Source organism: Acinetobacter endophylla, from assembly GCF_053543775.1.
The window spans coordinates 1-56,864 of the sequence record NZ_JBLVOM010000253.1 but is presented as its reverse complement, the minus strand read 5'-3'; the positions used below and the strand labels follow the sequence as shown (position 1 = coordinate 56,864).

Annotated in this window: 45 protein-coding genes, 1 tRNA gene and 6 pseudogenes; 32 read left to right on the top strand and 20 right to left on the bottom strand. The window is 41.7% G+C overall.

Going from position 1 to position 56,864, the window contains the following annotated elements; all coding sequences use genetic code 11:
- The 3 genes and pseudogenes from ACNPNW_RS13685 to ACNPNW_RS13675 form a co-directional block, all read left to right on the top strand.
- Window positions 1-561: pseudogene (locus ACNPNW_RS13685) on the top strand (IS3-like element ISAba19 family transposase); the annotation flags it as partial.
- A gap of 533 nt (window positions 562-1,094) precedes the next feature.
- Complete coding sequence (locus tag ACNPNW_RS13680) at window positions 1,095-2,363, top strand: hypothetical protein (protein ID WP_195725043.1); 1,269 nt, start codon at window positions 1,095-1,097, stop codon at window positions 2,361-2,363.
- A pseudogene (locus tag ACNPNW_RS13675) lies at window positions 2,342-2,812 on the top strand (integrase core domain-containing protein); the annotation flags it as partial. The gene ACNPNW_RS13680 and the pseudogene ACNPNW_RS13675, both read left to right, overlap by 22 nt.
- Window positions 2,813-3,450: 638 nt before the next feature.
- Here ACNPNW_RS13675 and ACNPNW_RS13670 read toward each other — a convergent pair.
- From ACNPNW_RS13670 to ACNPNW_RS13650, 5 genes and pseudogenes are all read right to left on the bottom strand, one after another.
- A complete protein-coding gene (locus tag ACNPNW_RS13670) occupies window positions 3,451-4,581 on the bottom strand; it encodes a DUF389 domain-containing protein (protein ID WP_195725041.1) in 1,131 nt (376 codons plus the stop codon).
- A gap of 33 nt (window positions 4,582-4,614) precedes the next feature.
- Window positions 4,615-6,197 (bottom strand): annotated as a pseudogene (locus tag ACNPNW_RS13665) (sensor domain-containing diguanylate cyclase).
- 267 nt (window positions 6,198-6,464) lie between these two features.
- Window positions 6,465-6,911, bottom strand: a pseudogene (locus ACNPNW_RS13660) (IS66 family transposase); the annotation flags it as partial.
- Between the two features lie 111 nt (window positions 6,912-7,022).
- Complete coding sequence (locus ACNPNW_RS13655) at window positions 7,023-7,754, bottom strand: Fic family protein (RefSeq protein ID WP_180096838.1); 732 nt, start codon at window positions 7,752-7,754, stop codon at window positions 7,023-7,025.
- 162 nt (window positions 7,755-7,916) lie between these two features.
- A pseudogene (locus tag ACNPNW_RS13650) lies at window positions 7,917-8,594 on the bottom strand (cupin domain-containing protein).
- Between the two features lie 199 nt (window positions 8,595-8,793).
- Between ACNPNW_RS13650 and ACNPNW_RS13645 the strand changes: the two are divergent.
- Window positions 8,794-9,786 (top strand): Fic family protein, encoded by a 993-nt coding sequence (locus ACNPNW_RS13645; RefSeq protein WP_195725040.1) that lies wholly within the window; start codon window positions 8,794-8,796, stop codon window positions 9,784-9,786.
- A 331-nt stretch (window positions 9,787-10,117) separates the two neighbouring features.
- On the opposite strand, the gene ACNPNW_RS13640 is transcribed toward ACNPNW_RS13645, so the two are convergent.
- The gene (locus ACNPNW_RS13640; protein WP_396469824.1) at window positions 10,118-11,056 is read right to left on the bottom strand and encodes a LysR family transcriptional regulator; all 939 of its coding nucleotides are present in this window, start codon (window positions 11,054-11,056) and stop codon (window positions 10,118-10,120) included.
- A gap of 118 nt (window positions 11,057-11,174) precedes the next feature.
- Here ACNPNW_RS13640 and ACNPNW_RS13635 point away from each other — a divergent pair, with 118 nt between their 5' ends.
- The 9 genes and pseudogenes from ACNPNW_RS13635 (at window position 11,175) to ACNPNW_RS13595 (ending at window position 19,249) form a co-directional block, all read left to right on the top strand.
- Window positions 11,175-11,453, top strand: coding sequence for a hypothetical protein (locus tag ACNPNW_RS13635; protein WP_420937706.1), 279 nt, complete (start codon window positions 11,175-11,177; stop codon window positions 11,451-11,453).
- Window positions 11,454-11,473: 20 nt separating this feature from the next.
- Window positions 11,474-12,502: an MFS transporter gene (locus ACNPNW_RS13630; RefSeq protein ID WP_420937707.1), complete on the top strand. Its 1,029-nt coding sequence runs from the start codon at window positions 11,474-11,476 to the stop codon at window positions 12,500-12,502.
- Window positions 12,503-12,533: 31 nt separating this feature from the next.
- Entirely contained in the window at window positions 12,534-14,057 is a 1,524-nt protein-coding gene (locus ACNPNW_RS13625) for a M81 family metallopeptidase (RefSeq protein ID WP_420937708.1), read from the top strand.
- A 329-nt stretch (window positions 14,058-14,386) separates the two neighbouring features.
- On the top strand, window positions 14,387-15,610 hold the full coding sequence (locus ACNPNW_RS13620) for an efflux RND transporter periplasmic adaptor subunit (RefSeq protein WP_420937709.1): 1,224 nt from the start codon (window positions 14,387-14,389) through the stop codon (window positions 15,608-15,610).
- Window positions 15,607-16,830: an ABC transporter permease gene (locus ACNPNW_RS13615; RefSeq protein ID WP_420937710.1), complete on the top strand. Its 1,224-nt coding sequence runs from the start codon at window positions 15,607-15,609 to the stop codon at window positions 16,828-16,830. The genes ACNPNW_RS13620 and ACNPNW_RS13615 overlap by 4 nt, the downstream gene beginning before the upstream one ends.
- Complete coding sequence (locus tag ACNPNW_RS13610; protein WP_420937711.1) at window positions 16,823-17,539, top strand: ABC transporter ATP-binding protein; 717 nt, start codon at window positions 16,823-16,825, stop codon at window positions 17,537-17,539. Before ACNPNW_RS13615 ends, ACNPNW_RS13610 begins: the two co-directional genes overlap by 8 nt.
- 21 nt (window positions 17,540-17,560) lie before the next feature.
- Window positions 17,561-17,923: a YidH family protein gene (locus ACNPNW_RS13605; RefSeq protein ID WP_253174452.1), complete on the top strand. Its 363-nt coding sequence runs from the start codon at window positions 17,561-17,563 to the stop codon at window positions 17,921-17,923.
- A 40-nt stretch (window positions 17,924-17,963) separates the two neighbouring features.
- Window positions 17,964-18,368, top strand: a pseudogene (locus ACNPNW_RS13600) (DUF6691 family protein); the annotation flags it as partial.
- Between the two features lie 5 nt (window positions 18,369-18,373).
- On the top strand, window positions 18,374-19,249 hold the full coding sequence (locus ACNPNW_RS13595) for an MBL fold metallo-hydrolase (protein ID WP_420937712.1): 876 nt from the start codon (window positions 18,374-18,376) through the stop codon (window positions 19,247-19,249).
- Window positions 19,250-19,474: 225 nt separating this feature from the next.
- On the opposite strand, the gene ACNPNW_RS13590 is transcribed toward ACNPNW_RS13595, so the two are convergent.
- Window positions 19,475-19,975 carry a Dps family protein gene (locus ACNPNW_RS13590; RefSeq protein ID WP_004646199.1) on the bottom strand — a complete coding sequence of 167 codons (501 nt, stop codon included), beginning with the start codon at window positions 19,973-19,975 and terminating at the stop codon, window positions 19,475-19,477.
- A gap of 759 nt (window positions 19,976-20,734) precedes the next feature.
- On the opposite strand from ACNPNW_RS13590, the gene katE reads away from it, so the two are divergent.
- From katE to ACNPNW_RS13555, 7 genes are all read left to right on the top strand, one after another.
- Window positions 20,735-22,858, top strand: coding sequence for a catalase HPII (gene katE / locus ACNPNW_RS13585; RefSeq protein ID WP_420937713.1), 2,124 nt, complete (start codon window positions 20,735-20,737; stop codon window positions 22,856-22,858).
- Window positions 22,859-22,930: 72 nt separating this feature from the next.
- Window positions 22,931-23,140 (top strand): hypothetical protein, encoded by a 210-nt coding sequence (locus tag ACNPNW_RS13580; protein WP_278357435.1) that lies wholly within the window; start codon window positions 22,931-22,933, stop codon window positions 23,138-23,140.
- Between the two features lie 63 nt (window positions 23,141-23,203).
- A complete protein-coding gene (locus ACNPNW_RS13575; protein ID WP_420937714.1) occupies window positions 23,204-24,187 on the top strand; it encodes an acyl-CoA dehydrogenase in 984 nt (327 codons plus the stop codon).
- Window positions 24,175-24,960 (top strand): PIG-L deacetylase family protein, encoded by a 786-nt coding sequence (locus tag ACNPNW_RS13570; protein WP_420937715.1) that lies wholly within the window; start codon window positions 24,175-24,177, stop codon window positions 24,958-24,960. The genes ACNPNW_RS13575 and ACNPNW_RS13570 overlap by 13 nt, the downstream gene beginning before the upstream one ends.
- Window positions 24,950-25,564 (top strand): class I SAM-dependent DNA methyltransferase, encoded by a 615-nt coding sequence (locus ACNPNW_RS13565; protein WP_253172494.1) that lies wholly within the window; start codon window positions 24,950-24,952, stop codon window positions 25,562-25,564. The genes ACNPNW_RS13570 and ACNPNW_RS13565 overlap by 11 nt, the downstream gene beginning before the upstream one ends.
- Window positions 25,561-26,274: a glycosyltransferase family 2 protein gene (locus ACNPNW_RS13560; protein ID WP_420937716.1), complete on the top strand. Its 714-nt coding sequence runs from the start codon at window positions 25,561-25,563 to the stop codon at window positions 26,272-26,274. The genes ACNPNW_RS13565 and ACNPNW_RS13560 overlap by 4 nt, the downstream gene beginning before the upstream one ends.
- Window positions 26,275-26,479: 205 nt before the next feature.
- Complete coding sequence (locus tag ACNPNW_RS13555; protein ID WP_004646206.1) at window positions 26,480-27,724, top strand: MFS transporter; 1,245 nt, start codon at window positions 26,480-26,482, stop codon at window positions 27,722-27,724.
- A gap of 27 nt (window positions 27,725-27,751) precedes the next feature.
- Here the strand turns inward: ACNPNW_RS13555 and ACNPNW_RS13550 are convergent, their stop codons facing one another.
- The 3 genes from ACNPNW_RS13550 to ACNPNW_RS13540 form a co-directional block, all read right to left on the bottom strand.
- Window positions 27,752-29,185, bottom strand: coding sequence for an alpha,alpha-trehalose-phosphate synthase (UDP-forming) (locus ACNPNW_RS13550; RefSeq protein WP_420937717.1), 1,434 nt, complete (start codon window positions 29,183-29,185; stop codon window positions 27,752-27,754).
- Entirely contained in the window at window positions 29,142-30,023 is an 882-nt protein-coding gene (otsB, locus tag ACNPNW_RS13545) for a trehalose-phosphatase (protein WP_420937718.1), read from the bottom strand. Before otsB ends, ACNPNW_RS13550 begins: the two co-directional genes overlap by 44 nt.
- Before the next feature lie 1,066 nt (window positions 30,024-31,089).
- Entirely contained in the window at window positions 31,090-31,284 is a 195-nt protein-coding gene (locus ACNPNW_RS13540; RefSeq protein ID WP_004730396.1) for a hypothetical protein, read from the bottom strand.
- 501 nt (window positions 31,285-31,785) lie between these two features.
- On the opposite strand from ACNPNW_RS13540, the gene sbmA reads away from it, so the two are divergent.
- From sbmA to ACNPNW_RS13525, 3 genes are all read left to right on the top strand, one after another.
- Window positions 31,786-32,979 (top strand): peptide antibiotic transporter SbmA, encoded by a 1,194-nt coding sequence (sbmA, locus tag ACNPNW_RS13535; RefSeq protein WP_420937722.1) that lies wholly within the window; start codon window positions 31,786-31,788, stop codon window positions 32,977-32,979.
- 618 nt (window positions 32,980-33,597) lie between these two features.
- On the top strand, window positions 33,598-34,647 hold the full coding sequence (locus ACNPNW_RS13530) for a hypothetical protein (RefSeq protein WP_420937719.1): 1,050 nt from the start codon (window positions 33,598-33,600) through the stop codon (window positions 34,645-34,647).
- 466 nt (window positions 34,648-35,113) lie between these two features.
- On the top strand, window positions 35,114-35,602 hold the full coding sequence (locus tag ACNPNW_RS13525) for a hypothetical protein (RefSeq protein ID WP_420937720.1): 489 nt from the start codon (window positions 35,114-35,116) through the stop codon (window positions 35,600-35,602).
- 257 nt (window positions 35,603-35,859) lie between these two features.
- Here ACNPNW_RS13525 and ACNPNW_RS13520 read toward each other — a convergent pair whose 3' ends face one another.
- The 4 genes from ACNPNW_RS13520 to gatC all read right to left on the bottom strand — a co-directional run bounded on the left by ACNPNW_RS13520 (window position 35,860) and on the right by gatC (window position 40,791).
- Window positions 35,860-37,401, bottom strand: a complete 1,542-nt coding sequence (locus tag ACNPNW_RS13520) for an FRG domain-containing protein (RefSeq protein WP_311203665.1) — start codon at window positions 37,399-37,401, stop codon at window positions 35,860-35,862.
- Between the two features lie 63 nt (window positions 37,402-37,464).
- Window positions 37,465-38,946: an Asp-tRNA(Asn)/Glu-tRNA(Gln) amidotransferase subunit GatB gene (gene gatB, locus ACNPNW_RS13515; protein WP_311203664.1), complete on the bottom strand. Its 1,482-nt coding sequence runs from the start codon at window positions 38,944-38,946 to the stop codon at window positions 37,465-37,467.
- On the bottom strand, window positions 38,946-40,424 hold the full coding sequence (gatA, locus tag ACNPNW_RS13510; protein ID WP_420938050.1) for an Asp-tRNA(Asn)/Glu-tRNA(Gln) amidotransferase subunit GatA: 1,479 nt from the start codon (window positions 40,422-40,424) through the stop codon (window positions 38,946-38,948). Before gatA ends, gatB begins: the two co-directional genes overlap by 1 nt.
- 52 nt (window positions 40,425-40,476) lie before the next feature.
- A complete protein-coding gene (gatC, locus tag ACNPNW_RS13505; RefSeq protein WP_005262428.1) occupies window positions 40,477-40,791 on the bottom strand; it encodes an Asp-tRNA(Asn)/Glu-tRNA(Gln) amidotransferase subunit GatC in 315 nt (104 codons plus the stop codon).
- A gap of 132 nt (window positions 40,792-40,923) precedes the next feature.
- Between gatC and ACNPNW_RS13500 the strand changes: the two genes are divergently transcribed.
- The 6 genes from ACNPNW_RS13500 to ACNPNW_RS13475 all read left to right on the top strand — a co-directional run bounded on the left by ACNPNW_RS13500 (window position 40,924) and on the right by ACNPNW_RS13475 (window position 45,675).
- The gene (locus ACNPNW_RS13500; RefSeq protein WP_004279360.1) at window positions 40,924-41,970 is read left to right on the top strand and encodes a rod shape-determining protein; all 1,047 of its coding nucleotides are present in this window, start codon (window positions 40,924-40,926) and stop codon (window positions 41,968-41,970) included.
- 16 nt (window positions 41,971-41,986) lie between these two features.
- Window positions 41,987-42,844, top strand: a complete 858-nt coding sequence (mreC, locus tag ACNPNW_RS13495; RefSeq protein WP_004279362.1) for a rod shape-determining protein MreC — start codon at window positions 41,987-41,989, stop codon at window positions 42,842-42,844.
- Complete coding sequence (mreD, locus tag ACNPNW_RS13490; protein WP_004279364.1) at window positions 42,831-43,322, top strand: rod shape-determining protein MreD; 492 nt, start codon at window positions 42,831-42,833, stop codon at window positions 43,320-43,322. The genes mreC and mreD overlap by 14 nt, the downstream gene beginning before the upstream one ends.
- Window positions 43,310-43,876: a Maf-like protein gene (locus ACNPNW_RS13485; protein ID WP_085064472.1), complete on the top strand. Its 567-nt coding sequence runs from the start codon at window positions 43,310-43,312 to the stop codon at window positions 43,874-43,876. Before mreD ends, ACNPNW_RS13485 begins: the two co-directional genes overlap by 13 nt.
- Before the next feature lie 38 nt (window positions 43,877-43,914).
- Window positions 43,915-45,369 (top strand): ribonuclease G, encoded by a 1,455-nt coding sequence (gene rng, locus ACNPNW_RS13480; protein WP_420938051.1) that lies wholly within the window; start codon window positions 43,915-43,917, stop codon window positions 45,367-45,369.
- 132 nt (window positions 45,370-45,501) lie between these two features.
- The gene (locus ACNPNW_RS13475) at window positions 45,502-45,675 is read left to right on the top strand and encodes a PA1571 family protein (protein ID WP_004646222.1); all 174 of its coding nucleotides are present in this window, start codon (window positions 45,502-45,504) and stop codon (window positions 45,673-45,675) included.
- A gap of 207 nt (window positions 45,676-45,882) precedes the next feature.
- On the opposite strand, the gene ACNPNW_RS13470 is transcribed toward ACNPNW_RS13475, so the two are convergent.
- Window positions 45,883-47,265, bottom strand: coding sequence for a WS/DGAT/MGAT family O-acyltransferase (locus tag ACNPNW_RS13470; protein WP_420938052.1), 1,383 nt, complete (start codon window positions 47,263-47,265; stop codon window positions 45,883-45,885).
- Between the two features lie 462 nt (window positions 47,266-47,727).
- Window positions 47,728-48,462 (bottom strand): phosphoadenylyl-sulfate reductase, encoded by a 735-nt coding sequence (locus ACNPNW_RS13465; RefSeq protein ID WP_420938053.1) that lies wholly within the window; start codon window positions 48,460-48,462, stop codon window positions 47,728-47,730.
- 204 nt (window positions 48,463-48,666) lie between these two features.
- Here ACNPNW_RS13465 and thrH point away from each other — a divergent pair, with 204 nt between their 5' ends.
- The gene (gene thrH / locus ACNPNW_RS13460; RefSeq protein WP_216936877.1) at window positions 48,667-49,284 is read left to right on the top strand and encodes a bifunctional phosphoserine phosphatase/homoserine phosphotransferase ThrH; all 618 of its coding nucleotides are present in this window, start codon (window positions 48,667-48,669) and stop codon (window positions 49,282-49,284) included.
- A gap of 60 nt (window positions 49,285-49,344) precedes the next feature.
- Here thrH and ACNPNW_RS13455 read toward each other — a convergent pair whose 3' ends face one another.
- The 4 genes from ACNPNW_RS13455 to ACNPNW_RS13440 all read right to left on the bottom strand — a co-directional run bounded on the left by ACNPNW_RS13455 (window position 49,345) and on the right by ACNPNW_RS13440 (window position 53,994).
- Entirely contained in the window at window positions 49,345-50,496 is a 1,152-nt protein-coding gene (locus ACNPNW_RS13455) for an OmpP1/FadL family transporter (RefSeq protein WP_213686981.1), read from the bottom strand.
- 312 nt (window positions 50,497-50,808) lie between these two features.
- The gene (locus ACNPNW_RS13450; protein ID WP_213686982.1) at window positions 50,809-52,137 is read right to left on the bottom strand and encodes an OmpP1/FadL family transporter; all 1,329 of its coding nucleotides are present in this window, start codon (window positions 52,135-52,137) and stop codon (window positions 50,809-50,811) included.
- A 340-nt stretch (window positions 52,138-52,477) separates the two neighbouring features.
- Window positions 52,478-52,550, bottom strand: a tRNA-Arg gene (locus ACNPNW_RS13445).
- Between the two features lie 88 nt (window positions 52,551-52,638).
- Window positions 52,639-53,994, bottom strand: a complete 1,356-nt coding sequence (locus ACNPNW_RS13440; protein WP_005247009.1) for an amino acid permease — start codon at window positions 53,992-53,994, stop codon at window positions 52,639-52,641.
- 332 nt (window positions 53,995-54,326) lie between these two features.
- On the opposite strand from ACNPNW_RS13440, the gene prpF reads away from it, so the two are divergent.
- Together prpF and ACNPNW_RS13430 are read left to right on the top strand one after the other, a co-directional pair.
- Window positions 54,327-55,517, top strand: coding sequence for a 2-methylaconitate cis-trans isomerase PrpF (gene prpF / locus ACNPNW_RS13435; RefSeq protein ID WP_396469845.1), 1,191 nt, complete (start codon window positions 54,327-54,329; stop codon window positions 55,515-55,517).
- A gap of 225 nt (window positions 55,518-55,742) precedes the next feature.
- Window positions 55,743-56,648: a polyprenyl synthetase family protein gene (locus ACNPNW_RS13430; RefSeq protein WP_247143972.1), complete on the top strand. Its 906-nt coding sequence runs from the start codon at window positions 55,743-55,745 to the stop codon at window positions 56,646-56,648.
- Window positions 56,649-56,864 lie beyond the last annotated feature (216 nt).

Here is a 56,864-nt window from a genome sequence, read left to right as displayed (position 1 = left end):
AAACGGGCAGATGATTTAGTGAAACGTAATTTTAATGCTGATCATCCAAACCAACTATGGGTGGGTGACTTTACGTATATTCAAACAAATTCAGGCTGGGTATATACCGCATTTGTTATTGACGTGTTCTCACGAGCAATTGTTGGATGGAAAGTATCTACACGGATGAATACAGATATGGTGCTCGATGCATTGGAGCAAGCATTGCACGATCGAGGTATGCCTAAGAATGTGATTCATCATTCAGATAGAGGTGTTCAATATCTTTCTATTCGCTATACCAATCGTTTAGAAGCAGCAAATTTACGAGCATCAGTCGGTACGACAGGTGATTCATACGATAATGCTTTGGCTGAAACGGTGAATGGCTTATACAAAACAGAAGTGATTGAATATCTAAAAGCAGATTGGCAAGGTTTAGCGGATGTACAACTTGCGACATTAAATTGGGTAGATTGGTTCAACAAAAAGCGTGTACACAGTGCACTGGGTTATGTATCGCCTTTTGAGTTTGAAGCAATGTACTATGATAAGATTAATCCGTTAGGTCAGGTGGCCTAACTTAAATAAAAAAGTCTCCGACAAACCCGGTACGGTTCACTGGTGTTTGGTTCAAAGTCATTGATGTCTATCCCTCTAAAATTATTAAAAATTATCGTGAATAAGTTATCATATTTTTTGTCCGAAAATGTCCCGAAGCCATCCAAAAAATATAGTTAGTATTAGGCTAAGGAAGTAGGAGGAAGTTGAATATTATTAGAAAAGATTATGTGGGTAATTGTTTGGTAAAAATATGAATGAGATTAGACGGTAAGATTCAGTTATATCGGGATTTTTAGTGAGGGTTCAATTGCCACCATCTCTGTAATAGGTATATATGTAAAATACCCTTAGCTGATAATAACAACAGTGAACGCTTTTATCAGTTAATGGCTCAGGTCATACCAGATTGGGAAAAATCAAGAAGCAATTGGATGGTAGGGCGAATCGGTTTTTTGGTATAAAAGTAGAGTTTTAAATATTTTTTATTTCCTTTAAGATCATTAAATTAAAAAATTCATTTTACTAAATGGTCTTTATAAATAGGTAGATTTGTGCAGAAAACTGAGGAGTCAATACTCCATAATTTAAAAATTAATGATTGGTTGGAAAGTCTTCAGAATTACTACCTTAGAACAGATGGGCCATATGGGACTACAAAACTGACTTCATTGGATGTCACTCCCGCTGGTCTTGCTGCGGCAGTTGGTGTTGAGAATTTTTCAGATGAGACAGTGCTTCAAGCCTTCATGTCATTATTTACCAGAAATTCTGTACAAATAGTATTGGGGCAAAAAAATCATGTATATAGTGGTCTTTATGCATATAACAATTTTCATTACCTTGTTCTTTCTTGTGTGGTTGCTGCTACTACGACCAACGCAGGTGATAGTAAACAATATAGGGAACGCTTAGGTACATTGCTAGATGATGGTAAAGGAGCAGAGCAAAAAGTCGATGGTGTAAATAACCTATGGAAAGCTTTAGCTATTTGGATTAATAAAAAAGATGATTTATATCGAGAAATAGTTCTTCCTGAACCAGGTAGCTGGACTTTAATTGGGTATGCAGCAAAATTAGCATATCCTTCTAGAAAGGATCGAGCTGATCTAAAAAAAATTCTCAAAGAATTACCCGATAAGGCATTGGATAATCAAAATATTTTATTGAATTATTTAAAGAGTTGGTCTTATTGTCTTCCTGAGCGCATGAGCGAAGACTTAGCTGATTTATTACGATGTTATCGTAATAATCAATCTTTAGAAACACATCATTTTTGGCACTTAATTGAAACTATTCTCGTTGAAATTTCTAGAGAATCACCTAGACACTTCACATTGTTGTGGTCTATTTCAGTGAGTTTTAGCGGGTGGGATGGTGATGAACTAGATGAAGTATTTATATCAAAAGGTAACAGACGATCAGATTTAGAAAACTCTTTTTGGCATGGGACTTTTAGCCAATTACTGAAAGAGTATGGAACACCTCCTCAAATTAAAAAGCTTTTAGATTCAGGCTGTCTTATTTTGTGTGAAAGTTATGGAGGTTTATGGACACAAGATGATAGAAGGCCTCAAAAAAATCAAAGCACTATTATTTTAAGTTCTTCTGAAAAAATCGTAAGAGAATTCAAAAAGCCATTAAAGCTAGGTCATAGATGGTATTGTTCAGAACGAATGTCATTTAATTCAGCATTACGTATTACTGCTGGAAAGGGTGTTTCTGAGTCGAATCATAAAAATACTGATTTAAGAATCGAAGGTGGTATTCCTATTGGGAGAGGGAAGTGGCTTTCTCGACCAGCGAACCGCCCATTGATCTAAAAAAACTACATGCAAAAATCGGTGAGCAGGCATTAGAAATTGATTTTTTAGAAGGTGTGTTGAAGAAACTGGGCCGCTTCAACCACAAAAGTTAATCGACGACTCACTTCAGATTTCAGTATCTAAGCAAGCTAAGCTACTGAAAGTCTCCCGTGGTTGTTATTACTATCGCCCAAAACCTGTGAGTGCATCAGATCTGAAGCTGATGCGCTGTATTGATGGATGGTAAAGGTCGTTGGGTTGATAATGTGATGATTGAACGATTATGGCGGAGCGTTAAATACGAGGAGGTTTATCTCAAAGCCTACAGCAATGTTTTTGATGCGAAAAAGCAATTAAATGCCTATTTTGAATTTTATAATTTGAAACGACCTCATTCGAGTCTGGACAAAATGACTCCAGATGAGTTTTACTATGACCAGCTACCACAACAAAATAAGGTAGCTTAACTAGAGCAGAATATCACTTATAAATAAGCTTTTAGTTGTTCAAACAAGTGGGACCACCTCTATAAAACACTAATCAATGTACAGGCTATCTTCAGTAAGCAAAGAGATAAAGATACCTACAGTTGGAAAGCGATATCAATTTCATAAAAATAAGCCACTCTATCTGAGTGGCTTATTTCATTTTAAATATATTTTATAGCTTTTGAGTTTTTGGGAATCTCTTTAGTTTCATCAATTTCAGGGAATCTTATCCGTAAGAAAGATTCATTTGAAAAAGTGACAAAACCGATACCCCATAAAGGGTGTTGTACTGAATTTTGATGTATGGCAGAACCATCTGATACATCTGATACATCTGATACATCTGATACATCTGATACATCTGATACATCTGATACATCTGATACATCTGATACATCTGATACATGTAACTGATTATTAGTTGAGATTCATCTTAAAACTGGCTTAATTGCAGTGGGGTTAATTTATTAAAAATAATTCTTGTTCCATCGTGGGATATTGAAAAAAACTAGGATCTATAACTTTTTAATATCTAAAAATCATTGTTTTAGAAAAAAATCTCACCTTTTTCAATATCAGAATATTTTAAGTTTTGGATCACCCTACCGCAAAACAACTCACGGTTGCACTAACTGCTCAGCTTCCACTTTTTTCATATCAAATTCAGGACTTTCCTTCGCATGAATAATTTGTACTGGAATAAAACGCACCTGTACCATACTTGGTTTGCCTCTTGGGTCTTGTTTTAATTTCTGATTCAAATCTGAAATTTGCTGTGTTTGAGGAGCAAGATCACCACGTAAAACTACCCGAACCAAAGTCATGTCACTACGACGGTCAAACTGTACCGTATCAATTAAATTGTTATGCTGATTCAATTGTTCAGCAATGGTCGTTTCTATATGGTTTTCATAAATTTGCTTATTGAGCATAAAAAGAAAATTAAATGTTAAATAAACTCCTAAACCCAATAAAAAAATCAAACTCATTGCATTTCTTTTTATGAATTCCAATACATTACTCTGTACTTCTTCATCTGAACCACGTCTAAAACCAGCCATCCACAATACAAGTGAAGAACTAATTTGTATGGCAACAATATTGGTCATAGCCAATAATGCCGCATTGGCCGCATGTTTCCATTCCAAATGGGCCAATAAAATACCACTCGCCACCAAAGGTGGAACCAAAGCTGTTGCGACCGCAACCCCAACCACAGCCACCGACAGACGTGGAGAAACTGCGGCAAAAGCACCCGCTGCACCGCCAGCGAGCGCAATCATCAAATCCATAATGGTAGGTTGAGTGCGAGATAAAATTTCATGGGTAATAGGAAGATTAATATTGATTAAACCCAACACCACACCAATCACAACAATCATAACCACGCCAAGCACCAAGGTTTTGAATGCTGTTTTAAACAACAACCAACGGTTATCAATAAAAGCTAGCGCAATCCCGGATATTGGCCCAAGCATCATTGCTACTAACATTGCACCAATCACTACTGCAGCAGAATTTGACAATAAGCCATAACCTGCAATAACAGCAGCCAAAGCATTCATAATAAAAAAGGTTTTACTTGGCAGCGCATCGGCCTGAATATTCAGACGCACCTGTTTATGATCAATTTTCTTGGAGTTTTCTCTGGCCGCTTGTTTATATTTGAGTTTTTCCTTGAGCAACTCGTATTTTACTTGTTCAGGGCCATCATCTACCACAATGGTTGCTTCTTGATCTTTATCCATCTTCTGCCTCGGTTAGGCTAAGCAGGTATAACCTTAAGATTCCAGCTCAGCCGTAGAACGTGTGCAGTTACGCCCACTGTGTTTTGCTTCATACAACTTATTGTCAGCTATCTCCAAAACTTCAGAGACATCTAGTGCGTCTTTAGGCCAGAAAGAAATGCCTATAGAGATCGTGATTTGCCCCATGTCATGAATAGTGCTTTCCTGCATGGTTTTGCGCAGACGCTCTGCGGCTTTATACGCCACACTTGGCTCGCCTGTGATCATTAATACAACAAACTCTTCACCACCACTGCGGCAACAAATATCATGCTCTCTGAAATTATCTTGCATAAATCGTGCAAGTGTCTGCAACACTAAATCACCTTTAGCATGCCCATATTGATCATTGACCCTTTTAAAGAAATCAATATCTATGGCTAAGGCTGCAAATTCAGTCCGCGTATCAATTAATTCATTTAAAAAAATTGCATACCACGACGATTATACAAACCTGTCAGTGGGTCTGTATTTACATGTTGCTTTAATTCTGAAATTCGGTGACTAAACGTTTCAGAACTGAGCAACATTGACGTTCTAAACTTTAAAACCTCAAAATACCAAGGATCGACCTCTTTAATTTTATCTTGAATATCTGGCTGATTCAGCATACTTGCCATTCTAGCCAAACGATTCAGTGGTGAAGCAATAAAATTAGAAATCCACCAAATCAAGATAAAAATAAATAAGTAGAAAATAAAAATACCCAAAGATACTTTTAAAATTAAAGTATTTGCTTTAGCAAACAATTCATCTGTAGGCTGTTGAGATATTACTGTCCAGTTCACACTTGGGATATGTGCAAAACCTGCTAAGTTATCAACACCTCGACTATTCACCAATCTTATAGAACCACTTTTATTTTTTCTTATATAGCCCAAACCAGTATTATTGACAATTTTATCACCAATACGTTTTTCATCTGGATGGAAAATAATTCGATCGTGTTGATCAACAACATACATATAGCTATTTTTATAATCATACTGATTAGACAGCATTTCATTGAGTACATTTTTTTTATGTAAATGAATAATACCACTAATCAGTCCTAAATATTGATTATTTTTCCCATGTATCGGCTTTGACATCATAATTACAAGGTTGTTATTCACCGACCAATATGGAGAGGAAATATAAGTTTTCTTTTTTTGTAAAGATTCAATAATCCCTTCAGTACCATAAGTCTGTTGAAAACTTAACCCCAAACTACTTGGTGAATAGGCTAACATTTGTTGTTTAGCGCTAACCAATAAAATACTATTGAAATTATCAGACTGGTTTTTTAAACGAGAGACTTCGTTATATTTTAAAACGGGGTTATTTAAATCTTTTTCTAACTGCGCTGCACTATATTCTAATTCTTTAAGCATATCGCTAAAATGCTGATCTGCACTAAGAGCAATTTTTTCAGCATATTTTTCATTTACAGAAAGAGAGTTTTGAATAAGTTGCTGTTTAATGACATAATTTAAAATAAATACACTAACAACAAATAAACCCGACACGCTCAAAATTGTCGAGATCAAAATGAGTTTACGAAGATTTAATTTTAAAGATAAAAGCAAGTCCTTCAACAGCGCAGACCTCTAACTTCAAAGAGCGTGAATATTTTTAACTTTATCATACAATACTGTCGAATTAAGCATGTTTTTTGAGCTGTATGAAGAGTTTAATACTATTTTCCCCTACTTTGCATCAATCACACAAATTGGATAATTCCCTGGATTTTGCCCACCACCTAAATCCAAACACGTATCGGTGTAACTAAATTTTTGCCACGCGCTTCCTAAGAAAAAACCTAAGATTAAACGTAAGCGTCCGCTGAACCCCATGCCTATTTTTTAATTTGAGTTGGATTTCCAGCGATGTGGTAGTAATTCTTCTATTTGGGTCGCTTTATGCGTCGGCAGCCTTTTCAGCACATCACTGAGATAGGCATACGGATCCAACCCATTCAGCTTTGCTGACTGGATTAAAGTCATGATATTTGCCGCTCGCTGTCCACTGCGCAGCGAACCTGCAAACAACCAGTTCTTACGGCCCAATGCCCAGGGGCGCATTGAGTTCTCTGCCCAGTTATTGTCAATGGGTAGATTGCCATCATCCAGATAGCGGCTTAAGGCTGGCCAACGCTTCAGACTGTAATTGATGGCCTTGGCAGTGGTTGAACTCGATGGAACCGTCGGATGATGTTGAGTGAGTTTAGTCAACAATTGGGTGAATTGATTGAGATCTTCTTCTGTTTTGATTCCTTTAGCAAATTCTGCAGCAAGGTCTTTTAGTTTTTGTTCGTTCATCATGTTGCCTGACTCCGTTGTGAATATGAACATAGCAAATTCAGGCAATTACACAATTTAATTTACAGTCTCATTTTTGTCCGAGCTACCGTACAAGCTTTGCTAAATACCTAATACCACCTGATATGGTTTAAATCCTTCTAGCACTGCATCGGAGACTAACTTGATAAAGGCTTCGGTTTTTCCGTAAGCCATCCACTGATCAAGAGCCTCATAGTAAGCCAAACGATTTTCTACTGTAATAACACAAGGTGGATAACCAGCTTTAAGTAATTCTAGATTCATCAATAGGCGTGATGTACGCCCATTACCATCAATGAAGGGATGGATACCTACAAAATCCGCATGTACTTTAGCAGCACGTTCAATAGGATGAAGCTTATGTGCTTCACTATTATACCAATCTACCAATTGAGCCATCTTATCATTTAACAAAGTATAGTCAGGTGGGGTAGTGGTAGCACCTGATATCAGGACGTTTTGTTGACGATAACGTCCAGCATTATCATCATCAATATTCTTTAAAATGAGTTGATGGATATTACGAATTTGCCATTCAGAAAAAGGTTCTTCTTTTCGAATAATATCTTCAACATAGTAAATTGCATTTCTATGGTTGATCGCTTCGAAGTGTTCTCTTAATGCCTTTCCACCAACAGTAATACCCTCCAGTACTACTTTTGTTTCTAGTAGAGTAAGTGTATTACCTTCAATTGCATTTGAATGATAAGTCCAGCGAAGAATAAGGTCTTCTTGTAAATTTTTTACAATTGAATGAGAGAGGGGGCGATGTTGATCTAATTTTTTCTTTAAATCATCGATAGTTTCAAACATTACCTTATCCCTGAATTTGTCTTAGTTGATCATACATGAAAAAATAAAGATCAGAAATGTAGTGATATATCATTACATTTTGTATGAGTTTTAAAAGTGGTAAGTGGACTGCTCCAAGTATTCTAGACACGAGACAGCTTCATTTCGGAAACACATTATTGTTCATTTCACCCACGCATCTATGGCATGTTGTAGATGACCAGTTTTGACATAAAGCGTTGCGCCTGATGGACCTGCCTGAAATTTAGCAGCACTATTGAGGGGAAGACGGACCCACGAACCTGCTGGATATATTTCAGTGCCGCAAAATAATTGACCTTTAATAATGAACAATTCAATCCCTTGTTCTGATTTCTCTACGAAAATTTGATCAGGTTCTAGCTTTTCTAAATAGGTCTGCTCATGTTCAGATTGAAATAGCGGGCATATCATCCGACGTTGGGTAAGCTTCTAATTCGCTAAGTCATTGGTGTTAATCCGGGTTGGTTCTCTCTCATGTTCAGTCATTTGCATCAGTTTCACAAAGATTAAACAACCTGCTTTACTGGAAACCCGATGAGTTGAATGATGGAGGTTACGTAAATACCAGCCTACCGGATAATCATCTTCAGCATTCTCGGTAAAAATGCCTGACAATATGAGGACTTCTTCACCCAAAGGATGTTGATGTTCAGGAAAGGCAGATTCTGGTGCGTATTTCACAAGGCTAGTTGCACGTGCTTTCTCATCGCCAATACGATCAAGCATCATTCTATCGACTTCACCTCCTGGAGATTTCACCCAATGGTAATCTTCTGGTTTGATGATGACGGGTTGTGAGAAGTCGGCATGAATAAACATAATGCTGTCCTGTAATGAAGAAACCTAAGTATTTTAACGAGAATGCATAGGTTTATTTTAAAAGAAATAGCGATTAGTTAGCTCACTGTTTCAGAAAAGATAAGCATGTTAATAGCAGATATTACTCACTAAGCTATGAAATATTAATATTTTAGAGTTTAATCAACTGTGCTTTGTTTTTACATCAATGAGGAATGGCATGAAATATCAACCGCCTTATACGATCACCTCTAAAATTATTCACTTGATTGCACAAATTAGTGAATCAATAGGGCGTTTGACTGCATTAACCCAAATCCAAGATAGCCTTAAATTGCGAAAAGCCAATCGTATTCGAACGATTCAAGGGTCTTTAGCAATTGAAGGGAATACCTTGAGTACAGAGCAAATCACCGCAATCCTGAATGGCAAGACCGTTATCGCTCCACCTAAAGAAGTGCAAGAGGTACGTAATGCCCTAAAGGCATATGAAGAAATTCAAGATTGGAATCCTGATCAAGAATCGCATTTGCTTAAAGCACATCAAATATTGATGACAGGACTGATTGATGAGGTTGGACAGTATCGCCATAGTGGTGTGGGTGTGATGTCAGGGGATCGGGTCGTGCATATGGCTCCGCCTGCGAATCAAGTTCACCGTTTAATGGGAGAATTATTGCATTGGTTGGCTGAGGGTAATGAGCATCCATTAATTCAGAGTTCAGTATTTCATTATGAATTTGAGTTTATACACCCATTTGCTGATGGCAATGGGCGGATGGGGCGTTTATGGCAAACTTTAATCTTAAGCCAGTGGAATCCAATTTTTCTCAATATCCCTGTAGAAAGCTTGATTTATCAAAACCAAAAAGCTTATTACGATGCATTGCAAGCGAGCACAGATCGCTCAGATTCTGCACCTTTTATTGAGTTTATTTTGCAGATGATTCTAGATGCAATACTTAGTTCTGATGCCAGCGATCAATATACCGCTCAAGCTAGCGTACAAGTTAGCGATCAAGTTAAACGTCTCATCCAGAATATGGAGCAGAAAGCATATAGCTTAACTGAGCTTATGGCTCTATTAGACTTGTCCCATCGAGCCACATTCCAAAAAAATTATTTAACTCCAGCATTAGAAGCAGGTGTGATTGAACGTACCCTTCCTGATAAGCCTAAGAGTCCTAAGCAAAAGTACAAATTAAAAAATTGAACTATACTGAGGTTGATGTGATTATTAATATCATAATGAGCTAATTGAAATGTTATAACATTGCATTTATTTTTAGGTGTAATTTTCTGCTATAATGCCGTACGCCACTTCAAATCCTGAATTCGGATTTGAACAAGATTTTAAAGTGATTCAATGCACTAAATCTAATATGGGTCAAAATTGGGTCAATGAATTTTTTTATTCAATAAAAGAGCTTTAAAATGAATGAGTTAGGTTTTGAGTTCAATTGACGCCACCTCCACCAAAATTCTTGTTATAAATCAGCCACTTATCTAAGTGGCTTTTTTATTACCTAAACTTTATAAGCGATTTAAAAGATCAAATCAAAACTAGAACGAATACGCTCGATTAATAAATGCTTCGACTCTGACAAATGAGTGTTTTTACGAACCATCAATTGGGTCTGAGCCGTATTGCACAGCTCGGAATCAAGAGTTAAGGCAACGGCCTGACCTTCTTTTACTGCATCTGCAATATCTGCATAGCGCATGGCGGAAATCCCATGTCCAGCCACCACATAATTTTTTAAGGCATAAATAGAATTGGTGGTCAGGCTAATATTCAGGTTCACTTGTAAGCGCACCATTTCACTGTCGAGTAGCTGACGAAAACCATGCCCCACAGGCATTAAGGCAAATTTATAGGCTGAAATTTCAGATAGGCAAATGCGATGCTTGAGCTTGGCAAGAGGATGATCGGCAGGAACAGCTAGAATAAAAGGTTCTGTTTTATGGGCAATGGTGCTGATGTCTGTATGAAATGGGGGGTTATACGCAAGTCCAATATGCGCTAGGCTGTCCACGATATGTCGTACTACATGCTGGGCACTCATTAATTCTAACTGGATTTCAAGATTTGGATATTTATGGTGCACATGTCGAAGTACATCATAAATCATGTGTTGCATATAACTTTCACTTGAAACAATGTTCACTTTGCCAAGTTGAGAAGATTGCAGCTGAAATAAACTGTCAAATAATTCATTTTCACGATTCTTATTTTCCTTAAAATACTCAAGTACCAGATAGGCGGCTTCAGTCGGAATAATATGCCGTCCCTTACGTTTGAACAGGTTTATTTTTAATTCTGATTCAAAGAGTTGAATTTGTCGGCTCATGGCGGACTGTTCAATATTCAGGATATCTGCCGCTTTGCGCATCGAGCCAAACATCATCACCGTATAGAAATAACGCAAACGCTTTTCATTGATTCCGTTCAGTGGCGCAAGGAATTGCAAGTTTCTGTCCATAAAAACTCTGATGCTTTTAAAGCATCAGTATGCCTAATAAATTACATTGTTATCAAGTCAGGAGCATGCTTACATTGTTTTTGAACAATAAGAAGATCTAGATAAAAAGGAGTTTTAGATGGATTTAATGACCTCCCGTCAACAACGGTTAGACCAGATTTACAAGAAAGTGAGCTGGCGCCTGCTGCCATTTTTATTGCTATGTTATTTCTTTGCTTATCTGGACCGGATCAATATCGGATTTGCCAAGTTGCAAATGCAGCAGGAATTGGGTTTTAACGATGCAATTTATGGCATGGCAGCCGGCATATTCTTTTTAGGTTATGTGCTGTTTGAAGTGCCAACCAACCTGTATTTTGAAAAGTCGGCGCCAGAAAAACCATCACCCGCATCATGATTTTGTGGGGCCTGACCTCCATGTCGATGCTATTTGTCACCACCCCGCAGATGTTCTATGTCTTGCGCTTTTTACTAGGTGTATTCGAAGCCGTTTTTGCCCCGGGCATGATTTTCTATCTGACCTATTGGTATTCCGGTGCACGCATGGCACGTGTGATGGCGATCGTCATGCTGGCCGGGCCACTCGCTGGTATGTTAGGTGCACCATTATCCACGCAAATCATGAGTACTTTTCATCAGATTTATAATCTTTCTGGCTGGCAATGGTTATTTTTATTGGAAGCTGTGCCAACCGTGCTGTTGGGCTGCGTAGCATACTTTTATTTAACCGATCATCCTTCACAAGCAAAATGGCTGTCTCAAGAGGACAAAGCCTTATTGGTAAAAGAAATTTCACAGCATCAGTCTGCAACTGGTCATAGCAATTTTAAAGCGGTGTTGAAGGATCCCTGGATCTATTTCATGGCCTTGGCCTACTTCACCATTATCTGTGGGATCTATGCGATTGGTTTCTGGCTGCCATCTTTATTGAAATCGGGCGGTATCCAGAATTTGCAGATGATTGGCTGGCTGGTGGCGATTCCATATTTATGCGGTGCAATTTTCATGATCATTTTTGCCCGCAGCTCGGACAAATGGCAGGAACGGAAATGGCATTGTGTAGTGCCTACGGTATTGGCCGGAGTCAGCTTGATGTTGTCGGTGATCAGTGCGAATTTCCTGCTGTCCTTTATTGCGATCTGTACCACAACGGCCTTTATGTTTAGTGCCTATACCATTTTCTGGTCGATTCCATCGAAATACTTAAGCGGTAGTGCGGCAGCAGGCGGAATTGCCCTGATTAACAGTATCGGATTACTCGGTGGTTTTGTCAGTCCAAATATTATGGGCATGGCGCAGTCAATGACCGGTTCCATGCTGGCAGGCTGGTTCACGATTGCTGTGATCATGATGCTCGGAGGCACTTTCCTGATCTATGCCTTCAGACTGAAAAAGCAAGTTGTTTCCCAGCAAGTAACACGCGCTGCCTTAATCGTCGATAAATAATCAATCATGCAGCATAGGAAGGATTCAAGATATGAAGAAAATCATCATTGCGGGCTTTCAACATGAAACCAATACCTTTGCCCCGACCAAAGCAAGATATGTGGATTTTGTCCAGGGCGGGGGATTTCCTCCGCTTAGCCGCGGCGCAGATGTCCTGAAATTTCGGGAACAGAACATTCCGATTGGCGGTTTTATTCAACAAGCAGAACAATTCGGTTATCAACTTTTGCCGGTAATCTGGGCTGGCACTTCACCTTCAGCGCATGTAGAGCAGGACACTTACCAACGGATCTGTGATGAAATTATTGCAAGCATCCAGCAGCATCCGGTAGATGCGGTGTATCTGGATCTGCATGGTGCCATGGTTAGTGAACAGGTGGATGATGGTGAAGGGGAATTGTTAAGACGGGTTCGTGAAGCAGTCGGGTCGGACATTCCGGTAATTGCCAGTCTGGATTTCCATGCCAATGTCACGCAAGCGATGTTTGCTCATAGTGATGCATTGATTTGCTATCGGACTTATCCGCATGTAGATATGGCCCAAACTGGACAACGCTGTGCCCAACTGCTGAATCAAATATTCGAGGGCAAAAAACTGTATAAGAAAATGTACAAGCTACCGTTTTTGATTGCGTTGAATGCACAATGTACCGAGCTGGAACCTACCCAGTCTTGTATGAATTTACTCGAACAGCTAGAACAAAATAATCCTGTCCAGATGAATTTTACGCCGGGTTTTCCGGCGGCAGATTTTGAGGAATGTGGCGGTTGTATCTGGGGCTATAGTGAAAACGCTGAGCAGTTAGATCAGGCCATGCAACGCTATATCGACCATGTGCTGCAACAAGAAGCGCATTGGAATATGGATTTCTTATCACCAGATCATGCCGTGCAGCAAGCACTTCAACTTTATCAACAGCATTATTCGGCCAAACCCGTGGTGATTGCCGATACTCAGGACAATCCGGGAGCCGGTGGTGATTCGAATACGACCGGGATGTTATCGGCGCTATATCGACATCCGGTTAAAAATGCATTGATTGGCCTCATTGTCGATCCCGCGGTGGTGCAACAAGCCTATCAGTTTGAGCTTGGTCAGCATTTTTATGCGCAACTGGGTGGAACATCGGGTATTGTCGGGGATGCCCCATTTAGCGCTGAATTTAAAATCAAAGCCTATAGCGATGGAAAATTCAGCTATGGCGGACCCATGATGCATGGCGTTGAGGCGGATATCGGCCCGAGTATATTACTGGAAATAGACGGTATTGAAATTGCAGTCAGCTCTTACAAAGCCCAGTTGCTCGATCGTAATATGTTTAGAATTTTTGGTGTTGTGCCTGAAGATAAATCAATTATTGTAGTGAAAAGCTCGGTACATTTTCGTGCAGATTTTCAGGACATGGCTGCTGCCATTTTAGTCGCAAAAGCGCCTGGGGCCATGAAAGCAGACCCGAATGACCTGCCTTGGCAAAAGATTGAGCCTGATAGACGACTCGTGCCAATGGGCGAAAGTCTGGCGCAGCGTGATCAGCCATTGCGTCGTACGGTCTAATATTTAACTAATATTCAATTAACACCCAAACGATTGAACAGGCAAGCTCTATCATGATCTAGCCTGTTTTTTGATCACATCTCCATTTCCTTAAACTTAATACAATTTTCTGTTACTTGATTCCGTGTCTGGATCTGCCATAGATGAACTTGACTGACACCGACTTAAGCTAGCTCAAAAAAGTGGACAGGAACTCAACATTCTTTTCAAACTCAACAAAATACCTATAATTCCAATTAGAAACTTGTTGTAAATTAAACCTTAGGAAAAAAACAAATACAGTTTTGACTTTCTTATTTCAAATTAGACGAATCAACCGGAGATTCTCATTGCGCGCTGCCCGCTATAAAATTTTGCTCATTATCGTATTGCTACTGGCAGTAGGGTTTGCTCTATTTCGCTGGTGGCAGGGGCCAGTGGTGCCTAGTTATACGCTGAGTGCCATGCCGCTGGTACAAAATGTTGTTGCGACCGGACGTGTTGCGACAGTTTCACGTGCCCAGGTAGGCAGTGAAATTAGTGGTGTGGTTCTGCAACGTTTGGTGCAGGAAGGCGATCAGGTCAAACCGGGTGATCTGCTAGTGGTATTGAAATCGGATGAATTGCTGGCCCAAGTCAGACAGGCCGAGCTGGTATTGACCGAATTGGCAAGCAGCCGACGGCCACAGGCTGCAGCAGAACTGGCCAGTGCCAAAGCTCAGCTGGAACAGGCCAGCCGAGAAGCAGCACGTAGACGTAATGCAGAAGCCGGCATCCTGTCGAGGGAAGAAGTCGAACAGGCTGTGGAAGCAGAAAGAGTCGCGCGCAATAATTATGAGACAGCCCGGGTAAAAGCAGGCGCATTGGCTGCGGGTCAAGTCGAAGAAGCGTCGCTTCGGGAACAGCTGGCGGTGGCACAGGCGCAACTGGCCAAAACCAAGATTCGAGCGGCGGTCGCCGGTACAGTATTGACACGCGATGTCGAGCCGGGTGATCTGGTTCAGCCGGGACAAACTTTATTTACCATTGCGTTAACAGGGAATACAGAAATCCGGGTACCGCTAGATGAGCGGAATTTACCGCAACTCGCCTTGCAGCAAAATGCCACCGTAATTAGCGATGCCTATCCGGATCAGTCTTTCCCGGCCCGGATTAACTTTATTGCACCAAGTATCGATCCACAGCGAGGTACGGTAGAAGTCAGGTTAACTGTCAATCCCGTACCAGATTTTCTGCGTCAGGACATGACGGTATCGGTGAATGTCGAGACGGCCAAACGAGCACGGGCTCTGGCTATTCCGAATGATGCTTTAAGCAGTATCAAGGGAGATAAAGCCGTGGTCTTAATGGTACGTGATGGAAAAATACAGCGTCAGCAGATTACTTTGGGCTTGCGTGGCCTGGCCATGTCAGAAGTGAAATCCGGGTTGAGCGAGGGTGATCAGGTGTTGGTAGATGCCGAATCTTCATTGGAGGATGGCACCAGAGTTCGCTTAAAACCACACCAGAGTTCATTACAGAATTCTGCTGATATGGCCAATAGTAAAAATGAATTACCGGTGAACTTCGATTGAAAACTTTATTCGGGCGGCTCTGGATCGAATGGAAAATCGCGGTCAGTTTTTTGCGCGAGGGTCGCGCGCAGTCCATCATGATCACCATCGGGGTTGCCGTGGGCGTAGCGGTGATCGTCTTTATCACTGCGTTGATTCAGGGGCTGCAAGCCAATATTGTTGAACGAACCTTAGGTACACAGGCTCATATTCGTCTGCTGTCACCGGATGAAGTCAACCGGATTGTGTCACCTCCCGCCGGAACAGTGCAATTATTGCAGGAAGACAAACGGGCACAGCGCCTGCGTTCGATTAACAATTGGCAACAGATTACCGAAACACTAGACCAGTTGCCTGTACTGACCTCCGTCTCGCCGGTGGTGTCGGGGCCAGCTTTTGTACAACGTGGTGATGCGATCGAATCAGTGGCCTTGGTCGGGATGAATTTAGAACGTTATCAGCAGATCATTCCATTAAAAGAATATTTAATCAGTGGCCAGTTGCGGGTCGGCGCGGATGATGTACTGATTGGCAGTCAATTGGCCAAAGACCTCGGTGTTCAGGTCGGCAGCAAGTTGCGACTCGATACTGGCCAACAGAACAGTGCCTTGGTGAATATTGCCGGTATCTTTGAGCTGGGCGTGCGCGAACTGGATGCGCGTTATGTTTATCTGGATCTTAAGCAGGCGCAGTCCTTACTCGGTCTGCCAGGCGGGGTAACGGTGATTGACCTGACCATTGCCAATATTTTTGAGGCAGACCAGGTTGCCGCACAAGTCGGACGCCTGACCTCATTAAAAGCCGAAAGCTGGATTGAAACCAATGCCCAACTGATGAATGCCATTACCGCACAAAGCCTGTCCACCAATATGATTATTGTATTTGTCGCAATTTCAGTGGCTTTCGGGATTGCCAGCGTCATGTCCGTCAGTGTGGTGCAGCGCACCCGGGAAATTGGTATTTTGCGGGCGACAGGTGCAACCCAATCGCAAATCTTGAGAGTTTTTCTGTTTCAGGGCGCAATCTTTGGCTTGCTCGGTTCGGTGCTGGGCAGCATAGTCAGTTATGGTCTGGTGTGGGTATTTAATAATTTTGGGCCAGGATTATTCTATATTCCAATTTCGATTGAGCTGGTGATTTTGGCGCTATTATTGGCGACATTAACAGGCGTACTGGCTGCAGCGGTGCCATCACGCCGGGCCGCGGCACTCGATCCGGTGGAGGCGATTCGTCATGTCTGAGCAATCTCAGGAAGTCTTGCGTCTGGAAGCGCTACGCAAGTCTTATAATATTGGCCAGCCCAATGAGGTTGAGGTCTTGCATGGTATTGACCTGCGCATTGATCGCAACGACTTTGCCGCCCTCATTGGTCCTTCCGGTTCTGGGAAAAGTACCTTATTGAATATTCTGGGACTGCTAGATAAACCAACGAGCGGCGAGCTGTACTTGTTGGGACAACCTACCAGTGCGATGGATGACACCGGTCGTACGGCGCTGCGCGGCAACAGTATTGGGTTTGTATTTCAGTTTCACCATCTTATTCAGGCCTTTAGTGCACTGGATAATATTCTCATGCCTTTAATGATGGTGCATGGCAAACCCAATCAGCAGGCAATGCAACGCGCACGTGATTTACTCGCTGCAGTGGGGCTGGAAAAATTTGCTGAACGTAAACCGAATGAACTGTCTGGAGGGCAGCAGCAGCGGGTGGCCATTGCCCGGGCCTTGGTTACTGAGCCAGCATTATTATTGGCCGATGAACCGACAGGTAATCTGGATACCCAGACCGCGGCTGATATGTTTGAACTATTTCGTAAAGTGCATCGTGAACGCGACTGCGCCGTACTTTTGGTCACGCATGATCCGCGCTTGTCTGCCACTTGTGACCGTACCATCAATCTGGTCGATGGCCGGATTGAAAGCGATTCGAGCAATTCGCATCAAGATTAATCCAAACTATAAGGAACCAGAATGTCCAACTTACAGGATCCAAGAGTTTTATTTGCCTTAGAAAGAACTGCATTAGCCTGGAATCGTAGTGGGCTGACCTTGATTGCTTTTGGCTTTGTGATTGAAAAATCAAATTTACTGGCGCAACTGGTCGATCCGGAAAAATATCAGAATAAAATTGTTTATAGTCACTGGCTGGGAATTGCAGTCATTCTATTCGGTATGTTGATCAATATCGGTTCTATCCTGCAATATCGGGCTGGCCTCAGATCTTTGACCCCGGCAGAATTTATTTCTGACTATCAGACCCAGCATCCTGTTTTGTTAAATTTATTCACCGTGTTGACCGGAATATTGTTAATTATTTCATTCTGGATCAGTTGAAAGATGAATGCTGAAGAATGAATGAACATGTTCAGTCACCATTCCGGACTGGGTTAAATTTGAATGTTACTCGGTAGGCTTGATGATTTCTGGTATGGCCAATCCTGAAAAAGTTCTGGATTTCCTGGATATTTTTGGCGACTGGGATCCGAGTCTGGCCTTTGTGATGTTGGGCGCGATAGTGGTTGCCTTTATTCCATTTCAAAAAGCCAGTCGAAATCTGGCTACGAAAACTGTATTTGATGAACCGATCCAGTTACCGACCAATCAGAAAATTGATTCTAGACTGGTGACGGGCAGTCTTTTATTTGGTGTCGGCTGGGGAATTGCCGGTATTTGTCCGGCATCCAGTCTGACCTTGATCGGTTTAGGTCACTATCAGGCCGTTTATTTTATTCTTGCCATGCTGGCAGGGATTTACTTACATCGTCAATGGGCAGGAGCATCATCATGGGTCAGAGCGCTGTGGTTCAGGATTTTTTTCATGAAGATACCAATACATTTAGTTATATCGTGAGTGATCCGGCCACTGGAAAATGTGCGGTAATTGATAGCGTACTGGATTATGATGCTGCCTCAGCCAGCACCTCGACCACGCACGCGGATCGCATCATCGCCTATGTACGAGAACATGAACTTGAAGTTGAGTGGATTCTTGAAACTCATGTGCATGCTGATCATTTGACCGCAGCGCAATATCTGCATTCACAGTTGGGCGGCAAAATGGCCATGAGCCATCATATCTCTGTGGTTCAAGAGACCTTTGGCGCGATCTATCATCTGGACATCAAGCAGTTTAATCTTGCTCAGCCATTTGATTATCTGTTTGCTGATCATGAAGCATTCAGCATTGGTTCATTGCAGGCCTATAACATTCCGACACCGGGCCACACACCGGCCTGTCTCAGCTATGTGATTGGGGATGCGGTCTTTGTCGGCGATACCTTGTTCATGCCGGATTACGGCACAGCGCGCTGTGATTTTCCTAAAGGCAGTGCCGCGACTTTATTTGATTCGGTTCAAAAGCTGTATCAGTTGCCAGACGCCAACCGGGTATTTTTATGTCATGACTATTTACCGGAACATCGCGACTACTTTGTCTGTGAAACTGATATTCAGACCCAGAAGCAGCATAATGTCCATATTCACACTGGCACGGCCAAAGCTGATTTTATTGAAATGCGCCAGCAGCGGGATGCCAAATTGGGCATGCCCAAACTGATTTTACCGGCGATTCAGATCAATATGCGTGCCGGTCAATTTCCTGAAGCGGAAGAAAATGGAATTTCTTATTTAAAACTGCCCTTAAATTATTTCCATGCCTGAGATTTAAATAAACGCGGCATGAAAAAAGGATGTACGCGATTGCCTACATCCTTAAATTTTGACGGTTGAATGCTAATGATTCTGTCTTTTAGCTTGATCTAATCATTGAGCGCCGGTAAATCATACCTATTGAAAGCATCAGGATGAAACCGAACTTAGTGGCACTACCACAAGTTTGCGCTTCATCCTTGCATGAGCCTGATCTCAAATTTCATCCATCAGGTTTTATTGTTCCAGATTACTTCTCAACATCCAGGCAGTTTTTTCGTGTACTTCCAGTCTTTGCGTGAGAATGTCAGCAGTCGGCTGATCATTGGCTTCTTCAATGATCGAAAAAATACTTCTGGCGGTACGTGCCACAGTTTCATGTGCATCTACCAGTAAACGTATCATTTCTTCGGCTTTAGGCACACCTTCGACCTCTTTAATGGAGGTGAGTTTTACAAACTGTTTATAAGTACCGGGTGCTGCAAAGCCCAAAGCCCGAATACGTTCAGCAATGATGTCCAGCGCATTCCACTGCTCGGTGTATTGGGTCATAAACATGTTGTGCAGACTGTTGAACTGGGGGCCGGTGACATTCCAGTGAAAATTATGGGTCATCAAATACAGGGTATAACTGTCTGCTAAAAGTCTGGATAAACCGTCGACAATTTTGGCGCGATCATCATGCGAAATCCCGATATCAATTTTCATTGCTTTAGATTCTTTTTTAGAAGAGGCCATGCTCTTACTCCTTCAAACTTAACGCGATACTGTGTATTAAAATAAAGTCGGATGTAGTCGAAGCCCGAGCCAAGAGATGAAATAATCTCTATAACTTTGTATTTGATCTGAACAGGCTGATGGATTTAAGTGGTTATAAGTTATAGATATTAGATCAATATAAGGGCAGGAAGTTTAGTCATTATGTATAAGCAGGGCACAGGATTGTAACTATTTAAATCTGTCAAGTTTTGGCCATCTTCAGCGGTAGCACGTTAATTTCTTATGGCAAATTCAACTTCTAAAAAGTCCTAATCATTTCAAGATTGAAACATCGTGTTGCGTCATGAAGCCTATTTATGAGCAAGATCACATATCACCATACTGAATCTTTATTTCGAAATATCTCTGCGAAATTTTAATACTTTATTTTAAATTAATTATTTAGATGAAAATTTAAATCATCAATAAACCCAAAATTTATAAAAAATAACACAATGCTGCCTTAATTAAACAAGGCACTACAAACAATAATAAATCTCTTTCTCAAATGCAGTTATGTTAGGACACAGGCGAAACCAATAACAATAATCCCAGAAAAGCAAAAATGCTTCGAGTCAGCATATTCAGAAGAAATGTGAGGCTGATACAGGATCGGCTGTAGCAGATTGACTTGCGGGATGAGTTTGATTGGTCAAGCCATGCAACATATCAGCTCAAGCGACTTTGAGATAGACCAAAAATATCTGAACTAAACTCAAGCTCAGCAAGGAATACATCATGAAAATTAAGGCCAATAGCCCCGCGACTGGTAAAGACGGTTTAGACAAACAAAATACCAATAAAAAAAGTGAGCAGCTCGACGCATATCGCAGTGATGCGACCGAGCAGGCACTCACCACCAATCAAGGGGTTAAAATTTCCGATAACCAGAACAGTCTCAAGGCAGGCGTTCGCGGGGCGACCTTGATCGAAGATTTTATTCTTCGGGAAAAAATTACCCATTTTGACCATGAACGAATTCCTGAACGTATTGTGCATGCCCGCGGTGTCGGCGCACATGGCTATTTTGAGGCTTATCCGGGTAATGAAAAACTGACCAAGGCAGGCTTCTTGACTAACACCAGTGTGCAAACGCCAGTATTTGTGCGCTTTTCTACCGTACAGGGCCCGCGTGGTTCAGCAGATACGGTACGTGATATTCGCGGTTTTGCGACCAAGTTTTATACTGATGAAGGTAACTTTGATCTGGTAGCGAATGATGCGCCGGTATTCTTTATTCAGGATGGGATCAAGTTCCCGGATTTCGTACATGCAGTCAAGCCTGAACCTCAGACCGAGATTCCTACCGGTGCATCTGCACATGATACTTTCTGGGACTTTGTTTCCTTAGTCCCTGAATCTGCACATGCGGTGATGTGGGCCATGTCGGATCGGGGTATTCCGCGTAATTTAAGAGCCATTCAAGGCTTTGGTGTGCATACTTTCCGTTTTATCAATGCCGAGAATAAAGCGGTTTTTGTGAAATTCCACTGGACCCCAAAACAGGGTCTAGCCCAACTGGTCTGGGATGAAGCACAAAAACTGGCAGGTAAGGATCCGGATTTCCATCGTCGTGACTTATATGAAGCGATTGCATCCGGTAACTATCCGGAATGGGAACTGGGTGTACAGGTCGTTCCAGAAGAAGATGAGATGAAGTACGACTTCGACTTGCTGGATCCAACCAAAATTATTCCGGAAGAACTGGTGCCAGTGACACCGATTGGCAGAATGGTACTGAACCGTAATGTCGATTATTTCTTCGGTGAAACCGAGCAGGTGGCATTCTGTCCGGGACATATCGTACCGGGACTGGATTTTACCAATGATCCGTTATTGCAGGCACGTCTGTTCTCCTATACCGATACTCAGCTCAGCCGTTTAGGTGGCCCGAACTTCCACCAGATTCCAATCAACAAGCCAGTTTGTCCATTCCACAATAACCAGCGTGACGGTCTACATCAGCGTATTGTGCATACCGGTCAAGCCAGTTATGAGCCGAATTCGATTGACAATAACTGGCCGGCTGAAACTCCGTCCGCAGCACAAGGTGGTGGTTTTGAAAGCTATCAGGAGCGTATTGATGGACACAAGATTCGTCAGCGCAGTGAATCTTTCAGTGATCACTTTAGTCAGCCCCGCCTTTTCTATCGCAGTCAGGCACCTCATGAGCAAAAGCATATTGTCGATGCCTATGTCTTCGAGCTGAGCAAGGTGGAACGTAAATATATTCGTGAGCGTGAAGTTCTGGAAGTGCTCTGCAATATCGATCTGGACTTGGCTCAGCAAGTTGCTGATCAATTGGGCATTGAAATTCCGGCAGAGAAAAAGGCAGCAATATTGCCAGATGTGCAGATTTCACCACGCTTATCTTTCGAGGCATTTAAACCTGAAGATATTAAGGCACGCAAAATTGCGCTACTGGTGCACGACAAGGCCAATGAGGCCAGTATCAAAGCTGTTCAAGCCTGGGCAGAATCAGAAGGTGCTGTGGTCGATGTACTGACCCCAAAACCGGGTCCGGTACTGGGTCAGCAAGGCGAGGTGATTCCTTCCGATGGTATGCAAAAAGCAGAGCCATCCATCGCCTATGATGCTGTGGTGATTGCTGACGGTGACAATTACGATGTGGTAATGAAAGATGGTGTAGCGACTCATTATCTACTGGAAGCCTACAAACATTTAAAACCAATCGTGTTCTTGGGCGATAAAGGCAAGCTGATTGAACATTTACGCTTGGTTAGCGATGAAGGAACCTTGGCAAATGGGCAGTTTGCAGCAGTACAAGATAGCTTCAAGACTTTGATCTTGAACCATCGTGTCTGGGCGCGTGAAGCGATTGCGGAAGCAATTCCTGCTTAAACCACCCCTCCTATTATGTTGGAGGGTAGAGGCTCCGGCTTCTATCCTCCCGGTTTTTATATGGACGAAGAGATGGTGAAACCGGATGTCAAAAAGTTGTTGGCACAAGTTCAGCAAGCCAAATGGAGCAGAGAACAGGACATTTATCTCATTGAGCATAATCATTTGCCTTTAGCTGAACTCATGCAGCAACTCTGTTTCAATGAAGAGGAGATTAATGCAAGACGTAAGGTATTAGGATTAACTACACGTTTGAAACAAATGCGTAAGCTTTCTCACTAACTGAAATAACTGACTTTAAAAAAACACAAAAATATTCTCCGAATTTTATGAGGAACCGCATGCATGAACCTCGGTTCAATATTACAAAGATTTGAAACTTCTCCTCTGGAGCTACAAGAAAAAATTCACCACACTTTAATGGAGCTGGTGGAGATTTCCGCTCAAGTGCCTTATCCCGCTTCTGGAGCTACCTTAAAACGCTGGCAGATGCTTAGTCAGGTTTCGGCAAGCAATTTGAGCCTGGGCAAACTGTATGAATCGCATTTAGATGCTTTAGCTATTCTGCATGAACTGAATATTCCGGTAGAACAAAAAGGCTTATGGGCAGTATGGGCGGCAGAAGGCGGTCCCAAACCTTTAACATTGCAAGCAGGAAAGCTAAGCGGAATTAAGCCCTGGTGTTCTGCATCGGTCTGGGTGCAACACGGTCTGCTGACTTACCGTGATGAGCAGCAACAATCCCAATTACTGATTCTAGATTTGTCACAAGAAGGCATTCAGCATCATCAGGATGCCTGGCATGCAGTGGGCATGCAGCATACCTTGACTGCCCGGCTGGAACTGGATCAGGTTGAGGTGGAAAAAGTCGCAGCTTCAAATGCCTATCTGGACCGGCCCGGATTCTGGCACGGCGCCGCAGGTGTGGCCGCATGCTGGTATGGCGCAACTGTCCGTTTGGCTGAATATTTAAAACAGGCAGTATTGTTAAAATCGCATGCCTATAAGGCCATGTATCTCGGTGAAATCAGTCGGGAGCTTTTAGCGACACAGTCTTTATTTCATCAAGTTGCTGAATTAATTGATCAGCAGCCACAATACTCACATGAATTAAAGATACGCAGTCTGCGTGCTCAGGTTGAAGCAACGGCTTTAAATGTACTGACTCATGTAGGTAAGGCTCTTGGTGCTGCGCCATATTGCGAGCAGCCACATTTCGCCCGGCTTGCAGCAGATCTTCCGGTATTTATTCGTCAAAGTCATGCTGCATTTGACTTGGAGCGAATTGGTGAGTTAAGCGCCCAGGAGAAAGAACTATGGATATTATAAGACATGAGATTGTAGGTGATCGTGTCATCCATGGTGAAGGCACAAGGCTGGAAGAATGGCGTACCTGTGAAGTTTTGCAACAGATGCCGGAATTCGATATTCCTCAGGTTATTCCACCGGATGCCAGAGTCTGCATCATTGCCCCTCATCCTGATGATGAAATTTTGGGCTGTGGAGGCCTGATTCAGCGTCTGGACAAATTGGGCTATCAGATCGTACTTTTTGCCGTTACCAATGGGACAGCCAGTCATCCCGGCTCTAGTCTGTATACTCCCGAAGAGTTGAACCAGATTCGTCCTGCTGAAACGCGAGCAGCTTTAGAAGCGTTACCTTTAAAACAGAATATTCTGCGGATCGCTTTAGACATTGAGGATGGTAAAGTTGCAGAACAGCGGAATGTGTTGCAACAGCATCTGCAATCTTATCTGCAACCGAATGATGTGTTAATTAGCACATTTGTTCATGATGGACATCCAGATCATGAAATTACGGGGCAGGTCACACAGCAGCTGGCCACTGAACTTCATTTGCCCTGTATTCAGGTCTTGATTTGGGCATGGCATTGGGCAACACCTGGAGATACCAGAATTCCCTGGACCGTCGCTCATCAACTCAAATTAACTGAGGAAGAATTACAATATAAGTCTCGAGCTGCGCGGTGTTTCAAGAGCCAGATCGAGCTTGATCCGACGATAGATCAATCACCGATTCTGCCAGAGCAGGCATTACAACGTATTTTACAGCCCTGGGAGGTGTATCTGTATGAACAGTAAAGCAGCCTATGATCAGGAATATTTCGATGCCTTATATGCCCTGAATCAGGGAGATCCCTGGCAATATGAACAGCGTTGGTATGAACAGCGCAAACGGCAGATTTGTCTGGCGGTCTTGCCGCACTTGCAGCTTGACTCCGCGATTGAAATTGGTTGCAGTAATGGCGTCTTTAGTCAGGAACTGGCGCGGCGGACAAATAGCTTAATGTGTCTGGATGCCAATAATACTGCGATCCATTTGGCGCAGCAGCGTTTACAAGCTTATCCGCATGTACAGGTGTTACAGCGGATCGTGCCAGATGATTTGCCCGAACAAAAATTTCAGCTCATTGTCGTCAGTGAGATTTTATATTATCTAAATCCGATTGCTCTGCAACAGGTGCTGACATGGCTGCATACTGCACTGGAACCGGGCGGATGTATCTTGAGTTGTCATTGGCGCGCGCCGATCTCGGGATTTGGCTTAAATGGTGAAGATGTCCATCAGTATCTCAAAGCGCATTTAAACTATGAACATTGTTTAAGCTTGCAGGACTCCGATTTTTTGGTAGATCTCTGGCTGAATTCAGCGCAATCTGTGGCAGAGCAGGAGGGTTTGAGATGAAGAAAATCGGTGTGGTGATTCCGGCCTGTAATGAAGAAGCCTATATTGAACGCTGCCTATTAGCGTTAAAATCAGCACAAACTTATTTTTTTCAATACTTTAAAACAATAAAAAATCTTCCTGAAATTCATATTCTCGTGGTCTTGGATCATTGTACTGATAGTACCGCTGCTAAAGTTCAGCAAATGAACATTTCAGCTATCAGTTGCGACTTCCGAAATGTCGGTAAGGCACGCCATTTGGGCATTCAGCAAATGATCAAGCAAGGCTGTGACTGGATTTGCTGTACCGATGCCGATTCATTCGTACAGTGTGACTGGTTTCAGGTGATGTTACAGCATCAACCCACCGATGCGATTTGTGGTGTGGTCGAGCTGGATCAATGGGATCATTTAAGCCGGAAAACCCGTCAGGCTTATCTCCGACATTATCAGGACAGCATGGGACATCGGCATGTTCATGGCGCAAACCTGTGTTTTAAAGCTTCGGCTTATATACAGGTCAATGGGTTTCAGCAACTGGACTGTCATGAAGATGTCGATTTCATCCGTCGTTTAGAAAAAGCTGACGCGCAGATTGTTTGGTCGAATCAGCTGAGAGTCACTACCAGCAGTCGTCTTAGCTCAAAAATTGCTGCAGGTTTTGCCCATTTTCTGCAAAAACTTGAGCTTAAGCAGGCCGCGAAAAAACCGATCAGCCTGTGCAAATAAAAGCATAAAACTATAAATTTTATACAATCAGATACTTGTAAAAAATCTTAAAATTCGTGTCTAAAAACTATTCCATTTAAATTTATTCTGTTTATAATTCACGCAAATTCAGCCCCGCAAACTTATACATTCTAGCTATAAGTCTGTGGGGTTTTTCTATGGATGAACGGTAATGGATGCCTGAGCCTTCTTTTTTGGTAATACAATGTTCAATCAAACACTGCTTTCTCGAATTCAGTCTCCATCACCATATCTATGGCAGAAAATAGCGACTGCGTTATGCTTCTTTAGCTTGGGCTTTAGTACTGCGGCTTGGGCACCCTTAATTCCATATGCACAGCAGCGCCTGTTATTAAATCATGCTGATTTTGGCCTGTTATTGCTGTGTGCCGGAATCGGTTCAATGCTGGCGATGCCGCTGGCCGGTCGACTGGCCAATGCCTTGGGTTGCCGTGCTGTTTTGGCCGTAATTCTCAGTGCATTTTTATTTATTTTGCCTGCTCTGGCTTATAGTCCGAATCATTTAATGATGGCAATCAGCCTGTTTTTCTTTGGTGCCAGTGCCGGTGCTTTGGGCGTGACTGTCAATATCCAGGCTGCACAGATTGAGAAAAAACTCGGTAAAAGTTTAATGTCGGGTTTTCATGGCGTATGTAGTTTAGGTGGTCTGGCAGGCGTACTGGGCATGACCATGTTAATGGGACTTGGCTTGGCGCCTTTAACCGGTGCGGTGATTGTCAGTGTAATTTTGCTGCTTATTGCCTTATTCGCTGTTCCTTTAAGTTTGGGTGCTGAGCCAAAAACAGCGGTAGAAGAAACATCACCAGAACAACCGGTAAAAAAAGCAGCACCGACCTGGGCAATTTTAGGTATTGGTCTGATCTGTTTTGTGGCTTTTCTTTCGGAAGGTGCCGCCATGGACTGGAGTGGTATTTATCTTGCTACTGAGTTCAGCCTGCCTGCGGCGCAAACCGGTCTGGCTTATAGTTTCTTTGCGGGTTTGATGGTACTAGGACGTTTTAGCGGTCACCTGATTATTCAGCAGTTTGGTGAAAAAAATACGATTCTGTTAAGTGCACTCTTGGCTGCAACTGGTTTATTAACCGTGGTTTTTGCCCCAGTCTGGCAAGTGGTGTTGGTCGGCTATGCGATTTTAGGTTTAGGTAGTGCCAACATTGTACCGCTGATGTTTTCCCGTGCAGGACGTCAGAAAACTTTGGCTTCACATGTGGCATTGTCTTATGTATCGGTATTTGCTTATACAGGTTCGTTGATTGGGCCAGCATTGGTCGGCTTTGGTAGTGAAATCATCGGATTGAGTCTGGTATTTAGCGTGATTGCGATTGGTCTATTGAGTATTGTGATTTTGAATCATTTCACTGCAGACCCAAGCGAAGTACAACAAAGCGAAGAGATTGTGGCTCCTCTTCAAAATGAAACACCAGCTTAATGCTGGTGTTTTTTTTTACTTAAAAATTTAGGCATGCATACTGAACTGGTTTGAAACTCCTGCAGCCACCGGACGATAGATCCGCAAGCTTTGTGAGTTTTTCAGGTCAGTAATAAACTGATCACGCCAGCGAATAATATCGAAATTTTTCAAGCCTTGGCTTAAATAACGATAGCGCTCTAAACGTTCTGATTTAGACATGCGCAGCGCCTTCTTCAAAGCTTTAGCCATACTGTCATGCTCATAAGGATCGACTAGTAAGGCTTCTTTCATTTGTTCAGCAGCACCGGCATATTTAGATAGAATCAAGACACCCGGATCTAAAGGATCCTGTGCTGCAATATATTCCTTGGCGACCAGATTCATGCCATCCCGGATCGAATTTACCCAGCAGATATCTGCCTTACGATACAGTTGCATCAAGGCCTCATGACCCAAGGTGTCATAGCTGCAATCGAAGGGTAACCAGTCTGCTGTGCCATGCTGGCTATTGAGTTCATGCACGGCAGATTTAAATTGCGTATACAGGTTCTTATAGGTCTTTACATCCAGTCGGCATGGGCAGGCAATTTGTAATTGCTGGAATTGATTTTTAAACTCTGGTTGATCTTCCAACAAGCTCTGCAAAGATCCGATTTTCTCCAATAAGCCTTTACTATAATCAATCCGGTCAACTGAAATGATGGTTTTATAAGGCTGCACTTTATCCAGGTCAAAGGGAAGTTTTTCCAGATGACTATCTGAGGCCTGATTCTGAAGTTGCACAGGATGCACACCAATCGGATAGCATTTCACATGAATCTTTCGAGATTGATAATTCAGGATTTCATTGTGACGATGCTGCACTTTTAAGGTCTGTTCAAGGAAATTTAGACAATTTTCCTGATCGCGAGAGGTCTGTAAACCCAGTACATCGTAGTTGGCCAAATGATGTGCCAGATCGCGATGGGCGGCTAAAGTCTGCCATAGCCTTAGTTCAGGAAAGGGAATATGCAGGAAAAAGCCAATACGGTTACGCATGCCCAGTTTACGGCAATAATGCGCCACGCTTAAAAAATGATAATCATGGATCCAGATAATGTCATGTGGAGATGCTACCTGTTTCAGGTGCTTGGCAAAGCGTAAATTGACATCTTGATAGATCTTAAAATCCTGCGGCTGATAATCTACAAGTTGATGCTGATCGTGCATCAGCGGCCACAATGCATTGTTGGCAAAACCACAATAAAAGCCTTTATATTGGGATTCAGTCAATGGACTCGTGTGATATTCAACATTTTGATGCTTCAGGATTTGAAACTTCTGCTCTTTCGTCTGGTCAACTCGGGATCCATTCCAGCCAACCCAGATACCGCCTATATCCTGCAAAGCATCCTGCAATGCCACCGCTAATCCACCTGCCTGTGTATTGTCTGACTTAGGTAGATTTACACGATTTGATAACACTATGAGTTTCGACATGTAATTTCTCCAATAATAATTGTTGTTGTGCTTTCAATATTTCTAAGAATTCCGCTAGAAAAGCCTGTACTTGAGTCACGTTTTCGAGGCGATGTTGTGCCACGGTGTTGCCTGTACCGACTTTGATAGAGCAGCCTTTGAATGTGTTGATGACTTGAAAACCGGCTTCGTCGGTCAGGTCATCTCCGATAAAAATGGGGTAATGATCACTTAAGTGATATTGCTGAATGATTTGTTGGATGGCTGAACCTTTATTTGCACCTTTGGGCACCAGTTCAAATACAAACTTTCCAGCCTTAAGTTCAAAATCCTGAAAATGGGCGAGACAATCTAAGGCAAATGCATGCACTTGATGCTCTAAATGGGGATATTCGCGAAAATGCAGGGCGACTGAATAGTCTTTAATTTCTATTCGAGTCTGAGGAATATTATTACTATGATCTGTAATATAATTTTTTAATAATTCAAACGGTTCAGGATTTAACTCAATTAACTTGCTTAAACGCGATTGATAGCTTAATTCCAGACCGTGAGAACCGGCAATATTCCATTCAAATGGATAAATAAGATTTTTGGCTTGTGCAATTGAGCGGCCGGTCACTAATACTAGCTGAATATATTGTTGTAACTCTTTTAAGGTATTTAAGGTTTCGCTCTTAATTATACTTTTTGCTGGATCTGGGTGGAATTCAGAAATGGTTCCATCAATATCAAGAAATAAAACAATTTTGTGAGAATAAATAATAGGTTTGAGCTGATTTAAAATCACTTGAGGTAATATATAAGAAGATGTAGCAAGTGAATCTTCTAGGTCTTGATCTTCTTTGAGAGTCGACATAAATACTACCTAAGCCTCTGAAATTAAATTGATTTAAAAGTTAAAACTACCTGAATGGTCATTGATCTGATTAAATTTATAACATATTTCATTTAACAGGCTGGCTTTAAGTGCAGAAACGAAACACTTTTAACAAGTACAGTTACTTTGTAAAATTTAGAAATATTTTGGTAGAAATCCAGTATTGTTAATAAATTTTAAAAATAAATTATGAAGATTTTATATTTTAAGGGTTTCCTGGATTAAGTGTTTTTCAGGATTTTAGATAATAAGATTTATTATTTAAGCCTTATTTTTTTAATATGTATTTTTGTAATTAATTTTTAAGAAATAGTATTTATTATTAATTTATATTTTATTTTTTAAATATATGGGGATATTTAATTTTGAGATCCTTTTAAAGATAAAAATCTAAAAAAATTATAAATTAGGCATATGTAATTAAAATATTTAACTTAAGTTTATGAAAATTAATGATTTTTATAATTGGCTAAGCTGGCTTAAAAGGAAAAGTACTAAAATTGTCTAGAGGAAAATTTCGTATCATCAAATTTTCTTGGGACCAAGTGGAGAGCTATACAATTTAAACAGCCTCTTAATTTAGCGTCTCAGATTAATTTTTTAATTCTTATTGGTAAATTTTATCAGAGGATAAAAAATCGAAGAAAGACGAACGCCAGTTCTATTACTAAACTCTGAAAATAACTTGAATATTCTTTTTTTTGAATCGAAGTGTATGTGTTAGATGAAGTTGAGCTAAACAGAGAGGAGAGATTTAAAGCTATGATTGTAATAAAAGAGCAGATACAGAAGACCAGAAACAGATCATCAGTGATCTCATATAGATCAAAAAACTAAGTGATGTTTCAATTAAAAGAAATTTTTCTACTCAAATGGATGAGTCAGTTTAAAAGCAGTAAATGATGAGAGAAGAGGAAAGAAATAATTTTTTGAAAAAATAATGAAAGAGCAATCAAAGTGGAGAGAAGCTAAGGGCCGTATCATATAAGTAAGTTAAAAAACCAAACTCAGATACAACCCGTCTATTTGCATGAGAGAAAAATACTCAGATTTCTCGCCACACTTCATTTTCGTCTTTTAAAGGAATGGTAAAGTTAAAGTCATCATCATTACTAACCAGAAGACTGGTTGGAGTCTGCATGACTACTTTCAAAACAGTACCTGCTTCAAAAATAATAGGATCGCAGTTTTCTTTTTGTAGAGTCACCGGTTTAAGTAATTCAATTACTGAACTTTCCATAGTTTTTTCCAAAATAAGATTACTTTTCGATAATTAAATCATATCATGATTTTTGAAAATTTAACTGTTTCTTCAAAAACTGAGAACTTGATCAATGACTTATTCAAATAAAGAGAAGTGTTCTATTTAGGTAAAAGATACCTAAAAGACATGCGGTATGCCTGATTTTCATCCTATTCTCGTAGTACTCAGAAGCATAAAGTTCTTTTACATAAACCCGACAAATAACAAGGATAAAAAAGCCTACCAAAATACAAAAGGTCAAAAACATGATGATTTTTCTGTTTTTTGATATCGCTCTGCTGAATGATAAAAATCGAGAATATAAGGAAAATCATAAGGCAGACCTGAATGATAAAAATAAGTTTCTAGAGACTGATACCCTTCTATCCTTTTTGACACTAAATTGAAAATTAATGCTTTATAACAGTAAAAATCTAAAATAAGAATAAACTAGGCGTCATTTGGATGACCAAGAGACATAAGGAGAACTGGGTCGGCATGTTTAAGTCATTTTTTCCGCAACCCGTCTGGTTTTTTAGCAGCCTGATTTTGTGGTTTATCATTAATCTTGTGCTTTGGCATAGTGGCGGATCAGGATGGGGGACCTATCTGGGTTTTCCTGAAGGTTATTCTGATGAAAAGCTTACTATTGGCATCAGTCGGTTCTGGTCGGCTCAATTCATCTGGTTCTATCTCTGGTATTTCATTGCAACTACGATATTTGCGCTGTTCTGGCAATGGAAAGCCAGACACCGATGGCAGCGCTGGTCGGTCTGGGGCTCGGCATTTATTCTATTTAATATCTGGTTCGGGGTACAGGTCAATGTCGTATTAAACGAATGGTATAGCCCGTTTTATGATCAGATTCAACAAATGCTCACTAAGGGTGGTGGGGATGTTTCATTGCTGTATCAAGGCGCATTAACCTTTATTTATATTGCGATGGTTTATGTCACTTTAGCGGTATTTAACCTGTTTTTTGTCAGCCATTATGTCTTCCGCTGGCGTACCGCGATGAATGATTATTACACCGCACATTGGGAGCAGTTACGTCATATTGAAGGTGCATCACAACGTATCCAGGAAGATACCATGCGCTTTGCCAAAACCACGGAGCAGTTGAGTGTTTCCTTGATTGAAGCGCTGATGTTGTTGATGGCATTCCTGCCAATCTTGTATCAGCTTTCTAGTCATGTGAAAGTTTTACCGATTGTAGGGGAAATACCGCATGCTTTAATGTGGGCCTCGATCGGTTGGGCGGTATTGGGTACGGTCATTTTAATGGTGGTGGGAATGAAGCTGCCCGGATTGGAGTTTAATAACCAGAAAGTTGAGGCAGCCTATCGTAAAGAGCTGGTCTATGGCGAAGATTATGCTGATCGTGCACATCCGCTGACACTACAAGAACTGTTTAGCCGAGTACGCTGGAATTATTTCCGTTTGTATTTTCACTATGCTTATTTCAACATGGTTCGGATCTGGTACTTGCAGTTGGACAATATTTACGGATTATTTATTCTGTTTCCAAGTATTGCAGCAGGGGCAATTACTCTTGGTTTGATGATGCAAATCCTGAATGTGTTCGGCAAAGTGCGGGAATCTTTCCAGTATCTGATTCTGTCTTGGCCGACGATTATTGAACTGATGTCGATCTATAAACGCTTAAAAGCATTTGAATCACATATTGATTAATTTTTTCTCATATTATTATCCTGCTTTATCAGCCAAACAGTTTTAGGTTTGGCTTTTTTATGGCGAGTTAGTTTACAAAATCCAATGGAAAATATCGATCTAACCGTTGGTCAGATGACTTGGGTAAATCGTGTCACAACCTCCCAATATTGGGGTATTCAGATATTTTTTTCTTGTCTAGAATCCTAAGGGCCAGCCAAGATGGCGTTTAATTTCCGGTGGTTTGACGTATAAAAATAACAAGTGTACGTTGAGGAAATTATTCTTATGCTGATCTTGTTCAGGCAATGTTATAGCGGATAAAAGGTAAATTTATTACCCATTATAATAAAGGTCTGTAGCGTTCCCTGAATAAGCCGCCGGAGAAGGACTCACCGCCTTCTTCGGTTTTTTATGTGTTTTTTCTATCTTTTTCTTGAGTCCTGAATGGAATTGTTTATTATTTGATCTTGGTTAAAAATGATACTTGTGTCAGTTTTTATCACATGAAGCTTGGCATAATCAGCAAAGTTGAGGCTGATATGTGCTTTTTTACCGTTTAAATATTATAGTTATCAATACCTTGTGTTTGTTGTTTTGTGCTATTTAAGCTATGTTATACGGGATTTTGGGGTTGAGATGTTTGCTGTGAAGCTAAAAGTAATAATTCTAATAATAGGGGCAGCAGGTTTAGCTGGATGTAATAGCGTGAATCGGTTGAAATCAGAGGTTTTACATCCTTTTGCCAGTCCGGAAGAGCTGATTGCCAAGCGGGCTTTGAATCAACGTGATGGTGGTGCAAAAGATTATGTTTATCTTTGGGGGCAAGCACAGAAAAATAACACGACTCAGGCCATGTATCCGCGTTCGATACTGACGCAATATTGTCATGAACAGGGCGGTAAATTTTCCCTGCTGTATAAAAGTAATTTTAGTGCAGTGTCAGATGTTGCCCAGCGCAAACGCCTGAGTGCCAATCGGGGTGTTGTACAAGGTAGCGGTGCCTATCAGTGTCGTATGGATGATCTGACTGAAAGCTGGATTGTCTCGATTGAGCCAACTTCTGAACGACAAATTGATAAAACCAGCCAGACGCGTAGTGTTCGACTACTCACTCGGGTCATGAGTCCTTCTCAAGCAAAAAACTTTTATCGTCCAACTAAAGCCAGGGTTGCTTTGGAGCAAACCAAATCTGCATCGATAAAAACCACGACTCCTCCTAAGACTCCTGCCGCAAAGGCGACGAATGAACTGAAGGAATCAGCACGTAAAGAGCTGGAGAGGAAAGAATTAGAGCGAAAGGAATTAGAAAGAAAAGAGTTAGAGAAAAAAGAAGCAGAGAAAAAGCAGCTAGCAGCGGCATCAGCTCGAGCTACGGTAGCAGAAACACCGCAACAATATCAGATGAAGATTTATGTGGCAGCGCGACGTGATATTAACAGTGGCAAGAATCTGAATAATGCCTGTAACAACGCCCAGCGTGCCTATAACTATGGCAAATTGCAGGGCACAGAGGGAACACGTGTCTATACTGAATCAGGGATGCTAGTTGCTCGCTGTCTGAACAGTATTCCGGTCTATGCCAGCCGTTTCCCGAATGCTAAAGCACAATCCAAGCGGATTTTGCAGAATTTGGCCAATAATTATAATCATGCCGGAGCCAAGAATCTTTTGAGGCAGTTAAAATAAGCGCGGGATCAAAAGACTTAATCCAAAATCCGTATGATCCTTTTGACGATCGAGAAGATAGGCGCAAAAATCTGCTCGATCCGACGGGAGAGAGCAGAAGAAAGCCCGCTTGGTTTAGTGGGGAGATCACGTGATCCGAGAATCTCCTTCCGCGATGTCGGATGGATGAATAAAAATACGATCAAGACGAAAAAAAGGACAAGTCCCCACAGTATGATGCTGTGAAATATGTTGGTATTCATAATTATAAGTTTTTATTTTTATTGTTTTAGTCTAAATCATAGCGCTAAGTTTGACTGATCAATATCCTCACCTGATGAATAGCAATATGGACATCAGAATGATCATCCAAGTGTTGTAAATCTGGGTTAGATTTTACAGAGTTCTATCAGTTTATTGCCCTGTTCCATGCTACAACTAGCTGGTTTCATATCATTGGCCGGACATCGAAGAACAGGAAATTATGATGGCGCATAAATCTTTCACAAAGCTTCGTAAATTTTTAATAAGTGCAACATTATTAGGTACGACTCAGGTTGCCATAGCAGGTCCAACAATTGATCAGCTCAGTGACTGTCTGATGAAATCTACTACAGCCACGGATAAAACCACGGTCTTGCAATGGACCTTTGTGGCATTGGGTAATCATCCCGACTTAAAGGCTTTTAGTAATGTGACCGCGACTCAAAAGGAAGCATTAGATAAGAATCTGGCGACGGTGTTGCAGCGCATTTTAGTGGAGCAATGTTCAGCACAGACCAAGGCGGTAATTCAAGCTGAAGGTTTACAGGCTGTCGGCGACAGTTTTCAGGCTTTAGGCAAAACCACAGGTGAGGAAATTTTAAAGAATCCTGAAATTAATAATCAGCTCAAAGGTGTGCTGCGTTATATCGACTTAAATCGTGTTGCACAGACTTTTTTGACACCGGATTTGTTGAATAAGTTGGGGTTGTAAGAGAGATGTAAGACTCTTTTTGATCTAGTAAATCCTCTTCCTAACCCTCACTTGCGCTTCGTTTTAAAGCAGTGCTTTAAAACTTGCTCAGGAGAGGGAACCACGTGTATCAAATTGATTACGTGACACTCCCTCTCCCGTTGGGAGAGGCCTGGGGTGAGGGAACTAGTCATGCATAAAAAGGACTTTGAGAGTTGGATGCGTCCTAAGTCTTCGAGTTTGGTGATAGAAGATACTTTTTTTGATGGTCATATTTATTAGCTGTCTAATTCAAGCTTTTCCTTTATATATTTTGCTGAATTTTCAATATCAGGATAAATAGTAGCTTTATTTATACCTAATAAATCTAACTCTTTTAAAATATTAATTTTATCCTTATATTTGATTTTAAATTTAATAATATCAATATCAGGATGAGTGGTAGGATCTAGCTCATGATCATAACCAAACAGTAGGAATGAACCTGCCTGAGCTTGAATGCGTTTATCAATTTTTTTACCTTTTACACAAATTATTTTTTTTAGGTCATTCGATTCGATTCTTGGTTTAAAATATGGTTTTTCACTTTTGATAAAATGTAAATATTGTTCACATACTTTATCACTGGAGGGTAACCTAGGTTTTTTTATAATTATTTTTTCTATGTAATCTTTTTGTGTGCTATTTAATTTAACAATGTTTGAAATACAGGTAACTTTATCTGAATCAGAAAAATTGATAGCTTCTTTTTTTATAAGAAATAAAATTACTTCACCAGTGCTAAAAACTTTTTCATAATATTTGAAGTCCTTTACAATTATTTCATTGTTTGAAGGTAGAGTGGGTCGCACAGCCAAAAGATTTAGATCAAAATGTTCATCAGGAAGTTCAGAGGCAAAATACAGAGCAGTTAGTGGATTACTTGAAATATCTAATAATCTAGTTGGCATTCCATAGTGTTGCATTCTCGTTAAAGTGTCTATGGCAGCTGGCTCTTGATTAAAAAAACTAGGCTCAGCTGTAATCAATTCTCTATAAAGTATATGTTCACTTCTTTCATAAATTTTCCCTTTCGTACCGAATGATCTAAAGATTGACGGAGTTAATCTATATATGTCTTTAGAATGACCACGAAAAAAAACCTCATATTTTCTATCTGATTTTATTGACCGTGTTGTTGAAATGATTAAGTCAATATATTGTGAAACATTGGTAATATATATATTATTAATATTAGGAATATTGATGCTTGATTGAGAGCTTATTTCACTTGAAGAAAATCCAGATGGTTTAATTTCTTGAGTTTTATTATTTGAGATTTCTTTAAAATTTTCTCGATAATTATTGATGTCTTGAAATATCGAAAACTCATCAAGGATAGAAATTAAATCTCCTTCTTTAATAGTCCAATGAGTTCCTTGAAGTTCAGCAAGATTTATTTTTAAATTTTTAATTAATAAATTTTTTGTACTATTATAGTCTTCGATATCATCTCTTGGATCAGCTTTGTTTAGTGTTTTTTTGAAATTATATAAATTTAATTTTTTACAGTAAGTAGTTAATATTCTATTTTTTTTGTCTAATCTAAAATCTTTTATTTTTACTAGAAAAGTTTGAAATCTTAGATCATCAAAAATAATTAATGTAGGATAACTTTTTATTTCATTAAGAAATTCATTAGGCATTTTATCAAAATTATATTTAAGATTTTCATCTGTAAATTCTAAAAATCTATAAAGAGGAATTCTGAAAGAAATATTACCATCACTATTTACATGTAAATCAGAAGCATCGTTTAATTTTATTAAATTATAAAACATATTAAAAAAACCCCGCATTAAGCGAGGTTTTTATAACATGAAATCAATTAATTAGCGAATAAATTAACCAATCAATTTCTTCATCAACTCATTCACTTGCGCAGGGTTAGCTTTCCCTTTTGCAGCTTTCATCACTTGACCAACAAGACCGTTGAAAGCTTTCTCTTTACCAGATTTATACTCTTCAACCATCTTCTCATTGGCAGCAAGTACTTCCTTAATAATCGCTTCAATTGCGCCTGTATCAGTTTCCTGTTTCAAGCCTTTCTCAGCAATAATTTCGTCCGCAGATTTGCCTTCGTCCCACATAAAGCCGAAGACTTGCTTCGCGATCTTACCGTTAATTGTGTTGTCCACAATACGTGCAATCATACCACCAAGTTTTTCAGCTGATACAGGAGAGTCAGCCAAATCTAGGCCTGCTTTATTTAAAGCACCTGAGAATTCGCCCATCACCCAGTTTGCCGCAATCTTACCTTGTGCAGCGCCACCAGCAGCCTTAACAACTTCTTCGTAGAACTCTGACATTTCACGAGTCAATGTAAGCACGTGAGCATCGTACTCAGTCACACCGAAGTCAGCCACGAAACGCGCACGACGTGCAGCAGGCAACTCAGGCATGGTTGCTTTAATTGCTTCGATTTGCTCATCCGCAATCACCACGGGCAACAAGTCTGGGTCAGGGAAGTAGCGGTAATCGTTCGCCTCTTCTTTAGAACGCATTGAGCGCGTTTCCATCTTCACAGGGTCGAACAAACGCGTTTCTTGATCGATGGTGCCATCCCAGTCCAGAATTTCCATCTGACGCTCAATTTCAACATTGATCGCTTGTTCAATGAAACGGAATGAGTTCAGGTTTTTCAATTCACAACGTGTACCAAATGGTTGACCCGGACGACGTAAAGACACGTTACAGTCACAGCGGAACGAACCTTCGGCCATGTTACCATCGGAAATACCTAACCAGCGCACTAGCGTGTGAATCGCTTTAATGTATGCAACCGCTTCTTCAACTGAACGCATATCCGGTTCAGAAACGATTTCAAGCAGCGGCGTACCGGCACGGTTTAAATCGATACCAGACATGCCTTCAAACTGGTCATGAATCGATTTGCCTGCATCTTCCTCTAAATGCGCACGCGTTACGCCAATGCGTTTAACGGTGCCATCTTCAAGCTGGATGTCGATATGACCCAAACCCACAATCGGGTTGTCCATCTGGCTGATCTGGTAGCCTTTTGGAGAATCCGGGTAGAAATAGTTTTTACGGGCAAACACCGAAGCCTGATCTATGTAAGCGTCGATACCTAAACCAAAGCGAATCGCAAGATCAACCACTTCTTTGTTCAATACCGGCAATACGCCCGGCATGGCTAAATCAACCAAGCTGGCTTGGGTGTTTGGATCATTACCGAATACAGTCGATGAGCCCGAGAAAATTTTGGTATTGGTGGCAAGCTGAGTATGAATCTCGATACCAATAACGACTTCCCAACCATCAATCAGGTTGGATTTCGGTTTAGCCGATTTTTGAGCTTGAGCCATTATGCATTCTCCTCAGCAATTGCAGCGCGTTGTGTATGCCAATCTGTGGCCTGTTGATACTGGTGTACCACAGACAACAATTGAGATTCTGACCAGTAATTACCAATCAGCTGTAAGCCAACTGGCAAGTTGTTCTGGTCAAAACCGACAGGCGCGTTAATCGCAGGAAGACCTGCCAGGTTTACCGCAAGTGTGTAAATATCGCCCAGGTACATTTCAACTGGCGTTAAATCCGCACCAATTTTATAGGCAGTCGTTGGCGCAGAAGGTGCCGCGATGACATCGACAGATTCAAATGCTTTTAAGAAATCTTGTTGAATGAGACGACGTACTTTCTGTGCTTTTACATAGTAAGCATCGTAATAACCTGCAGACAGGGCATACGTACCAATCAGGATACGGCGTTGTACTTCTGCACCAAAACTTTCTGAACGTGAACGTTTGTACAGGTCCATCAGGTCCACCGGATTTTCTGCGCGGTAGCCATAACGCACGCCGTCATAACGTGACAGATTCGAAGAGGCTTCAGCAGGCGCGATCAGATAGTAAGTCGGCACATAGCTTTCAGTCATGTTGAGATCAATCTCAACCAGAATTGCGCCCATTTCTTCCAGTTTTTTTAAGGATTCTTCCACACGTGCTTTTACGTCTGCATCCAGACCTTCCACATTGAAGTATTGCTTTGGAATACCGATGCGCAAACCTTTTACCGATGTAGTGTTCAGATTTGCCACATAGTCATCAACGTCTTTGTCCATTGAGGTTGAATCCTTGGCATCATGACCTGCCATCACATTCATCAGGTAAGCACAGTCTTCCGCCGAACGCGCCATCGGACCGCCTTGATCCAGTGATGAGGCATAAGCAATCATACCGAAACGTGATACACGGCCATAGGTCGGTTTAAGGCCGGTGAGGCCACAGAATGACGCAGGTTGGCGAATAGAACCACCGGTATCAGTACCAGTTGCAAATGGTGCTAAATCCGCTGCCACAGCTGCTGCAGAGCCACCAGAAGAGCCGCCAGGGACATGACCCAGGTTCCAAGGGTTAGCCGTTGCGCCGTAATATGAGTTCTCAGAGGTTGAACCCATCGCGAATTCGTCCATGTTCACTTTACCTAAAGTGACCAGGCCCGCAGCTTTGCCTTTCGCTACTACGGTTGCATCGTAAGGAGAGATAAAATTGTCCAGCATTTTTGAACCGGCAGTGGTCTTGATGCCTTGGGTACAGAAAATGTCTTTGTGGGCAACTGGCACACCAGTCAGGGCAGAGGCATTGCCAGCTTTGATTGCAGCATCGGCAGCATCAGCTTCAGCTAATGCCTGTTCAGCAGTTACCGTCACATAAGCCTTGACCTGTGCATCAATTTTTGCGATGCGCTTTAAGTAGTGTTCAGTCAATTCGCGAGATGAAAACTGGGCATTTGCCAGACCTTCACTAAGTTCACGAATGGATAAGCGATGTAAATCTGTCATGAGAAATAATTCTTTACGTTTAATTTAATAAAAAGAATGAACTGGGTAGTAATTACTCAATCACGCGCGGTACGAGGTACAAGCCATCCTGAACAGCTGGTGCAACTGCTTGGTATTGCTCACGATGATTGGTTTCGGTAACCACATCATCACGTAGCGGCTGAGGGTGGTCGAAAGGGCTTTTCAGGGGTTCAATACCGTCGGTATTGATGCCTTTCAGGGTTTCCATCATGCCTAAAATTTTATTTAAACTTTGAGCATATTCAGCAGATTGCGTATCATTGAGAGATAACCTTGCAAGGTTGGCAATGGCTGAAACTGTTTCTGCACTTAAATCTGCAGAATGCTGTGCATCCGATGTAGACATAATATTACCTAATCAGTATTAAAAAAATTCAAATTATCATGCGTTATGATAAGCGATTGACTTGTCCAAATCATCACATTTAGTTAAAGTGGCCACCTTGCGTCCATATAAAGTTTAACTGAGAACGTCCCCGTGATTCTAAAACGACTAATAGGCTTGTTTTCGCCCGATCTTGCCATTGATTTAGGTACAGCAAATACACTTATTTATGCGCCAGGACGAGGCATTATATTAAATGAACCGACGGTTGTAGCCATCCGTCATAGTGGTTCACATAAAATTGTTGCGGCAGTCGGTCTTGAAGCGAAGCAAATGCTAGGTCGTACCCCAGCCAATATCTCAGCGATCCGTCCTATGAAGGACGGTGTGATTGCGGATTTTGAAGTCACTGAGACCATGCTGAATCAGTTTATTCGCAAAGTACATGAAAACCGTTTATTCACTCCGGCACCGCGTGTGGTGGTTTGCGTGCCATGTAAATCGACTCTGGTTGAGCGCCGTGCCATTCGTGAAGCCGTGTTTAATGCGGGCGCACGTGATGTACGTTTAATCGAAGAGCCAATGGCAGCAGCGATTGGTGCAGGGATGCCAGTCGAGCAGGCTTGTGGTTCGATGGTGGTTGATGTGGGCGGTGGTACTACTGAAATTGCGATTATCTCGCTGCAGGGTTGTGTTTATGCCGATTCTTTACGTATTGGCGGTGATGTATTTGATGAACAGATCATTAACTATGTGCGTAAGGCGCATGGCTGTGTGATCGGTGAAACTACGGCTGAAGTGATCAAAAAAGAAGTGGGTATGGCATTGCCTGATGAAGGTGCTAAACCACTTGAAATTGAAGTTCGTGGCCGTAACCTCGCAGAAGGTGTGCCTCGTGCGATTGTGGTCAATTCAGATGAAGTGACCCAAGCAATTTCTGATCCATTGCAAAACATCGTGTCTGCGGTGAAATCTGCTTTAGAACATACACCTCCTGAGCTTTCTTCGGACATCGCTGAACGCGGTATCGTGTTAACCGGTGGTGGTGCATTGCTACGTAACCTGGACAAGCTACTTGCCAAAGAAACTGGCCTGCCAGTGGTAGTGGCAGAAGATCCACTATCATGTGTGACTCGTGGTGGCGGCAAGGTCCTCGAATTTTTCGACAACCCAAATCATGACATGTTATTCGTAGGCTAAGAAAAGGATCCGGCGGGTGCAAGCACATCTGTTTTCTCGACAACCGCCATCTTTTCGCTCTTTTATCATTGCATTGGTAACATGCCTGGTGGTGCTTTTCTTTGATTGGCGCATGCCGCATGTTGTTCAACCTGCAAGGGATGTCCTGTACGCTGCTTATAATCCTATTTATGCGGTGGCCAGCTATCCGGTATTGTCGCGAGAGTGGTTGAATCAACAAACCAAGTCTGAAGCTCAATTGCGTCGGGAAAATACCGCGATGCAGGCCGAGCTGTTACAGGCACAGGTACGCTTACAAAAAATCTCTGAACTTTCTGCTGAAAATACCCGTTTGCGCGGTCTATTGGACACGCCGCTGATCATTGATGGACGTATTGAAATTGCCGAAGTGATTGGCACCGATGCCGATCCATTACGGCATATTATCGTGATCAACCGGGGTTCGAATAACGAGCTGAAAGTGGGGCAAACGGTACTGGATGACAAGGGCATCATGGGGCAGATTATCAATGTCTATCCGCATAGTAGCCGGGTCATGTTGTTGTCTGATAAAGAACATTCACTGTCAGTGCGTCTGGAACATACAGGTATGCGTGCCATTGTCTCGGGTACAGGTGATCTGGGACGTTTAAAAATGGAATATGTACCGACCAGCGCCAATATCAAGGTCGGTGAAAAAGTCTATAGTTCGGGCTTGGGCCAACATTTTCCGGCAGGTTATCTGGTAGGGCAGGTGTCTAAAGTACAACGGCATAATTCCGGAGAATTTGCCCAGATTGATGTGACGCCTGCGGCTCAACTCGCCGGTGGACATCATGTGGTGGTATTATTTTCTGATTCATTAGCGATGGAGCAACCGCATGTCAATCGCTAAGATGAAATCCAGAAAGCATCGTGATCCTTTAATGGCCATTGTCATTTCGGTGATTGTGGCTTCCATTTTAATGGTCTATCCACTTTCCTATAATCTCTCGGGCTGGCGTCCGCTGTTTATGCTGATGATCATGCTCTTCTGGGTGTTGTGTCAGCCGACCTGGTGCGGGATCTGGTTTGCCTTTGGTACCGGTATTTTTATTGATCTGCTGCTGGATGCACCTTTGGGTCTGAATGCGCTGAGCTTTATCATTATTGCCTTTTTAGCCCGCTTTCTAACCCGTGAGCGCCGTATCCTGACCTTTAATAATCTCTGGGTGATTATGGGGCTGGCGATTGTCGCGCATCTGCTAATGATCTTTTTTTCCCAGATTGTGGCTGGCGTGCAATTTTCTTATGCAAGGCACTGGATTCCGATGCTGACCAGTATTTTGGTTTGGCCTGCTATTTATTATGTGCTCAAAAAATGGCGCGTATAATTCTTGCTTCGAGCTCACCCCGGCGCCGCGAGTTGTTACAGCAACTCGGGCTGAGCTTCGATATTTACAGCCCAGAAATTGACGAATCGGTACAAGCAGGCGAGTCGGTCGCAGCCTATGTTGAACGTCTGGCACGAGCCAAAGCAGATGCCGTGGCTGAGTATTATCCAGATGCCATCATCATTGCTGCGGATACCAGTCTGGGGGTGGATCAGGAGATTCTGGGTAAGCCTGAATCCAAACAACATGCGATTGAAATGTGGACAAAAATCTCCGGTCGGTGGCATGATGTCTATAGCGGTGTCTGTGTTCGTACAAAGCATGAAAAATACAGTATAGTGGTACGCACACAGGTCGAATTTCAAATCCTGAGCGCTGCAGATATGGAAAGTTACTGGGCGACAGGTGAGCCACTGGGTAAAGCCGGAGCTTATGCGATTCAAGGAATTGCAGCACGTTATATTCCAAAAATACAGGGCAGTTATTCCAATGTGGTTGGCTTGCCTTTATATGAGACAGTACAGTTATTGCAGACGGTTAAGGCACTAAATTAACTGCTGAAAAGAATTCTTATAATGTTTTGAGTGTAATTATGTCTGACGAGTTGTTGATTAACGTCACGCCGATGGAATGTCGGGTCGCGTTAATTGAAAACGGCACGGTCAATGAACTGTTTGTCGAGCGTACGGCCAAGCGTGGCCTGGTAGGGAATGTCTATAAAGGAAAAGTGGTGCGGGTCTTACCTGGCATGCAGGCTGCTTTCGTGGATATCGGCCTCTCTCGCACTGCGTTTTTGCATATCAATGATATGGTCTGGCCTCGCAATCAGCCAACCCCAAATGTCTTTGAGCTACTTCAACCGGGACAAGTCCTCACGGTTCAGGTGATGAAAGATATGCTCGGTACTAAAGGCGCACGCCTGTCTACCGATCTGTCGATTCCTTCGCGTTATTTGGTGCTGATGCCATATGGCAATCATATCGGGGTATCGCAACGGATTGAATCCGAGGAAGAGCGGAATCGCTTGCGATCACTTATTGAGCGTATTCAGGCGGAACATAAGCTGCCAGGTTCGGTGATTGTCCGTACTGCAGCAGAAGGGATTGAAGAAGAAGCCATCGCACAGGATATGGCTTATCTGGCCAAGCTTTGGGAATATATCCAGCGCAAGCAAAAGATTATTGCAGTACCGTCTTTAATCTTTGAAGAATTGCCTTTACCGCAACGGGTGATTCGTGATCTGGCCAATGAAGAAACTGCCAAAATTTACGTTGATTCACGTGAAATTCATGCCAAATTACAGGAATTTGTCGAAGAATTTGTCCCAAACATGAAAGACCGTTTGCTGCATTATCCGGGTGAGCGGCCAATTTTCGACTTGTATAATGTCGAAGAAGATCTGCAGAAGGCATTGCAAACCCGAGTCGCATTGAAGTCTGGCGGTTATCTGATGATTGACCAGACGGAAGCCATGGCCACAATTGATGTCAATACCGGTTCTTATGTCGGTGGCCGTTCGCTGGAGGATACGGTTTTTAAAACCAATATGGAAGCGACCGATGTCATCGCACGTCAGTTACGGCTGCGCAATCTGGGCGGCATTATTATCATTGATTTCATTGATATGCAGGAAGCGCAGCATCGTGAAGAAGTGATGAAACAGTTCGAGCGCATGCTGGAACGTGACCATGCCAAAACCAAGATTACTCAGGTGTCAGAACTGGGCTTGGTGGAAATGACCCGAAAACGTACCCGTGAGTCACTGGAACATCTGCTCTGTGAGTCTTGTCCGACCTGTCAGGGACGTGGTTATGTCAAAACAGCCGAGTCAGTATGTTACGAAATATTCAGGGAAATTCTGCGTTATGCCCGTGCTTATGAATCACAGAGTGGCTTTACTGTCGTGGCGCATCCGGCTGTTATTGATCGTCTATTAACAGCAGAAGCGCCTGCAGTCGCTGATCTAGAACATTTCATTAATCGCGTGATTAAGTTTCAGGTGGAAAATCTGTATACGCAAGAGCAATACGATATCATTCTCAGCTGAAATTGTAACAGAATATCGTTAAACACTTGTTACATCTGAAATTTTACAACAGGGCCTTTATTTACAATACTAGATGCATGAATTAGCCAAAGCCGTTTCTCCCAGTTTCAGGCTTAGCAAAAGGAGTGTGTGATGAGTATGAGTAAAGCAGTAATCCATAAAGGCCTAAAACACGTATTAGAACCAAAGACTGTACATGCAGGATATATCGTTGATGAGCGTGGTAATGAAGTTCAAATTACCGCGAGCATGATCCGTAACGTCTGCCATCAATTATTACAACAGTGCCGTACCATAAAAAGCTGATTGCATTTGTGCATTGTTTCTAACTTATCAAAAATGATTTGGACAGACATTTAAATCGAGAAGTCTTCCAAAAGTTCTAAAATAATTTAAAAAGATTTCCAAAAATAAAGAAAAGGGACCAGATCGGTCCCTTTATTCTGTGCTCAAAGACTGGCAAAAATGATCAATACCTTTGACAATCCATCTCTTTTATTTATTCATCCGCGGCTAGCTTACCGCCCGCAACTTTGGGACAGGTTCGCCATCTACAATAAGTTCAAAACGTTGAATTTCTTCTTCTAGATGCGCCAGCAAGTTCTGCATTTTCGGCAGGGCATTACGACATGCGGTCAAGCCGACTTCCAGTTTATCTAGATAGCTGGTCATGGTGATATTCAAGGCCTGACCATCGAGTACGATAGAAGCCGGATAAAGTGCTTCAAGACGTGCACCATTCCAGTAAAGGGGCTCTTGTGGCCCAGGTACATTGGAAATAATGACGTTAAAGGCCTGACGTTTCGGCATTAAACCGGAGGCAATATTCAGACCTGCTGCACCATAGACAAAGGCACTATAGTTCAAAATCTGGTTTGCATTCATGCGTTTAAAGCGTTCTTTGGCGCTCAGCACACTGCGGCGTACGATCTTGAGACGTTCCAGCGGATCTTCTTTATGTGTGCCCAGATTGGCCAGAATCATGGTAATACGGTTGGATATATCTGAATCGTCACTACGAACCGAAGCTGGAACCATGGCAATTAAGGGTTTTTTCGGTAAGGCATTTTGTGATAATAAATATTCACGTAACGCGCCTGAACAAATGGCCAGGACGATATCATTAATGGTCACGCCCAACGCTTTGGAAATATGACGTAAACGTGAAAATTCGAAAGATTGTGCCGCAAAGCGACGTGAAGCACTGACGCGTTGATTCAGAATACTGCTTGGCGCCTGAAAGCTAGATACATAATCCGGATTGCGTCCCATATCTTTCATGACGGTTTGTGACAGTTCATAAGCAACTCGTGGTGCACATTCCAGCTGTCCTTTAATGGTTTGCAGGACATTTTTAAACTTGTTAACTTTAGGTGCTTTAAGGCGTTTGGCACGTGGGCCTTCCACACACCAAGGCGGTACAATACTCTTGGCATTTGGATCATGTGAAAGCGACTTTTCGACCAGACGCATGCCAGCAATTCCATCCACCATAGCATGGTGAATTTTGAAATACATGGCAAAACGATTACCTTCAATGCCCTCAATGATATGACAGGTCCATAAAGGTTTGGCGCGATCAATCAGGGCACTATGTTCTTGTGAAATATAGGTTAGCAATTCACGGATACGGCCCGGTTTTGGCAGGGCAATATGACGAAAATGATGATCTAAATCAAATTCCTGGTCTTCATCCCAAAACAGGCCGTTTAAATAATTGTTAAAAGGTGGGATTGGAGAGCATTTCGAATTTTGGATATCCGTGACTAGATCCTGAATAAAGGAAGCTGGCGCATTGTCGGGAATTTGGAATAAAAATAGTCCACCTACATGCATAGGCTGCTGCCGTTTCTCTAAAGTTAAGAAAATAAAATCAATTGGATGTAATGGACGCATAGCGTGGATTGCCTCACTGCATTCTCTATGGCTTTTTTGCTAAAAAGCCTTGTTAGAATTATTACTTTAGTTTTTAAAGTATATCTTTTTTAGCATATAAATGAACTGCTTTATCTTGCCTCAACTGTGAAAAAGTGGCTATTGACAAGAACAAAATATATTCTTAAGTTGATGAAATGTGAAAATTTTAGTTTTAAAATAGTTTTCTAAAAATAGTATTTACGAGGCGAAGTGGAGTGTAACTTAATAATTATGTGTTATTAAAAGAATAGCATTGTGTTCAATTTCACATTTTATGCAAATAAATCAATTAGTTAGAATTTTATAAATTCTTTAATTAAAATAATATTATCCCGATAAAAGGTAATTTATATCTTGTCACTAAATGTAAAATTATCAATTAAAAAGACTATCTTTATTAAAAAATAGCCTTTCAATCAATAGGAACGATAAAACTGAACTTTATTTTTTTAGATTGCCAGCATGTAAGCCACATTCTTTATGGGTAGCTTCTTCCCACCACCAGCGACCTTCGCGTTCATGCTGATTTGGCAGCACAGGGCGAGTGCAGGGCTCACAGCCGATAGAAACAAAACCTTTCTCATGTAGGGCATTGTAAGGGACTTCCATCATACGGATATAACTCCAGACATCCGCACTGGACCAGTTGGCAAGAGGATTGTACTTGATCAACTGTTTTCCCGGACCGGAAAAACCTGGATCGGCCTGAACCACTGGAATTTCATTGCGTGTACCCGGACTTTGGTCTTTGCGCTGACCGGTAATCCAGCCGTCCAGCGTCGCCAGTTTTTTACGCAGCGGTTGAACCTTGCGTATGCCGCAACATTCCTGATGGCCATCTTCAAAGAAACTGAATAAACCTTTGGTGGTCACTAAATTTTGTACTGCATCCGTTTCAGGGAAGCAGATTTCAATCTCGATGTTGTAATGCTTACGCACCCGTTCAATAAACTGATAGGTTTCTGCATGTAGACGGCCAGTATCCAGACTGAATACCCGGAACGGTTTACCGAGATGCGACGCTATATCAATCAATATAACATCTTCAGCACCAGAAAATGAAATCGCAATTTCACCTTGCTGGCTCAGTGCAAGTGCCAAAATTTCATTGGGCGATTTATCAGCATATTCAGATGCAAGCGCATCAATACGATCAATAGTAGGAATGATGGTCATGAGAGTCCTGGCGATATAGGCTTGGAAAGGACATGGCCTATATTAATTAATTTCACATCTATTTTAATAGAATTGATTTAATTGACTTATCACTAAAAAATAAATACTTATGAAAAAAATAGATTTAAAAAAGTACAGTACAAAATCTGTTGCTTCAGCTATGATAGTGCAAAATTTTTTCAATACAACTCAGAGGGAATGTTCATGGAAGTCGTATGTCTAGATTTAGAAGGCGTGTTGGTTCCAGAAATCTGGATTAACTTTGCCAAAAAAACCGGTATTAAAGAGCTTGAAGCGACGACTCGTGACATTCCTGACTATGATGTATTGATGACCCAACGTCTGAATATTTTAAAACAGCACGGTTTAGGCTTGAACGATATTCAGGACGTGATTGCAGAAATGGGTCCGTTCCCAGGAGCAAAAGAGTTTGTGAAATGGGTTAGCACGCATTTTCAACTAATTATTCTTTCAGATACTTTCTATGAATTTGCGCATCCACTGATGAAGCAACTGGATTGGCCAACTATTTTCTGTCATAAACTGGAAACAGATGAAGCAGGCATGATCTCAGCCTATAAACTTCGTCAGCCAGATCAAAAACGTCAAGCTGTTAAAGCGCTGCATGGTTTGAATTTCCGTGTGATTGCGGCAGGGGATTCTTATAACGATACGACGATGCTGGGTGAAGCAGATCATGGTTTCCTGTTTGATGCACCTGAAAATGTTATTGCTGAATTCCCGCAATTCCCGCCAATTCGTGGTTATGATGCGTTAAAAGAAGCAATTCGTAATGCTTCAGTGCGTGATATCCCAGCTTAAAAAATTTAAGTAAATAAAAAAGGCACTTTAAGTGCCTTTTTTATTGAATCTATCAAAAAATCAGAAACGGTAACCGATTTTCATACCATATGCGATTGCAGTGTTATCGGTGAACTCTCCTACAACATTAGGGCCTGCTTTAGCATCAGCATCACCTAACCACATATAGCGAACACCTGCTTGAATAAAGTAATTTTCGGCTGGGCTATATTGTCCACCTAAACCTACACCCCAGTAACCTTCGGTTGGTCCTAGTGTTGTTACAGGATTACCTGCACCTGAGTCATAACTTACTAAAGCAGAGCCAGACCATTTATCGCTAAATTTACGGCCAACACCAACATTTGCAGACCATTGATCATCTGAGTAGTCAATCAAATTACTGCCTGAGCGTAATTTTAATAAATTAGGTGTTACTGCAAATTGACTCCAATTTACCCAGCGTACGTTAGCAAAGGCTAAAGTATTTGCTGCAATACCTGTTTGAAGATCTAAATTTACAGATTGAGGTGTTGTAGCTGTAACATCTGGTGAAAGAGGCGATGCAATAGTGCCAAATCCAAAGCTCTCTGTTGAATTTGCCTCATGATCGATTTCTGAACGATAAGTAATAGCTGCTTTTAAAGCAATTTCAGGGATTTGATAAGCGAAACCAGCAAGCCAGCCCCAAGCTTCTTCTTCATCAACTTTAATATCATAGCCCGAATTTCCATAAGCTGCACCTCGTAATGCAATTTTAGCTTCTACAGTTTGCCAAACAGGTCCAGCATAAAAATTCCAGTTTTCAGTCGGTTGATAACCGATTAAAGCTGTAAGGTTATTAGTTTTTACTTCTACCTGAGTGCTTTCTCGTTGAGTACTAAGAGGATTTACTTGTGAAAAACTTACATTATTTGTTGGATAAATTGAATCGGCACCATAAGGTTGATCATAAATCAGACCTAAAGATATTTTATCAGTTGCTTGAACTTTAATAGCAGCAGATGGAAAGTAGTAGTCTTCTGCCATGTCGCTGATAGATTCATTACCTAGTTGAGGAATAGATTTTCCAGATACGCTAGGATCAATCACAGTAACACCTGCTTCAGCATAATTACCCGGCTGTAAAAAAGCAGAAATAGATTGACCAGAACGGTCTAGGCCAGCTGCTTGAACTGCAGAAAGAGGTAAAGTGCTAAGTAAAATAGCAGAATAAATTTTATTGAGCTTCATGGTACGTTCCCTGATGCCATCTGTAACAAAAATGTGCTGGAAAAGTAACATAATTTTAAAAAGAGTAAATACTCAGCTCTGTTGAAGAAATGAACTAAGGCGGTTAAATAAAAGGGTTGCTTAGAGTATTTATACTATATTTTTATATTAACTAAATGATAAATAAGAAAATAAAAATAAAAGATAAATTTTAAAAAATTAATATTTGGAGCAGGATTAATTGCTTGTAAAACAAGCAAATGATATGCAAGTGTATAAAATTAGAGTTAAAAAATAAAAACCACTCGAAAGTGGTTTTTATTTAATCAGAGCTTAGAAGCGATAGCCCATTTTTAAGCCGTAACCTAAAGCATGGTTATCTTCAAATTGTGCTACAGAGTTTCCTGTACCAAACATTGATGCAGGTTGAGCTTTAACATCACCTAACCAGAAGTACTTCACACCACCAGCGATAAAGTAGTTTGCAGCAGGTGAGAATTGCAGACCTAGGCCAACATTCCAGTAACCTTCAGTTGGACCTAAAGTTGAAACAGGGTTGCCTGCACCTGAATCCCAACCTACAGAGACATTACCTGCCCATTTTTCATTAAATTTACGGCCTACACCTACAGTAGCTGACCATTGATCATCTGTATAACCCACTAAGTCAAAACCATTTGGATTATCTGGGGTTAAGCCTGCGGCACCTAAAGCTTCTGAAACTGTACCAAACTGTTCAGGACGAATTGAAAAATCTTCCCAGTTTACCCAGCGCACATTAGCAAAAGCGACTGTGTCAGCCATGATACCAGTTTGGAAATCAAGGTTTACAGATTGTGGAGTTGTAATTTTAGTAGTAGTGTTTTCGTTATATACCGCACCTGGCCCAGGAACTAAACCAGTTAAAACTAAGCTTGTACCATATTCATTCGTTGCTGCTTCATGATCAATTTCAGAACGATACGTTAAAGATGCTTTTAATGCGATTTCAGGAATTTGGTAAGCTAAACCTGCAATCCAGCCTACTGCAGAATCTTCTTTCATATCTGCATTATATTGGCCTAATGCAATAGTAGAACCGTATGCGGTACCACGTAATTGAACATTCCCTTTAATGGTCTGGTATACTGCACCACCATATAGGTTCCAGTTTTCAGTTGGTTGGAAACCTAATAGGAACGTTAAATTTTCGGTTGTAACTTCTACTTCAGTTGCTTCTTGGCCGTTATGGAATAAGCCTTGTCCAGCAAATAATGCAGCTGGAAGACCCAAACCTGCTAATGCTGGGTTTGCTCCAGCATCACCAACTGAATAGGCCGCATCAGCACCAAAAGGTTGATCATATAAAAGACCCACTGATAAATTATCAGCTACTTGAAACTTTAATGCTGCACTTGGGAAGTAATAATCTTCGCCCATGTCTGATAGAGAGGTATTCTCAAGACCAGCTAATGCTGCAGGAATAGCAGGGTTAGGAGTATAGCCTGCATTAGCTTTACCAGATACAGATGGATCTAATACAGAAATACCAGCCTCAAAGTAATTACCTGGTTGTAAAAACGCTGCGATAGATTGACCTGAGCGATCTAAAGCTGCTGCAAATGCACCCGTCATTGGTACAGTTGCGAGAATCATTGCAGTAGTTAATGTTTTTAATTTCATTTACGTCTTTCCTTGAGGTACAAATTTATATCTAGCGTTGTTGTTTGCACTTATTAAATTCTTGGAGATTTCGGGTATTTATCCGCAATCATTTGTTACTCCATGTGACAAAAATAGCACAATTAAAATAAGAGTAAATGCTCTAGAAAAAACTAATTAGTCTAAAAAAGCATCAAAATAGAGTTTTTACACCAAAAAATAGCCTCATTTTGAAATAAGTATTTGAAAGTAAAAGAAATAAAATAATGAAGAAAAAATGATTTTTTGTATAAAAAATATTCTAAAAATATGAAGATTAACGCTAATTTTTTGAAGTATAGATCACATTTTGAAAGGATGATGCGCCCTGCGGGACTCGAACCCACGTCGGTCGCTTAGGAGGCAACTGCTCTATCCAGTTAAGCTAAGGGCGCGAAAAGAAGGCTATTGTACTGTAAAAAATACAAAAAAAAGTTATTGCCGAAGCAATAACTTTTAAGGACTCATAGCTACAGGAGTTGTCTAGGTATTTTTAGGCTTAAGTAACTTAAACAGACCGAACATGACCACAATCCAAAGCGGGATCATCAAAATAGATTCCTGGAATCCTTGCGTCCACATGATGTAAAGAATCGTAAGAATAAAACCAAGAACCAGAATATTGCCCGCCGGAGACCACAGCGCAGGGAAGGAAGTCTTTTGTCCTAGCTTTTTCATGCTCTGAATGAACTTGAGATGGGTCAGGGTAATCATGGCCCAGTTCAATACCAATGCACCGACTACGATGTAAATCAGATGACTTAGGGCATCTTCAGGCACGAAGTAGTTGAGTAGCACACAGCCAAAAATCAGCGCGGCAGAGAACAATACAGCAGGAATTGGCGTACCTTGCTTATTCACTTTCATGAAGACTTTAGGTGCATTTCCTTGTTGAGCCAGACCATAGAGCATACGGCTGTTGGCGTACATACCACTGTTATATACAGACAATGCTGCTGTCAGGATAATAAAGTTCAGTAAGTGTGCTGCCCAGTCAATGCCAAGCTGGCTGAAAATCATCACGAACGGACTTTTGTCCAGACCACCAAGTTCAAGCTGATTCCAAGGCACGAGTGACAACAGAATCGTCAAAGCACCGACATAGAAAATCAGAATACGGAAAACCACCTGATTAATTGCTTTCGGAATGGTTTTTTCCGGATTTTCAGCTTCTGCAGCCGCCATACCGATCAGTTCAATACCACCGAAGGCAAACATCAGGAAGGCCAGCATGTAGAACAGACCTTCAAAACCATTCGGGAAGAAACCGCCCGCGGTCCAAAGATTGCTAAAAGATGCGCCTGAAGAAGCATCAGCAGTCAGGATCAGATACAGGCCAAAGACAATCATCGAGATGACCGCAGTCACTTTAATGATGGAAAGCCAGAATTCTGATTCACCGTAGAATTTCACATTGCCGAGGTTGACCAGTGTAATCACGATAAAGAAAAACAGTACCGATGCCCAGGCTGGAATATGCGGCCACCAGTAGTTGATATATTTCGCAACTGCGGTAAGTTCGGTCATGGCTACCAGGATATACAAAATCCAGTAGTTCCAACCCGCAAGGAAACCGGGAAATTTTCCCCAGTATTTATAAGCAAAATGGCTGAATGAACCTGCGACAGGTTCATGAACAATCATCTCACCCAATTGACGCATGATTAAAAATGCAATCAGGCCCCCAATGGCATAGCCTAAAATAATAGAAGGACCCGCAGATTGGATCACCTGTGCGGAACCTAAGAATAAGCCTGTGCCAATTGCACCGCCCATGGCGATCAACTGAATATGACGGTTCTTTAAGCCACGCTGAAGTTGTGAAGACTCGTTATTCAAAGTGTTCAGCCCGACAATGGAAAATGATAAGTGGCTGATTGTAATTGATCAGACTAAAGAAGCCTAGTCCATCCTAAGAATGAAATATTGTTGGAGGAATAATAAAAAATATTCATATAAATAACTGAAATAAAATATAAATGAATCAATATATTAATTTTATTGAAACTGTTACTGACGAGTTCTCTGTTTTCTTGGATAAAACACAAATGCCGTTTTTTTATACTAAGGTCTGGCAGTCAAGCAGTTCTGCTTTCAACATACTATACTTTGAATATAAATATTGAATAACCTGTACGAAAACAAAGACAAGTCAAAGGATGAAATAATTCATGAGTTTTGCCGCCCAAATCAAGATTCCTGCAACCTATATGCGTGGAGGCACCAGTAAAGGTGTTTTCTTTAAGCTAGATGATCTGCCTGTAGAAGCACAACAGCCTGGCCGGATTCGTGATCAGCTTTTACTACGCGTGATTGGTAGCCCAGATCCATACGGGAAACAGATCGACGGTATGGGTGGTGCCAGTTCCAGTACCAGTAAAACGGTGATCCTGTCAAAAAGCCTGCACGCTGATCATGATGTCGATTATTTATTTGGTCAGGTGTCAATTGACCGTCCTTTTGTAGACTGGAGCGGTAACTGCGGCAATCTGACCGCGGCAGTGGGAGCATTTGCCATTTCCAATGGTCTGGTCGATGCCGAACGTATTCCTGAAAATGGGTTATGCACGGTACGGATCTGGCAGGCCAATATCCAGAAAGCCATTATCGCGCATGTGCCGATGCAAAATGGACAGGTGCAGGAGCTGGGTGATTTCGTACTGGATGGCGTAACCTTTCCTGCAGCGGAAGTGCAGATCGAGTTTCTGGATCCAGCTGATGACGATGCTGAAGGCGGTTCAATGTTTCCAACAGGTAATCTGGTCGATACTTTGGAAGTTCCCAATATTGGCAGTTTCGAAGTGACCATGATTAATGCCGGCATTCCGACGGTATTTTTGAATGCTGGAGATCTCGGTTATAAGGGTACCGAGCTTCAGGATCATATCAATAATGACGTGGCAGCCCTGACAAAATTTGAAACGATTCGTGCCTATGCTGCGAAGCAGATGGGACTGATTCAGGATATTGCAGAAGCCGTAACCCGACAACACACGCCAAAAATTGCCTTTGTTGCACCACCGAGTAGCTATACCTCTTCAAGTGGCAAGACCGTCACTGAATCGGATACCGATATTCTGGTTCGGGCCTTGTCTATGGGTAAACTCCATCATGCCATGATGGGCACGGCTGCGGTGGCTATTGGTACAGCAGCTGCCATTCCCGGAACATTGGTGAACCGGGTCGCAGGTGGGGTAGAGCGTGAAGCGGTGCGTTTCGGTCATCCTTCCGGGACTTTGAGAGTGGGTGCACAAGCAAGTTTTGAAAATGGTGAGTGGAAAGTGACGAAAGCGATTATGAGCCGTAGTGCCCGCGTGTTGATGGAAGGCTGGGTGCGCGTACCAGAAGATGTTCTCGTTTAAATGCCGTGCATACATTTAGCTTGAATAAAACCACCGGTTCTGCGGTGGTTTTTTATGGTTTAAAATCTCTGCCTTGCTTATTTGATGTTGAATAGTAAATTTCAGCAGAACAATACGATTTATGGCTGAAAATTCAAGGCATTTCTAGGTACAATGCCTGAATCAGCGTACAGGCATTTATTCGCTTGTCATTTTATTTTTCTGGACTACGTATTCGAGGCGAATGTGTCATCTATCACTGACGTATCAACCCATGCACTCACACAAGCACAACATCGCATTCAACAGGATTTATTGACCGCTCTGGAAGCCTTTGCTATTCCGGAACCTTTAAGGTCGGCAGTCCATCATGCTGTGATGCTTGGCGGTAAACGAGTACGTCCAGCGCTATGCTATGCCACCGCTGCATTAAAACCCAACCAGAATAGTGCTGCAGTGCGTCGTGCAGCGGTTGCGATCGAGTTTATTCACTGCTATTCACTGGCCCATGATGATCTGCCGTGTATGGACAATGATTTGTTGCGCCGTGGCCAGCCAACCTGTCATGTGGCTTATGGAGAAGATACAGCACTTTTGGCAGGTGATATCCTGCAGTCTATGGCTTTCGAAATCTTGGGTAGCCGTCTGTTTGATCAGGGGCCAGCGGTAGAAGCTTCCATTGTACTGAAGCAGATGCAGATTCTGGCAACCGCTTCTTCGAAAATGGTGAATGGTCAGGTTTTAGATTTGCAGTCTGAAGGCAAGAAAATCGATCAGCAAGCACTGGAAAATATTCATCGCAATAAAACCGGTGCTTTGATTAGTGCCGCGATCATGATGGCGGCGGTGACTATTTTTGAGGGTACCGATCTGGCCATTCCTAAATTACGTGAGTTTGGACAGGCGATTGGTCTGGCCTTTCAGGTACAGGATGATATTTTGGATATTATTTCCGATACCGAAGTGTTGGGGAAAACAGCCGGCAAGGATGAACAGGTAGAAAAATCGACCTATCCGGCATTGATGGGTTTGGAGCAGGCCAAAGCCTATGCCCAGCAATTACATGATCAGGCGATCAATGCCTTGAACCATTTTGAAGGGGCGGAAGAGTTGAGGCAAATTACCCAGTTCCTGCTCACGCGCAAAAGCTGATTGAAAAATTATTTTTCTAAAAAATTTTAAAGGAACCGCATAAAAAAAGAGGACTAAAAGTCCTCTTTTTAGTTGATACAGAATTATTTGCTTTCGTTATACAGGCGTTCAGCTTCTTCAAAGCGGTCGGTAATTTCTGCTGTTGGTGCTTTACCCATCAGGCTCACCACTACAATCGCCAGCATTGAACAGATAAAACCAGGAACGATTTCATAC

What these genes read in the sequence shown, in the direction of transcription:
- ACNPNW_RS13590 (WP_004646199.1), bottom strand. Translation starts at nt 19,975, where the DNA reads ATGGCCTCTTCTAAAAAAGAATCTAAAGCAATGAAAATTGATATCGGG.
- ACNPNW_RS13450 (WP_213686982.1), bottom strand. Translation starts at nt 52,137, where the DNA reads ATGAAATTAAAAACATTAACTACTGCAATGATTCTCGCAACTGTACCA.
- ACNPNW_RS13540 (WP_004730396.1), bottom strand. Translation starts at nt 31,284, where the DNA reads ATGGAAAGTTCAGTAATTGAATTACTTAAACCGGTGACTCTACAAAAA.
- ACNPNW_RS13565 (WP_253172494.1), top strand. Translation starts at nt 24,950, where the DNA reads ATGAACAGTAAAGCAGCCTATGATCAGGAATATTTCGATGCCTTATAT.
- ACNPNW_RS13595 (WP_420937712.1), top strand. Translation starts at nt 18,374, where the DNA reads ATGGGTCAGAGCGCTGTGGTTCAGGATTTTTTTCATGAAGATACCAAT.
- ACNPNW_RS13525 (WP_420937720.1), top strand. Translation starts at nt 35,114, where the DNA reads ATGGCGCATAAATCTTTCACAAAGCTTCGTAAATTTTTAATAAGTGCA.
- ACNPNW_RS13625 (WP_420937708.1), top strand. Translation starts at nt 12,534, where the DNA reads ATGAAGAAAATCATCATTGCGGGCTTTCAACATGAAACCAATACCTTT.
- otsB (WP_420937718.1), bottom strand. Translation starts at nt 30,023, where the DNA reads ATGTCGACTCTCAAAGAAGATCAAGACCTAGAAGATTCACTTGCTACA.
- ACNPNW_RS13640 (WP_396469824.1), bottom strand. Translation starts at nt 11,056, where the DNA reads ATGGACAGAAACTTGCAATTCCTTGCGCCACTGAACGGAATCAATGAA.
- ACNPNW_RS13560 (WP_420937716.1), top strand. Translation starts at nt 25,561, where the DNA reads ATGAAGAAAATCGGTGTGGTGATTCCGGCCTGTAATGAAGAAGCCTAT.
- ACNPNW_RS13610 (WP_420937711.1), top strand. Translation starts at nt 16,823, where the DNA reads ATGTCTGAGCAATCTCAGGAAGTCTTGCGTCTGGAAGCGCTACGCAAG.
- ACNPNW_RS13465 (WP_420938053.1), bottom strand. Translation starts at nt 48,462, where the DNA reads ATGACCATCATTCCTACTATTGATCGTATTGATGCGCTTGCATCTGAA.
- sbmA (WP_420937722.1), top strand. Translation starts at nt 31,786, where the DNA reads ATGTTTAAGTCATTTTTTCCGCAACCCGTCTGGTTTTTTAGCAGCCTG.
- rng (WP_420938051.1), top strand. Translation starts at nt 43,915, where the DNA reads ATGTCTGACGAGTTGTTGATTAACGTCACGCCGATGGAATGTCGGGTC.
- gatB (WP_311203664.1), bottom strand. Translation starts at nt 38,946, where the DNA reads ATGGCTCAAGCTCAAAAATCGGCTAAACCGAAATCCAACCTGATTGAT.
- ACNPNW_RS13530 (WP_420937719.1), top strand. Translation starts at nt 33,598, where the DNA reads ATGTTTGCTGTGAAGCTAAAAGTAATAATTCTAATAATAGGGGCAGCA.
- ACNPNW_RS13550 (WP_420937717.1), bottom strand. Translation starts at nt 29,185, where the DNA reads ATGTCGAAACTCATAGTGTTATCAAATCGTGTAAATCTACCTAAGTCA.
- gatC (WP_005262428.1), bottom strand. Translation starts at nt 40,791, where the DNA reads ATGTCTACATCGGATGCACAGCATTCTGCAGATTTAAGTGCAGAAACA.
- gatA (WP_420938050.1), bottom strand. Translation starts at nt 40,424, where the DNA reads ATGACAGATTTACATCGCTTATCCATTCGTGAACTTAGTGAAGGTCTG.
- ACNPNW_RS13580 (WP_278357435.1), top strand. Translation starts at nt 22,931, where the DNA reads ATGGTGAAACCGGATGTCAAAAAGTTGTTGGCACAAGTTCAGCAAGCC.
- ACNPNW_RS13575 (WP_420937714.1), top strand. Translation starts at nt 23,204, where the DNA reads ATGAACCTCGGTTCAATATTACAAAGATTTGAAACTTCTCCTCTGGAG.
- katE (WP_420937713.1), top strand. Translation starts at nt 20,735, where the DNA reads ATGAAAATTAAGGCCAATAGCCCCGCGACTGGTAAAGACGGTTTAGAC.
- prpF (WP_396469845.1), top strand. Translation starts at nt 54,327, where the DNA reads ATGAGTTTTGCCGCCCAAATCAAGATTCCTGCAACCTATATGCGTGGA.
- ACNPNW_RS13605 (WP_253174452.1), top strand. Translation starts at nt 17,561, where the DNA reads ATGTCCAACTTACAGGATCCAAGAGTTTTATTTGCCTTAGAAAGAACT.
- ACNPNW_RS13570 (WP_420937715.1), top strand. Translation starts at nt 24,175, where the DNA reads ATGGATATTATAAGACATGAGATTGTAGGTGATCGTGTCATCCATGGT.
- ACNPNW_RS13655 (WP_180096838.1), bottom strand. Translation starts at nt 7,754, where the DNA reads ATGTTTGAAACTATCGATGATTTAAAGAAAAAATTAGATCAACATCGC.
- thrH (WP_216936877.1), top strand. Translation starts at nt 48,667, where the DNA reads ATGGAAGTCGTATGTCTAGATTTAGAAGGCGTGTTGGTTCCAGAAATC.
- ACNPNW_RS13455 (WP_213686981.1), bottom strand. Translation starts at nt 50,496, where the DNA reads ATGAAGCTCAATAAAATTTATTCTGCTATTTTACTTAGCACTTTACCT.
- ACNPNW_RS13630 (WP_420937707.1), top strand. Translation starts at nt 11,474, where the DNA reads ATGTCGATGCTATTTGTCACCACCCCGCAGATGTTCTATGTCTTGCGC.
- ACNPNW_RS13470 (WP_420938052.1), bottom strand. Translation starts at nt 47,265, where the DNA reads ATGCGTCCATTACATCCAATTGATTTTATTTTCTTAACTTTAGAGAAA.
- ACNPNW_RS13475 (WP_004646222.1), top strand. Translation starts at nt 45,502, where the DNA reads ATGAGTATGAGTAAAGCAGTAATCCATAAAGGCCTAAAACACGTATTA.
- ACNPNW_RS13555 (WP_004646206.1), top strand. Translation starts at nt 26,480, where the DNA reads ATGTTCAATCAAACACTGCTTTCTCGAATTCAGTCTCCATCACCATAT.
- mreD (WP_004279364.1), top strand. Translation starts at nt 42,831, where the DNA reads ATGTCAATCGCTAAGATGAAATCCAGAAAGCATCGTGATCCTTTAATG.
- ACNPNW_RS13520 (WP_311203665.1), bottom strand. Translation starts at nt 37,401, where the DNA reads ATGTTTTATAATTTAATAAAATTAAACGATGCTTCTGATTTACATGTA.
- ACNPNW_RS13485 (WP_085064472.1), top strand. Translation starts at nt 43,310, where the DNA reads ATGGCGCGTATAATTCTTGCTTCGAGCTCACCCCGGCGCCGCGAGTTG.
- ACNPNW_RS13670 (WP_195725041.1), bottom strand. Translation starts at nt 4,581, where the DNA reads ATGGATAAAGATCAAGAAGCAACCATTGTGGTAGATGATGGCCCTGAA.
- ACNPNW_RS13635 (WP_420937706.1), top strand. Translation starts at nt 11,175, where the DNA reads ATGGATTTAATGACCTCCCGTCAACAACGGTTAGACCAGATTTACAAG.
- ACNPNW_RS13645 (WP_195725040.1), top strand. Translation starts at nt 8,794, where the DNA reads ATGAAATATCAACCGCCTTATACGATCACCTCTAAAATTATTCACTTG.